Source organism: Bartonella sp. PS17NMGDW (genome assembly GCF_042193555.1).
In the GTDB taxonomy this organism is placed as follows: domain Bacteria; phylum Pseudomonadota; class Alphaproteobacteria; order Rhizobiales; family Rhizobiaceae; genus Bartonella; species Bartonella grahamii.
In genome coordinates this window covers 57,672-115,342 of sequence record NZ_JBHILY010000007.1, presented here as the reverse complement: position 1 = coordinate 115,342, position 57,671 = coordinate 57,672, and the positions used below count along the sequence as shown (strand labels likewise).

The 57,671-nt window shown below is 36.8% G+C and carries 41 protein-coding genes, 2 tRNA genes and 7 pseudogenes (1 of these 50 only partly in view); 23 read left to right on the top strand and 27 right to left on the bottom strand.

Annotated features, from left to right (window positions below):
* The 11 genes from ACFIJK_RS06360 to ACFIJK_RS06310 all read right to left on the bottom strand — a co-directional run.
* Positions 1-346, bottom strand: partial view of an ABC transporter ATP-binding protein gene (locus tag ACFIJK_RS06360; protein WP_375627260.1) — the start only. The gene continues 437 nt to the left of window position 1, outside the view; the window shows 346 of its 783 coding nt (coding positions 1-346); it begins with the start codon at positions 344-346; its stop codon lies beyond the left edge, outside the window.
* Positions 333-1,217, bottom strand: a complete 885-nt coding sequence (locus tag ACFIJK_RS06355) for an ABC transporter ATP-binding protein (RefSeq protein ID WP_375627259.1) — start codon at positions 1,215-1,217, stop codon at positions 333-335. The genes ACFIJK_RS06360 and ACFIJK_RS06355 overlap by 14 nt, the downstream gene beginning before the upstream one ends.
* On the bottom strand, positions 1,210-2,139 hold the full coding sequence (locus ACFIJK_RS06350; protein WP_375627258.1) for an ABC transporter permease: 930 nt from the start codon (positions 2,137-2,139) through the stop codon (positions 1,210-1,212). The genes ACFIJK_RS06355 and ACFIJK_RS06350 overlap by 8 nt, the downstream gene beginning before the upstream one ends.
* 2 nt (positions 2,140-2,141) lie before the next feature.
* Positions 2,142-3,215 carry an ABC transporter permease gene (locus tag ACFIJK_RS06345; RefSeq protein ID WP_015856298.1) on the bottom strand — a complete coding sequence of 358 codons (1,074 nt, stop codon included), beginning with the start codon at positions 3,213-3,215 and terminating at the stop codon, positions 2,142-2,144.
* 112 nt (positions 3,216-3,327) lie between these two features.
* Positions 3,328-4,929 carry an ABC transporter substrate-binding protein gene (locus ACFIJK_RS06340; protein ID WP_375627257.1) on the bottom strand — a complete coding sequence of 534 codons (1,602 nt, stop codon included), beginning with the start codon at positions 4,927-4,929 and terminating at the stop codon, positions 3,328-3,330.
* Between the two features lie 365 nt (positions 4,930-5,294).
* A complete protein-coding gene (locus ACFIJK_RS06335; protein WP_375627256.1) occupies positions 5,295-6,920 on the bottom strand; it encodes an ABC transporter substrate-binding protein in 1,626 nt (541 codons plus the stop codon).
* A 1,611-nt stretch (positions 6,921-8,531) separates the two neighbouring features.
* Positions 8,532-9,158, bottom strand: a complete 627-nt coding sequence (locus ACFIJK_RS06330; RefSeq protein ID WP_375627255.1) for a DNA-3-methyladenine glycosylase I — start codon at positions 9,156-9,158, stop codon at positions 8,532-8,534.
* A complete protein-coding gene (gene xseA, locus ACFIJK_RS06325) occupies positions 9,136-10,566 on the bottom strand; it encodes an exodeoxyribonuclease VII large subunit (protein WP_375627254.1) in 1,431 nt (476 codons plus the stop codon). Before xseA ends, ACFIJK_RS06330 begins: the two co-directional genes overlap by 23 nt.
* Before the next feature lie 401 nt (positions 10,567-10,967).
* On the bottom strand, positions 10,968-12,599 hold the full coding sequence (locus ACFIJK_RS06320; protein ID WP_375627253.1) for an ABC transporter substrate-binding protein: 1,632 nt from the start codon (positions 12,597-12,599) through the stop codon (positions 10,968-10,970).
* A gap of 830 nt (positions 12,600-13,429) precedes the next feature.
* On the bottom strand, positions 13,430-15,061 hold the full coding sequence (locus tag ACFIJK_RS06315) for an ABC transporter substrate-binding protein (RefSeq protein WP_375627252.1): 1,632 nt from the start codon (positions 15,059-15,061) through the stop codon (positions 13,430-13,432).
* A 927-nt stretch (positions 15,062-15,988) separates the two neighbouring features.
* Complete coding sequence (locus ACFIJK_RS06310; RefSeq protein WP_375627251.1) at positions 15,989-17,614, bottom strand: ABC transporter substrate-binding protein; 1,626 nt, start codon at positions 17,612-17,614, stop codon at positions 15,989-15,991.
* A 1,095-nt stretch (positions 17,615-18,709) separates the two neighbouring features.
* Between ACFIJK_RS06310 and ACFIJK_RS06305 the strand changes: the two genes are divergently transcribed.
* Positions 18,710-18,991, top strand: a complete 282-nt coding sequence (locus ACFIJK_RS06305; RefSeq protein WP_375627250.1) for a DUF6460 domain-containing protein — start codon at positions 18,710-18,712, stop codon at positions 18,989-18,991.
* A 22-nt stretch (positions 18,992-19,013) separates the two neighbouring features.
* On the opposite strand, the gene ACFIJK_RS06300 is transcribed toward ACFIJK_RS06305, so the two are convergent.
* From ACFIJK_RS06300 to ACFIJK_RS06290, 3 genes are all read right to left on the bottom strand, one after another.
* Positions 19,014-19,823 (bottom strand): TIGR02186 family protein, encoded by an 810-nt coding sequence (locus ACFIJK_RS06300; protein WP_375627249.1) that lies wholly within the window; start codon positions 19,821-19,823, stop codon positions 19,014-19,016.
* Between the two features lie 2 nt (positions 19,824-19,825).
* A complete protein-coding gene (locus tag ACFIJK_RS06295; protein ID WP_375627248.1) occupies positions 19,826-20,746 on the bottom strand; it encodes a sulfite exporter TauE/SafE family protein in 921 nt (306 codons plus the stop codon).
* 178 nt (positions 20,747-20,924) lie between these two features.
* Positions 20,925-21,761: a hypothetical protein gene (locus ACFIJK_RS06290; RefSeq protein WP_375627247.1), complete on the bottom strand. Its 837-nt coding sequence runs from the start codon at positions 21,759-21,761 to the stop codon at positions 20,925-20,927.
* Positions 21,762-22,286: 525 nt separating this feature from the next.
* Between ACFIJK_RS06290 and ACFIJK_RS06285 the strand changes: the two genes are divergently transcribed.
* The 7 genes from ACFIJK_RS06285 (at position 22,287) to ACFIJK_RS06255 (ending at position 29,863) form a co-directional block, all read left to right on the top strand.
* The gene (locus ACFIJK_RS06285) at positions 22,287-23,033 is read left to right on the top strand and encodes an electron transfer flavoprotein subunit beta/FixA family protein (RefSeq protein WP_375627246.1); all 747 of its coding nucleotides are present in this window, start codon (positions 22,287-22,289) and stop codon (positions 23,031-23,033) included.
* Positions 23,034-23,084: 51 nt separating this feature from the next.
* A complete protein-coding gene (locus tag ACFIJK_RS06280) occupies positions 23,085-24,005 on the top strand; it encodes an electron transfer flavoprotein subunit alpha/FixB family protein (RefSeq protein WP_375627245.1) in 921 nt (306 codons plus the stop codon).
* A 3-nt stretch (positions 24,006-24,008) separates the two neighbouring features.
* Positions 24,009-25,673, top strand: coding sequence for a 4Fe-4S dicluster domain-containing protein (locus tag ACFIJK_RS06275; protein ID WP_375627244.1), 1,665 nt, complete (start codon positions 24,009-24,011; stop codon positions 25,671-25,673).
* 1,734 nt (positions 25,674-27,407) lie between these two features.
* The gene (rsmI, locus tag ACFIJK_RS06270; RefSeq protein ID WP_375627242.1) at positions 27,408-28,295 is read left to right on the top strand and encodes a 16S rRNA (cytidine(1402)-2'-O)-methyltransferase; all 888 of its coding nucleotides are present in this window, start codon (positions 27,408-27,410) and stop codon (positions 28,293-28,295) included.
* A 4-nt stretch (positions 28,296-28,299) separates the two neighbouring features.
* A complete protein-coding gene (locus ACFIJK_RS06265; RefSeq protein ID WP_375627263.1) occupies positions 28,300-28,668 on the top strand; it encodes a YraN family protein in 369 nt (122 codons plus the stop codon).
* A 102-nt stretch (positions 28,669-28,770) separates the two neighbouring features.
* On the top strand, positions 28,771-29,016 hold the full coding sequence (locus tag ACFIJK_RS06260) for a hypothetical protein (RefSeq protein ID WP_330168884.1): 246 nt from the start codon (positions 28,771-28,773) through the stop codon (positions 29,014-29,016).
* A 55-nt stretch (positions 29,017-29,071) separates the two neighbouring features.
* Positions 29,072-29,863, top strand: a complete 792-nt coding sequence (locus tag ACFIJK_RS06255) for a pyrroline-5-carboxylate reductase (RefSeq protein ID WP_375627239.1) — start codon at positions 29,072-29,074, stop codon at positions 29,861-29,863.
* Between the two features lie 396 nt (positions 29,864-30,259).
* On the opposite strand, the gene ACFIJK_RS06250 is transcribed toward ACFIJK_RS06255, so the two are convergent.
* Entirely contained in the window at positions 30,260-31,321 is a 1,062-nt protein-coding gene (locus ACFIJK_RS06250; protein ID WP_375627237.1) for an Mrp/NBP35 family ATP-binding protein, read from the bottom strand.
* 602 nt (positions 31,322-31,923) lie between these two features.
* Between ACFIJK_RS06250 and rpmH the strand changes: the two genes are divergently transcribed.
* The 8 genes from rpmH to ACFIJK_RS06210 all read left to right on the top strand — a co-directional run bounded on the left by rpmH (position 31,924) and on the right by ACFIJK_RS06210 (position 38,565).
* Complete coding sequence (gene rpmH, locus ACFIJK_RS06245; protein ID WP_005864709.1) at positions 31,924-32,058, top strand: 50S ribosomal protein L34; 135 nt, start codon at positions 31,924-31,926, stop codon at positions 32,056-32,058.
* Positions 32,059-32,175: 117 nt separating this feature from the next.
* Entirely contained in the window at positions 32,176-32,568 is a 393-nt protein-coding gene (gene rnpA, locus ACFIJK_RS06240) for a ribonuclease P protein component (RefSeq protein WP_015856278.1), read from the top strand.
* Complete coding sequence (yidC, locus tag ACFIJK_RS06235) at positions 32,558-34,396, top strand: membrane protein insertase YidC (protein WP_375627234.1); 1,839 nt, start codon at positions 32,558-32,560, stop codon at positions 34,394-34,396. Before rnpA ends, yidC begins: the two co-directional genes overlap by 11 nt.
* Complete coding sequence (gene yihA / locus ACFIJK_RS06230; protein ID WP_273788101.1) at positions 34,393-35,037, top strand: ribosome biogenesis GTP-binding protein YihA/YsxC; 645 nt, start codon at positions 34,393-34,395, stop codon at positions 35,035-35,037. Before yidC ends, yihA begins: the two co-directional genes overlap by 4 nt.
* 138 nt (positions 35,038-35,175) lie before the next feature.
* Complete coding sequence (locus ACFIJK_RS06225; RefSeq protein ID WP_208439566.1) at positions 35,176-35,868, top strand: glutathione S-transferase family protein; 693 nt, start codon at positions 35,176-35,178, stop codon at positions 35,866-35,868.
* Between the two features lie 1,038 nt (positions 35,869-36,906).
* On the top strand, positions 36,907-37,719 hold the full coding sequence (dapB, locus tag ACFIJK_RS06220; protein ID WP_375626501.1) for a 4-hydroxy-tetrahydrodipicolinate reductase: 813 nt from the start codon (positions 36,907-36,909) through the stop codon (positions 37,717-37,719).
* A gap of 28 nt (positions 37,720-37,747) precedes the next feature.
* A complete protein-coding gene (locus ACFIJK_RS06215; RefSeq protein ID WP_375627231.1) occupies positions 37,748-38,368 on the top strand; it encodes a 2,3-bisphosphoglycerate-dependent phosphoglycerate mutase in 621 nt (206 codons plus the stop codon).
* A gap of 112 nt (positions 38,369-38,480) precedes the next feature.
* Positions 38,481-38,565, top strand: a tRNA-Leu gene (locus tag ACFIJK_RS06210).
* A gap of 99 nt (positions 38,566-38,664) precedes the next feature.
* Here ACFIJK_RS06210 and ACFIJK_RS06205 read toward each other — a convergent pair.
* From ACFIJK_RS06205 to ACFIJK_RS06195, 3 genes and pseudogenes are all read right to left on the bottom strand, one after another.
* Positions 38,665-38,869, bottom strand: a pseudogene (locus ACFIJK_RS06205) (helix-turn-helix transcriptional regulator).
* A gap of 68 nt (positions 38,870-38,937) precedes the next feature.
* Positions 38,938-39,526: pseudogene (locus tag ACFIJK_RS06200) on the bottom strand (lambda exonuclease family protein).
* A 72-nt stretch (positions 39,527-39,598) separates the two neighbouring features.
* Complete coding sequence (locus tag ACFIJK_RS06195) at positions 39,599-39,847, bottom strand: hypothetical protein (RefSeq protein WP_375627229.1); 249 nt, start codon at positions 39,845-39,847, stop codon at positions 39,599-39,601.
* A gap of 59 nt (positions 39,848-39,906) precedes the next feature.
* On the opposite strand from ACFIJK_RS06195, the pseudogene ACFIJK_RS06190 reads away from it, so the two are divergent.
* Positions 39,907-40,436, top strand: a pseudogene (locus ACFIJK_RS06190) (antA/AntB antirepressor family protein).
* 51 nt (positions 40,437-40,487) lie between these two features.
* Here the strand turns inward: ACFIJK_RS06190 and ACFIJK_RS06185 are convergent.
* Positions 40,488-40,787 (bottom strand): annotated as a pseudogene (locus tag ACFIJK_RS06185) (BrnA antitoxin family protein).
* Positions 40,788-40,793: 6 nt separating this feature from the next.
* Positions 40,794-40,987, bottom strand: a pseudogene (locus ACFIJK_RS06180) (BrnT family toxin); the annotation flags it as partial.
* Between the two features lie 177 nt (positions 40,988-41,164).
* Between ACFIJK_RS06180 and ACFIJK_RS06175 the strand changes: the two are divergent.
* Positions 41,165-41,525, top strand: a pseudogene (locus tag ACFIJK_RS06175) (hypothetical protein); the annotation flags it as partial.
* Between the two features lie 326 nt (positions 41,526-41,851).
* Here the strand turns inward: ACFIJK_RS06175 and ACFIJK_RS06170 are convergent.
* The 3 genes from ACFIJK_RS06170 to ACFIJK_RS06160 form a co-directional block, all read right to left on the bottom strand.
* On the bottom strand, positions 41,852-42,844 hold the full coding sequence (locus tag ACFIJK_RS06170) for an outer membrane protein (protein WP_375627227.1): 993 nt from the start codon (positions 42,842-42,844) through the stop codon (positions 41,852-41,854).
* Between the two features lie 560 nt (positions 42,845-43,404).
* A complete protein-coding gene (locus ACFIJK_RS06165) occupies positions 43,405-43,677 on the bottom strand; it encodes a hypothetical protein (protein ID WP_375626209.1) in 273 nt (90 codons plus the stop codon).
* The gene (locus tag ACFIJK_RS06160; protein ID WP_375627224.1) at positions 43,671-46,046 is read right to left on the bottom strand and encodes a mechanosensitive ion channel domain-containing protein; all 2,376 of its coding nucleotides are present in this window, start codon (positions 46,044-46,046) and stop codon (positions 43,671-43,673) included. The genes ACFIJK_RS06165 and ACFIJK_RS06160 overlap by 7 nt, the downstream gene beginning before the upstream one ends.
* 180 nt (positions 46,047-46,226) lie before the next feature.
* Here ACFIJK_RS06160 and ACFIJK_RS06155 point away from each other — a divergent pair, with 180 nt between their 5' ends.
* From ACFIJK_RS06155 to ACFIJK_RS06140, 4 genes are all read left to right on the top strand, one after another.
* Positions 46,227-46,604 carry a hypothetical protein gene (locus tag ACFIJK_RS06155; RefSeq protein WP_375626213.1) on the top strand — a complete coding sequence of 126 codons (378 nt, stop codon included), beginning with the start codon at positions 46,227-46,229 and terminating at the stop codon, positions 46,602-46,604.
* 91 nt (positions 46,605-46,695) lie between these two features.
* Positions 46,696-49,209, top strand: a complete 2,514-nt coding sequence (gene secD / locus ACFIJK_RS06150; RefSeq protein ID WP_375626215.1) for a protein translocase subunit SecD — start codon at positions 46,696-46,698, stop codon at positions 49,207-49,209.
* 99 nt (positions 49,210-49,308) lie between these two features.
* Positions 49,309-51,060: a YbaL family putative K(+) efflux transporter gene (gene ybaL / locus ACFIJK_RS06145; RefSeq protein WP_375627221.1), complete on the top strand. Its 1,752-nt coding sequence runs from the start codon at positions 49,309-49,311 to the stop codon at positions 51,058-51,060.
* Between the two features lie 15 nt (positions 51,061-51,075).
* Positions 51,076-52,029: a YbhN family protein gene (locus ACFIJK_RS06140; RefSeq protein ID WP_375627219.1), complete on the top strand. Its 954-nt coding sequence runs from the start codon at positions 51,076-51,078 to the stop codon at positions 52,027-52,029.
* A gap of 1,309 nt (positions 52,030-53,338) precedes the next feature.
* Here ACFIJK_RS06140 and ACFIJK_RS06135 read toward each other — a convergent pair.
* A tRNA-Lys gene (locus tag ACFIJK_RS06135) sits at positions 53,339-53,414 on the bottom strand.
* Positions 53,415-53,851: 437 nt separating this feature from the next.
* On the opposite strand from ACFIJK_RS06135, the gene ACFIJK_RS06130 reads away from it, so the two are divergent.
* Complete coding sequence (locus ACFIJK_RS06130) at positions 53,852-55,420, top strand: TerC family protein (RefSeq protein ID WP_375627217.1); 1,569 nt, start codon at positions 53,852-53,854, stop codon at positions 55,418-55,420.
* A gap of 608 nt (positions 55,421-56,028) precedes the next feature.
* Here ACFIJK_RS06130 and ACFIJK_RS06125 read toward each other — a convergent pair.
* From ACFIJK_RS06125 to ACFIJK_RS06115, 3 genes and pseudogenes are all read right to left on the bottom strand, one after another.
* Complete coding sequence (locus ACFIJK_RS06125) at positions 56,029-56,157, bottom strand: hypothetical protein (protein ID WP_375626294.1); 129 nt, start codon at positions 56,155-56,157, stop codon at positions 56,029-56,031.
* Positions 56,158-56,464: 307 nt separating this feature from the next.
* Positions 56,465-56,596 (bottom strand): hypothetical protein, encoded by a 132-nt coding sequence (locus tag ACFIJK_RS06120; RefSeq protein ID WP_375626221.1) that lies wholly within the window; start codon positions 56,594-56,596, stop codon positions 56,465-56,467.
* 406 nt (positions 56,597-57,002) lie between these two features.
* Positions 57,003-57,426: pseudogene (locus tag ACFIJK_RS06115) on the bottom strand (YbfB/YjiJ family MFS transporter).
* Positions 57,427-57,671: the final 245 nt, after the last annotated feature.

Below are 57,671 nucleotides of genomic sequence, written 5' to 3'. Positions count from 1 at the left end.
CATGGATTTTGAGCGATTCAGAAAGAACCGTATGGACCATTTTTCTTGGATGCAGCGAAGCATAAGGATCTTGAAAAACCATTTGAATACAGCGTAAAAAATCCTTACTTCTTTTCTTTTCAACTTCTTGTCCAGCAAAAAGGAACTTTCCACTATAATCTGGAATAAGCCCCACCAATGTATTCAAAATTGTTGATTTTCCACATCCGGATTCACCAATCAAACCATAAGCTTCACCACGCTTAATATGAAAATTAACATTTTTAACAACTGTTACTGCCTTATGTCTATGACCAAAAGTTACAGATAAATTAGAAACATCAATAATATTCTCACAATTTGTCATGAGGAACCTCCTCAACACCATTAACAATCGTAGGATTATACAACCAATCAGGATCACGCTCAGGAACAGCCAAAACATCAACAGGATTATCAAGCCGTGGTAAACTCGCGAGCAATGCCTTCGTATAAGGATGACAAGCGTGAGACAAATCAGAAGCAGGCAACTCTTCTAACACACGGCCCGCATACATCACCAAAATACGATCGCAAAAATCAGCAATCATATTTAAATCATGACTAATGAAAATAAGTCCCGTTCCAGATTTTGTCACAAGTTCATCTAATACAGATAAAACTTGTCGTCTGACCGTAATATCAAGTGCAGATGTTGGTTCATCGGCAATAATTAAATCAGGTTTTGGAATGAGCATCATTGCAATCATCACACGCTGCCCCATCCCCCCTGATATTTCATGAGGAAAGAGACGCATCACATGTTCAGGATCACGAATATGAACAGATTCTAACATAGATATGGTGCGCTCCCGCGCTTCGGCTTTTGAAACACGATAATGAATGCGGTAAGCCTCCATAATCTGCTCACCAATCCGTATTAATGGATTAAGTGAATATTTTGGGTCCTGTAAAATCATTGAAATACGCTTCCCACGGATTTTTCGCATCTGAGGTTCACTTGCGGTCAATAAATCAACATCCTCAAAGCGCATTTTTTTAGCTTTAACAATGGCTGCTCTTGGACTCAATCTTAGTATTGCGCGCCCAGTCATCGATTTTCCAGATCCGGATTCACCAACAATTCCAATTTTTTCTTTTCCAACAGAAAAACTAACGCCACGCACAACTTCTGAAATGCCGCGCGTTGTAGGAAAAGAAATACGTAAATCTTCTACTTCTAATAATTTATTATCCATTGCGTGGATCCAATACATCACGAAGACCATCACCTAAAAGGTTGAAAGCAAGACTTGCAAATAATATTGCACAGCCTGGTATTGCCGCCAACCACCAATTTGTCATCATAAATTCCCGCCCTGAAGAAAGCATCGCACCCCATTCAGGACTTGGAAGTTGAGCTCCCAACCCTAAAAAACCAAGACCAGCAGCCGTTAAAATAATTCCAGACATATCTAAAGTTAATCGTACAATCACTGAAGGAATACACATGGGCGCAACGTGAAACAAAATTATTCTCCAAGCAGAAGCCCCTTGCAAGCGAACGACAGAAACATAATCAGAAGAACGTATTGTCAAAGTCTCAGCACGTGCTAAACGTGCAATTGGGGGCCATGCTGCAATTGAAATTGCAATAGAAGCATTTTCAATCCCTGGTCCCAATGCAGCTGAAAATGCAAGAGCTAAAATCAAACCTGGAAAAGCAAGAAAAATATCGACAATGCGCATGAGAACAGTATCAACCCATCCGCCCATATAACCAGATACGGTTCCAACAATAAGCCCTATTGGACCTACAATAATGGTTGTAAGAAAAACAACATAAAGAGTAATACGGGAACCAAAAACAAGGCGACTAAAAATGTCACGTCCTAATTCATCTGTCCCAAAATAATGCGCCATAGAGGGTGGCTGCAACCGATGCCCTAGATCATTGCTAAGAAAATCATGCGTAGCAATCCAAGGAGCAAAAAATGCACATATGATAATAATACAAATAATAAGCAGACCAAATACAGCCGAAAAGTTATGAAAAAACTTAACCAGTGCGTGATAAATTCTTTGTATGTTCGCCTGAATTATGGAGCTTGGAACAGGGTCGTTTAACCAACCGCCAAAAAAAGATGATGATTGCGATTTATGATGATTACTTACTGTCATATTCAACGTGTCCTTGGATCAAAAATGCGATAAAGCAAATCAGAAAATAAATTAATGGCGACAAAGATAAATCCTACAAGTAAAGTACATCCTACAACTGCATTCATATCTCCGGCTAAAAGAGCATTTGTCAAGTAATGTCCAAAACCAGGCCAAGCAAAAACTGTCTCCGTTAAAACAGCCCCTTCTAATAAAAAAGCATAAGAAAGCGCAACAACGGTAATAACCTGAACAGCAGCATTCTTAAAGGCATGTCCCCATACCGTTCGCGCCCACGATAACCCCTTTACACGTGCAGTAATGATATATTCCTGATTAAGCTGCTCAATCATAAACCCACGAGTCATACGGCTAATATAAGCCATAGCACCGAAAGCTAAGATCAAAGCAGGCATAATAATGTGACTAAAAACATTACCAAAAGCCTCCCATTGTCCTTGGCTTGCAGTATCCCAAAGGAAAAATCCTGTTTTTGGTTCGAAAGAATATTCATAAAGAAAATCAATACGTCCTGGACCACCAACCCAGCCAAGCTTGGCGTAAAATATTAACAAAGCCATTAAACCGAGCCAAAACGTTGGAGTAGAATAACTTACAAGTGTAAAAACACGAACAACATAATCAATAAATGAATCGCGATACATTGCTGCAAAAACACCAAATGGAATTCCAAGACTTGTGCCAATAACAATAGCAACGGTTGCAAGCTCTAATGTTGCAGGAAATACACGCATAATATCAGCTAGAACAGGACGCCCAGAAGTTAAAGCATCTCCAAAGTCAAATAAAAATACATTATGAAGATACTTCCAATATTGAACAATCAACGGCTTATCAAGACCAAGCTTATAATACATTGCATCATAAGCTTCCTGACTGATATTATCACCAAGAATAGACAGAACTGGATCTAGAGGAAGAAGATGACCAAGAAAAAAAGTGATCGTCACCAACCCAAGCAATGTGATAAAAACTGAAATAAGAAGTTTCAATCCTTTGCATAAAAAATCCCATAAAAATAATCTTTTCTGCTTTTCTGATACAGCTCTTTCAGTCTCTGAAAGTGGCAAAACCATTATAAAAATCCCCTCTGTAGCGACAAAACATAAAGCAAATACCTTTTTTTATATAACAAAACAACCTCTTATTAAGCATGTTCTACAATCCTTCTCTATAACATGCTTCTTTTTATTTTTCTGCTTCATTGTAATAAAGTCTATAACTGTTCCAAATCCATTTTTTGACATCAGGTCCCATACCAACGGTATAATATGTCTGAAATAAATAAACCATAGGACCATGCTCTAGCACATAATGCTGTAAAGTACGATATTGCATGATACGCTTATTGGGGTCTTTCTCAAACAAAGCATCCATCACCATGTTATTAATATTTTCATCATAATACCCAGCGCGCCAAGCCAAATACATATTGTGCTTTTTTGTAAATGTTGGATCAGGATTAAACACGTGATTTAATGAGGCAGGATGTCCATCAGGATCGGCACTCCCCCACCCCATAATAGCAGTATCGTAATTTCCACCACGTACACGGCTCAACAATTGATTTTGTGCCATTTTTTCAATTGTCAGCTCAACACCAATTTTACGTGCATTAGCTTGAATAGACTGTGCAACAGACGACATATAACTAAGGCTTCCAACTAAAAGATTAGCTTTAAAACCGTTCGGATAACCAGCCTCAGTAATCAACTGTTTTGCTTTTTTCAAATCCAACTTAAAAGGCAGCCCTTCTTTTTCATCCAAAGCACCAGGAACACCCAAGGACATATAAGTTGCCCGCGGAATAGCAATCCCCTTCAAAACAGTTTTTCCAAGACCTTCATAATCAACCAAATAACGAAGTGCCAATCTGACCTTTTCGTTTGCAAAAATTGCATTCTTATTATTTAATGATAGATAAATAATCTGGGGGCGCAAAACACGACTAATTTTGACTAGGCCTCCCTTTTTTTCAAGATCTAAAATATCCTCTGAAGAAAGATCACGCGCTATATCCACATCACCTTTTTCCAAAAGAAGTCTTTGACTTGATGAATCTGCTACGTGCTGCACAACAATCTTCTTAATTTTAGGCACATCGCCCCAATAATGCTGTGTAGCCTCTAATACAACTTTATCTCCTGGAGACCAGCTCACCAATTTATAAGGTCCAACACAAGCCGAATGTGTTGCTAAATATTTATTCCCCATATCACCGTTAATACTCTGCGCTTCAATTGTTTTCCGATCAAGCAAAGCAGAAGCATAAGATTGTCCAATAACAGTCAATATGAGCTGAATAGGATAGGGTTTATCTAATTTTAATTGCAAAGTCTTATCATCAAGAGCCTGAATATTTGTTTCAACATTGTTTTTAGTAAACCCATAATCCATTAAAGATTGGGCATAGCTCAATCCTAATTTAATAATCCGCCGCATCGACCATACCAAATCTTGCGCCGTTGCTGTTCTTCCATCATTAAACTTTAAATCATCACGAAGATGAAAAACTATTCTTTTGCCATTATCTAAAACATCCCAAGATTTTGCCATAGCAGGGCGAATTTTTGTAGGATCATGCTCATCATATTGCACTAACGCGCTACAAATATTCGTCAATAACTCACTCGTCACAACTTCAACAGTTTGCGCTGGGTCAAAACTACTCATTGAATCAATATTCCATGCCATCACCAATATATCTTTAGATGAAGCACTAAATGCTGATGCTATAGCCCCATTTAAAAAAGCTGTTATGCCTAATAAAACAGAAAATTTTTTCAACATTTTTTTCCCCATTATATTCTTGTGCCTTTTTCACACATAGTCGTTGTGATTTTGCTCTTTCATCTTTTAAACAGCATAGTATCAAACATCAACTTCATTTAATCAAACTAAGCATCTATAAAATAATTCTCTCATATATCAATCTGCATTCAGGATGCATAGAATCTGTAGCCACAAACAAAGATCTTCTCCAATATAACTTTCTATATTCATCCCTCCTTAATAAACGACCTCCACCATATACAGCACAAATACCCCTCACAGTTTCTTCCTTAAAAAACTGAAGGACTTTTATGTGAAAAAATATTTTCATCATGCTATTATGATCAAACTACTTTTACCTTTGACAACACGAAAAGACACTCTTATTTTTCAATTTTACTATAAAAAATACGCGGTGCACTATTCCAAACCCATTTTTTGACATCCGGTGTCATCGCTATAACGCTATATTGCTGGTAAATAAACGCATAAGGTCCTTTTTGCATAAGTTCACGTTGTAAATCAGCATATATTTGCGCCCGTTTTTGCGGATCTTTTTGAAACAACGCATCTTCAACTTTTTGATTCATCTTGGCATCAAAATATCCATGCTTCCAACTAGGATAGGCAGTGTTTCTAGCCTCAAACCGATTATCTGGATTATAAACAAGACGTGAAGCCATTGTATGAGGATCCGCAGAATCATTATTCCATCCGACAAAAGCCGTATCAAAAGCCCGTGCATTCACTTTTGAAAACAACTGTGTACCTGCCACACGTTCAATTTTAAGACGCACACCCGCCTGCGCAGCACTATCTTGAAGTGACTGAGCAAGTAATAAAGTATAAGGAGTGTTTGACACGAGAAAATTTGCCTCAAATCCGTTCGGATAACCAGCCTCTGCTAAAAGTTGCTTGGCTTTTTGAATATCAAGCTTAAAGGGTTGTCCTTCTTTTTCATCTAAAGCCCCAAAATTGCCAAGAGGAATAAAACTTGCCCGTGGGATACCAATCCCTTTGAGAAGTTTCTCGCCAAGACCTTCATAATCTATAAGATAACGCATCGCCAAGCGCACTTTTTCCTTAGCAAAAATGGGATTCGTCGTATTGAATCCCCAATACATCATGGTTGGCACCAACACTTTTTCAACTTTAACATCTGTTGTTTTTTGCAGATCTGCAAGATCTTCAGGTGTCAAATTACGAGCAACATCAATATCATGTTTTTGCAATAACAAGCGCTGTGTTCCGGGCTCCGCAACATGGCGAATTAAAATCTGCTTTAGTTTAGGTGCTTGTCCCCAATAGTGAGAGCTTGCAAGTAACAAAATCACTTCTCCAGGGCGCCAACTTTTTAAATGATAAGGGCCAACGCAAGCAGCATGAGTTTTCAAATACTGATTTCCCAGATCACCGTTTTTTTCATGCTTCATAATCGTCTTACGATCAAGCAAAGCTGTTGCAGGACTTGCAACAATATTATTCAGAATGAGCTCTGCTGGATAAGGCTTATCAAATTTCATCACCACTGTTTTCTCATCAACAGCTTGCAAAGCATCATCAACATTTTGTTCTGTAATTCCATATTCATTAAAAATTGCTGCATTAGCCATCTGCAATTTAACAATCCGCTTCATCCCCCAAACAAGATCATTGGCATTGGCTGATCTACCATCGTTAAACTTTAAACCATCACGCAAATGAAAAGTAAGCACTGTAGTATGATCATCACCTGAAACATCCCAATGCGTTGCTAAAGACGGAACTATTTTCGTTGGATCATCTGTCGCAGTACTGACCAAATTATCACAAACATTTCCAATAATTTCACTTGCATAAACATCATTGAGCTGCGCAGGATCAAACGTACTGATTGCATCAAGATTCCAAGCCATCACAAGGGTATCAGCCGGTGTTTTTGCTGAAACCTGTTGTACAACTACTCCCAGTGCCATAAGAGCAGCAACAATAGAGCTGCTACTTTTCAATATTATTTTCTTCAAGTTCATAAACGTTTCCCTTTATTTATTTTTTATTAATTAATGACGCTGAAATAACATGGCAAATTTATAATTATACACATTGAACAAATACATTCTAATCGCCTATACAGAGTCATCTACTTTATAAATTCATTGACTACATCTCAATCAAACCATAGCGAACATGCAATATATGTTTTGCTAACCAGTATCACATTCTTTCATAACCTTTCTTTGCATGCGATAACGCCGTATACCAGCCCCATTAATCATCAAAAGGATAAGCCTTTTAGCCTCCAAAATGGTAAGCTTTTAAAAAAAATCATTGCGCAAAAATTTATGAATTCACCACTCTATTACTTTAGGCGGTATTTAAAATAAAATACGCAAACTTCAAAAATTGTCATTCTCCTCAAACACTCAATTTCAAGATGCGGCACATCTTTACTACATGATCAAAACTGCACTAAAACAGCAGAAAGGCATAAGAAAAGATCTTTTCCAAAACTCTACCCCCACAAAAATCTGCTTAATCTTTTGAAAACCAAGTGTCAAAAGTTTTACGTTTTTACCAAAAAAACCAAACACGTTAACAAAAATAAAGGAATAATGAGAAGAATCACCCCTTGCAAGCTTTGTCTTTTGAGAGATAAAGATTGCAATAAAAGAATACACACTAAAATGCACTTCTCCATTGATAAAAACAAAATTCATTAGACTACCCCCAAAGACATAATGAATATAGACCCTTCTAAACTTTAGTGTGCATCACTGCTTTACCACTATAAAAATAGAACAGAAAACAACACACTGCAACAAAACTCTTGTTTCCAGCAGAAACATACAGAGCTTCAACTAAGTAATGTAGTGGATACAAGCCTGCGTGAGCTTAATCATTTTCCTAAAAATTGGAGAGCACACGCGGCAAAATCACTCTCTAATAGAAGAAAACTATCAGATAATAAAACCCAACACAAGCAGCTTAAGTCATTTAACTTCAATTTTTCATCACTGCATTTTATTTTTATTCCCTAGGTAAGTACTGAGCAATTGACCTACACATAAATAAACCAACAGTCATACAACCAAAGTAAAATATAACAATGCAACAACATCCCCCTCTAAAAACCACTTTGCATTCGTCAATAAACACGAATAAAATATTCATTACTTATTATAACGGTCATGTCATTAACAGAAATAAAAACATCTCTTCTGAACCATTTCAAATGCCAAGAACTGTTGCACAACATTGAAAGCTAGTAAAGTGTGTGATGGTGCTGATTTTCTCTTTCATAAGTGTAAAGATAGAGTGCACAATGGATTGACTGTTATACCATTCATGAGCTGCGTCGCAAAATGGGCTTTGGTACACTAGATGTTTCTTTAAAACATACAAGACGTTACCATTATCTCACTTCAGATACATGACAGTTAAGATATCACTCCTTTTTGCATCTGTTTTTTTCATCTTCAAAATTATACCTTTATCGTTTTGAGTGCCAACAACAGTAGGAAATTATTGATATTGTATAGTTCAATTATCTTATACAATGGAGTTGTATAATCTATACATTTATTAAACAATTTAATTATTATCCTATTGATCATTACTCATACAAAAGAACGTTGGCCAATTTATCGACAAAAACATCCTTCAAGATGATCATTAACGATCCCTACGGACTGCATAAAAGCATAACAAATTATGGGACCAATAAATGTCCAGCCACGTTTCTTCAAGTCTTGAGAAAGACGAAGAGAAGCAGGGGTTGTGGGATGAGCCGACAGTGTTTGAAAGTCTATCTTTTCATAACGCTCTGATTGTGGTGGCTGAAAAGACCAAAAATAGCGAGACAAGCTCCCCCACTCTGTTATAATTTCTTGTGCTCTAAGTGCATTATTAAGCACTGATTGAATTTTTCCTTGATGGCGAACAATGTCTTTATTCTGCATTAACATTTTCACCTTTAGCTCATCATAATGAGCAATCTTTTTAAAGTCAAAGTGATCAAATGCAATGCGAAAAAAAGAGCGTTTTTTTAAAATTGTAAACCAAGAAAGCCCCGCTTGGAAACCTTCAAGAGAAATTTTTTCAAACAAACAGGTATCTTCAAAAACAGGTTTTCCCCATTCGTTATCATGATAAGCACAATAAAGTGGATCCGTTCCAGCCCATGCACAACGAACTTTTCCATCCGCTCCCTTAAGAAGACCTTCCGCAAGCATGGCATTAACCGTATTAAAAGAGAGTTCCTTGATCATCGCTTGGCGACTTTATCGGCTTGTGTTTTGAGCGTTTAGCGGAAACAGATTCTTGTGTTGCAACATTGATATCACCATCAAAAAAGCGTAAATTTATGTGCCCCGTTTCAGGAAACTGAGCCAAGCGTTTAATGGGCTTATTCTCTTTCCCCAAAACCAAAACAAAGCCGCGCTCCAAAATATTCTGATAAGAAGTGCTTTTTAAAAGCCTAAATGCAAGCTCCATTCGGGCACGTTTTTTTTCCACACTACGCACAAAAGCACGATGAAGGCGCGCCGTATATTCTTTTGTATTGCGGTGTGCTTTTTCATTATTTAACAAACGTAACGAAAGACGTAAACGAAGAGTATGAAAAGAAAAACGTTTTTTATCGTAGCTTACACAAAGAGCACGCTGTAATCGATTTGAAATTTCATCAAAACCACGCCGTGGTAGAGCGAAAAGTTGGTCGACAGTGGGAAGACCACGTCTGACTGCACGCAACTTTTGTTGATGAAAATCAAAAGAACGTACAAGTCCCTTGCGCAAACGTGCCCCAAGAGACGCAACACACACTTCAAGATCAAGCTTAACGGGAACAGCCTTTTCTGCAGCTCCTGTAGGAGTTGGAGCACGCCAATCAGCGACATAATCAATTAAAGTCCAGTCCGTTTCATGCCCAACAGCAGAAATAACGGGAAGAGCAGAGGCATAAACAGCACGAACAACAGCTTCGTCATTAAACCCCCACAAATCTTCTAAACTTCCCCCTCCCCGTGCAACAATAATAAGATCAGGTTTTGGAATAAGTCCTCCTGGAGCAAGAGCATTAAAACCTTCAACAGCAACAGCTACCTCTCTCCCACTTGTTTCCCCCTGAACACGTACAGGCCAAACCAAAATATGTAACGGAAAACGGTCGGATATACGATGAATAATATCACGAATAACAGCACCTGTTGGTGATGTGACAACGCCTATAATTCGAGGCATATAAGGCAAAGGTTTTTTCTTTGCTTCATCAAATAAGCCTTCTTCCACAAACTTTTTCTTACGATTTTCAAGAAGTGTCATCAAAGCACCAACCCCCGTTGGTTCAAGAGCCTCAATGACAATTTGATATTTCGATGACCCTGGATAAGTTGTAAGTTTACCAACAGCAACCACTTCCATCCCTTCTTCAGGAGGAAATTTGAGCTTTTCCATCACTCCACGCCAAATAACAGCTTCCAACCGTGCCTTATCATCCTTTAAAGCAAAATAAGCATGTCCTGAAGCATGAGTACCACGGTAACCTGATATCTCCCCACGCACCCGTACATAACCAAACTTTTCTTCAACAACACGCTTTAGAGCTCCTGCTATTTCGGAAACAGTAAATTCTGCCACATTTGTTACACCTGTTTTTTCACTAAACAAACTTACCATTTTTCAATTCTTTACGCCCGTTTCTGTAAATCTTTTTGAAACAACACAATCTTTAAAATTTTTATTTATAGCTTCATCAAAATATCCATAACACCGGCTAGAACAGCTTATATTTCGAATTTCAAACCGATTATCCGAGTTATAAAAAAGCTTGGAGCCGTTGTATGGGGATCTCCAGAGTTATTATTCCATCCGAAAGCTGTATCAATAGAAGTTAAAATATTCAATCTTAACATCCACACAAACACATCTTTCATAAGAATTCCTGAAATAAAATTCTCTACACAACATAGTAATCCATTCCCGATAAAATTCAACGTATTGCAAAGTGTTAAAGAGCTTTGCAATACATCAAATATATCATGATCATGTTTTTTATATTTTATAAACCTGATACCTTCTTATTTTTCAATTGCACTATAAAAAATACGTGGTGCACTATTCCAAACCCATTTTTTAACATCAGGTGTCATAGCTACAGTATGATACGTCTGATAGATAAAAGCATAGGGTCCTTTCTGCATAAATTCACGTTGCAAATCAGCGTACATTTGCGCCCGTTTTTTGGGATCTTTTTCAAACAACGCATCTTGAACCTTTTGATTCATAGTTTCATCCAAATACCCATGGCACCAACTCGCATAGCCTGTATTTTTAGCCTCAAGCCGGTTATCAGGATTGTAAATAAGGCGTGAAGCCATTGTATGAGGATCCGCAGAATCATTATTCCATCCGAAAAAAATCGTATCAAAAGTACGTGCATAAAATTTTGAAAACAACTGCGTACCTACAAAACGTTCAATTTTAAAACGCACCCCAACCTTTTTTGCATTGTCTTGAAGGGACTGAGCAATTGGCAAAGCAAAAGGATAAGGAGATGCCCCTGCAAAAATATTGGCCTCAAAACCATCTGGATAACCTGCTTCCGTTAAAAGTTCCTTTGCTTTTTGGAGATCAAGTTTAAAGGGTTGTCCTTCTTTTTCATCTAAAGCCCCAAGATTACCAAGAGGAATAAAACTTGCACGGGGAATACCAACATCTTTGAGAAGGGTCTTACTGAGTCCTTCATAATCAATAAGATAGCGCATCGCTAAACGCACTTTTTCCTTAGCAAAAATAGGGTTCGTCGTATTAAAACCCCATATAATCATGGAGGGCGCCAACACTTTTTCAACCTTAATATCCGTTGTTGCTTGGAGATCTGCCAAATCCTCTGGCATCAGATTACGTGCAACATCGATATCGTGTTTTTCCAATAATAAACGTTGCGTTCCAGGCTCCGCGACATGGCGAATTAAAATCTTCTTCAATTTAGGCGCCTCACCCCAATAATTGGAGCTTGCACGCAATAAAATCCCTTCTCCAGGGCGCCAACTCTCTAACTGATAAGGACCAACACAAGCAGAATGGCTTGCCAAATACCGGTTTCCCATATCACCATTTTTTTCGTGTTTCATGAGTGTCTCACGATCAAGCAAAGCAAGAGTACGACTAGTGGCAAAATGGCTAAGAATAAGCTCTGCTGGATAAGGTTTATCAAATTTCATCACCACCGTTTTCTCATCCGGTGCTTGAAAAGCCTCATCAACATTCTGTTCTGTGATACCATATTCATTAAATGTCGCCGCAGTAGCCATCTTCAATTTAACAACCCGCTTCATGCTCCAAATTAGATCATTGGCATTCGCAGGACGACCATCATTGAACTTCAAACCATCACGCAAATGAAAAGTAATCACCGTACGCTGATCATCACTTAAAACATCCCAACTCTTCGCCAAAGAGGGAACAAGTTTAGCTGCGTCATCTTTAGCTGGTTCAACTAAATTATCACAAACATTGACAAGAACTTCGTTACCATAACGGTCATTAATTTGTGCGGGATCAAATGTACTTATTGAATCAAGATTCCAAGCCATCACAAGCGTATCGGCAGGTGTTTTTGCTGAAACTTGTTGCACCAAAATCCCCAGTGCAATAACAGCAGAAACAAAAGCACTGCTCCCTTTCAATATTTTTCCTTTCAAGTTCATAGACTTTTCCTTTTAAAATTTATTGTATAAGTTCTCCATGCAACAATAACGTGCAAGAAATAATAAGATTAGACTTAGAAAACATACCTCCTCGAAATAAAATTAAAAACTCAACAGAAAACGATCTGATATAAAACGAAGGTATTAGGCATAACAGCATCTGTTGGAGATATCACAGTGCTTACAATTTGGGACATATCAGGCAAAGTTTCCTTTTGCTTTATCAATCAGACCTTTTGCTTCAAATTTCTTTTTTGATTTTCTAAAAAGTGTCGCGAAAACACCACGTCCGGTTACTTCAAGAGCCTCAATAAAAATTTGATATTTTGATGATTTTGAATGAATTGTAATTTGCTGAAATTGATCATTTACCCTCCTTCTCAAGAGAAAATTTGAATTTTTTCATCACTCCCCATAAAATAATACCCCAATTGCGGAGTGTTATCTTTCAAAACAAAAGGAAACATAACATAGGCATCATAAAAAACTGATATTCCTCTTTGCCTCCACACCAAAACTCTTCTTCAACATTGCAAAGTCTTTGCTCCTTTAACAATGCTAAATACCACAACATTTGTTGTACTAATTTTTTCAGCAAATGAATTGATCTCTTTTCAATTCATGGAAGTTGAAATATTAAGTTTAAACATCCAAGCAAGCACATCTTTAATGAGAATGAAAGATCCCTTAATAGAAATCTTGCAAAGACACTCAGCAATATATCCTCTATTATTCACAATCTTCAACGTATTGCAAAACATTTAAGAACTTTGCAATACGTCAAATATATCATGATCATGTTTTTTATATTTTATAAACCTGATACCTTCTTATTTTTCAATTGCACTATAAAAAATACGTGGTGCACTATTCCAAACCCACTTTTTGACATCAGGTGTCATCGCTACAGAAACATATGTCTGATAAATAAAAGCATAGGGTCCTTTCTGCATAAATTCACGTTGCAAATCAGCATACATTTGCACCCGTTTTTGGGGATCTTTTTCAAACAACGCATCCTTAACCTTTTGATTCATACTTTTATCAAAATACCCATGGCACCAACTAGCGTAGCCCGTATTTTTTGCCTCAAACCGATTATCTGGATTGTAAATAAGACGTGAAGCCATTGTATGGGGGTCCGCAGAGCCATTATTCCATCCGAAAAAAATCGTATCAAAACCACGCGCATAAAATTTTGAAAACAACTGCGTACCTACAAAACGTTCAATTTTAAAATGTACCCCAACCTTTTTTGCGTTGTCTTGAAGGGACTGAGCAATAGGTAAAGCAAAAGGATAAGGAGATGCCCCTGCAAAAATATTGGCCTCAAAACCATCCGGATAACCTGCCTCTGTTAAAAGTTCCTTTGCTTTTTGGAGATCAAGTTTAAAGGGTTGTCCTTCTTTTTCATCTAAAGCCCCAAGATTACCAAGAGGAATAAAACTTGCACGGGGAATACCAACATCTTTGAGAAGGGTCTTACTGAGTCCTTCATAATCAATAAGATAGCGCATCGCTAAACGCACTTTTTCCTTAGCAAAAATAGGGTTCGTCGTATTAAAACCCCATATAATCATGGAGGGCGCCAACACTTTTTCAACCTTAATATCCGTTGTTGCTTGGAGATCTGCCAAATCCTCTGGCATCAGATTACGTGCAACATCGATATCGTGTTTTTCCAATAATAAACGTTGCGTTCCAGGCTCCGCAACATGGCGAATTAAAATCTTCTTCAGTTTAGGCGCTTCCCCCCAATAATTGGAGCTTGCACGCAATAAAAGAGCTTCTCCAGGACGCCAACTCTCTAACTGATAAGGACCAACACAAGCAGAATGACTTGCCAAATACCGGTTTCCCATATCGCCATCTTGTTCGTTTTTCATGAGTGTCTCACGATCCAGCAAGGCAGCAGTGCGATTAGTGGAAATATTGCTAAGAATGAGCTCTGCAGGATAAGGTTTATCAAATTTCATCACCACCGTTTTGTCGTCCGGTGCTTGAAAAGCCTCATCAACGTTTTGTTCTGTAATCCCATATTCATTAAATGTTGCCGCATTAGACAATTTCAATTTCACAACCCGCTTCATACCCCAAACAAGATCATTGGCATTGGCTGATCTACCATCGTTAAACTTTAAACCATCACGCAAATGAAAAGTAATCACCGTACTCTGGTCATCACTTAAAACATCCCAACTCTTTGCCAAAGAAGGAACCATTTTAGCTGCATCATCTGTAGCAGAAACGACCAAATTATCACAAATATTGTTAACCACTTCAATTCCATAACGGTCATTGAGTTGTGCAGGGTCAAATGTACTTATTGGATCCAGATTCCAAGCCATCACAAGCGTATCGGTAGGTGTTTTTGCTGAAACTTGTTGCACAAACATCCCCATTGCAAGAACAGCAGAAACAAAAGAACAGCTCTTTTTCAATATTTTTCTTTTCACGTTCATAGACTTTTCCTTTTAACGTTTATTGTATAAATTCCCTATGCAGCAAAACGTGCTTAATAATTAAGTTTAGACGAACTATAGGCTCCTAAAGACCAAGCTTTAAAATATTTAAGAACAAGCACCTCTTGCCAATGACTCCTCCTGCCTACACTTGTAAGCCAAACCAAAACATACAAAGGAAAACACTCTGGTATATAATGAACACTCACCAACAACAGAGCTTATTCACGATATCATAACGCCTACTATTGAAGACTATAAAACCAATATTTTTTCTCTATCTTGTTAAGCAAGCTTGTCTCTTTTATTTCTTCCAGCGTTTTGTATACCATCAAAGCACTAGCCCTTTCGGCTCACGTACCTTAATAACAAAGAGCTTTCATAATAATTTGACGATTTGATAAAACAGGAAAATTCGTTAGTTTGCCAAGTGCAACGACTTTTATTCCTTTTTCAAAAGGAAATTTGTTTTTTTTCATCACTCCCCGTAAAATAAGACCCTCCAATTGGTATCTCATCATCTTTCAAAGCAAAAGAAAATATGAACACCATAAAAAACTGAATCCCTTGTGTACCCACCCATACCAAAACTTTCCTTCAACATCGAAAAACCTTTACACCTTTAACACTACTAAATTCCACGACATTTGTTACACTTAGTTTTTTTATGTTACACTCAGTCTTTTAACAAATAAATTGATGACTTTTCAATTCAGAGAAATTGAAATATTCAATCTTAACATCCACACCAATACACCTCTAATGAGAATGAAAAATCCCTTTAAACGAATGTCTTAAAAAGACATTCAACAGTATATCACGCATTACCTATAATCTTCGACGTATTGCAAAGCTTGAAAATTTATACAATACGCCGAATATATCATGACAATGTCCTTCATCTATTGAACAGCATTGAAGACACGCTTATTTTTCAATTTTACTATAAAAAATATGCGGTGCACTATTCCAAACCCACTTTTTGACATCCGGTGTCATCGCGACGACGCCGTATTTCTGATAGATAAACGCATAAGGTCCTTTTTGCATAAGTTCACGTTGTAAATCAGCATATATTTGCACCCGTTTTTGCGGATCTTTTTGAAACAACGCATCTTCAACTTTTTGATTCATCTTGGCATCAAAATACCCATGCTGCCAACTAGGATAAGCTGTATTTTTTGCCTCAAACCGATTATCTGGATTATAAACAAGACGTGAAGCCATTGTATGAGGATCCGCAGAATCATTATTCCATCCGACAAAAATTGTATCAAAAGCTCGAGCATAAAGTTTGGAAAACAACTGTGTACCTGCCAATCGTTCAATTTTAAGACGCACACCCGCCTGCGCAGCACTATCTTGGAGTGACTGAGCAAGTAATAAAGTATAAGGAGTGTTTGATACGAGAAAATTTGCCTCAAATCCGTTCGGATAACCAGCCTCTGCTAAAAGCTGTTTGGCTTTTTGAATATCAAGCTTAAAGGGTTGCCCTTCTTTTTCATCCAAAGCCCCAAGATTGCCAAGAGGAATAAAACTTGCCCGTGGGATACCAATCCCTTTGAGAAGCTTCTTGCCAAAACCTTCATAATCTATAAGATAACGCATCGCCAAGCGCACTTTTTCCTTAGCAAAAATGGGATTCGTCGTATTGAAACCCCAATACATCATGGATGGTTCTAACACTTCTTTGATTTTAACATCTGTTGTTTTTTGCAAATCTGCAAGATCTTCAGGTGTCAAATTACGAGCAACATCAATATCATGTTTTTGCAACAATAAGCGCTGTGTTCCGGGCTCCGCAACATGGCGAATTAAAATCTGCTTCAGTTTAGGTGCTTGTCCCCAATAGTGAGAGCTTGCACGTAACAAAATCGCTTCTCCAGGGCGCCAACTTTTTAAATGATAAGGGCCAACGCAAGCAGCATGAGTTTTCAAATACTGATTTCCCAGATCACCGTTTTTTTCATGCTTCATAATCGTCTTACGATCAAGCAAAGCTGTTGCAGGACTTGCAACAATATTATTCAGAATGAGCTCTGCTGGATAAGGCTTATCAAATTTCATCACCACTGTTTTCTCATCAACAGCTTGCAAAGCATCATCAACATTTTGTTCTGTAATTCCATATTCATTAAAAATTGCCGCATTACCCATCTTCAATTTGACAATCCGCTTCATCCCCCAAACAAGATCATTGGCATTAGCTGGTTTGCCATTATTAAACTTCAAACCATCACGCAAATGAAAAGTAATCACCGTACTGTGATCATCGCCTGAAACATCCCAATGCGTTGCTAAAGCAGGAACCATTTTAGCAGGATCATCTGTCGCAGTACTGACTAAGTTATCACAAACATTGCGAACAATTTCACTTCCATAAACATCATTGAGCTGCGCAGGATCAAACGTACTGATTGCATCAAGATTCCAAGCCATCACAAGGGTATCAGCCGGTGTTTTTGCTGAAACCTGTTGTACAACTACTCCCAGTGCCATAAGAGCAGCAACAATAGAGCTGCTACTTTTCAATATCTTTCTTTTTAAGTTCATAGACTTTTCCTTTTAAAGTTTATTGTATAAATTCCCCACGCAACAAGAATGCGCAAAATAATAAAATCAGACAAACCATAGGCTCTGAGAGATAAAGTATTAAAACGTTCAAACAACATCACTTATCAACCACTCCTCCTGCCCATAGTTACAAACCAACCCCCAATATGCACCGAGAAACAATCTAATATATGATGAATGACATAACCCATCACCAATCTATTGATAATATTACAACGTCTACCATTGAAAGCTATAAGACAAAGATTTCTTCTCTCTTGTCGAACAAGTTTACCTCTTCTTTACTCTAGCGTTTTTATGCCATCAAAGAACTATCCCCTGTTAGCTCAAAAATCTTAATAACAAAAAGCCTTCATAATAACTTGATTATTTCAACAAAACAGAAAAATTTGCCCATCGTCCAACATCAAGCACCTCTACCTCTTCTGCAAAAGGAATTTTGAATTTTTCCATAATTCTCCACTAAATAACGGCTTCTCATTATATCTTATTTCCAAATAAAAGGAGCACGGGCACCACAAACCTCTAACATTCCCTCACGCGTCCGTACATAACAAAACTTTTTTCAATATCGTATTTTAAATATCTTTGCTCCTTTAACAACACTCAATTCATTGCTTATATTTTTTCAGAAAAAAAGATCTTTTCAATGCACTAAGGTTGAAATATCTGAATATAATATCTATATAAGCACACCCTTATTAGAATAGATAGTCTTTTTTTAAGTAAACTGTCTTGAAATATTATTTCTATACACGACAATAATAAGTTTGTTACAAAATCTTCAATATACTAAAACTCTCACTCTGATGCGAAATATCGAAACGTTATAAAATTTCTCTACAAATTCTCAGAAACGAAAGGATCTCCCTTCATTTAATAAAAGAAGCGCCATGAAAATATCGCAAAAATGCAATAAAACATGTGCATATTTCAAAAACCAGCACCGTTAATCAGACTAAAGGTGATAAACTCAAAGTAAGAAAAAATAAAAAAATGTTTTTGCTTTATGATAGTAACATCGCCGCACTATGATAATACAATAAGAAACACGATCTTCGAAAGTATATTAAAATGAAGCGGAAAAAAAGATTATCAGATTCTTTTCGTGCGTTTCTTGGAAGAAAATTAAGCAGCGTTAGTCTAAAATTGCTTATCCTGTCATTCTTCATTGGCATCGTAATGAATTTTTTGGGATGGACACACCGAAACCTCATACACAAAATAGTAGATTTTTTAAAATCACTATGGGAAGCAGGATTTATAACGCTTACAAATTTCTTCCATATAACTATGACGGGAGCTATTATTGTTGTGCCTATTTTTCTTATCTTACGAATTTTTCATAAAAAATAAAAGCCTTAACATTTTCCTTGCGTTAATCTTTTCGAAAAATCAAACGACATAAAAATCCTGTAGTAATAGCAATAATCACTGCAACAATACCATATAAAAAACGATACTTGTGCGCTGCATAAAAAATTGTATAAGCGATATGTGCTTTAACAATTTCAAGAGTCGTTGTTGCACTATCAATAAACTGTCCATCACGAAAAAGATAAGCACGAACTTTATAATGTCCAACCGGGATATTTGCTGGCAAACGAAAATGTGCTGTGAAAAGTGTGTCAGAACCAAAACGAACCCCACCCACTTCCTCATAATAAAGGCTTTTAGCTTTTTGCAACTTTATAAGTTCATCGCGAAAGATTTGTATTTTTTTCTGATCTTGTTCATCCGTCTGCAATGGCAAATAGAGTAATCCTAACCCCAAGCGTTTATAATCTTCAATGCTCGTAATATCGCCAATTTCACGCGTTGTGACCATAGAGTAAAAAAGAGGAACCTTTTTAAAAATAAGAGAATCTGTATTAACCCATACACCGGCATTGCGTTTTTTTTCTCGCATCACCATTGTCCGATCTTGTCCCTCCAAGCTTACAACAATATCATAACGGTTCTGTCGAGAATATAACGGATCAATATTTTCCAAAACACCAGCAATATAAAGATCACGACCAGCAAAATTTGCATCCACAGTAATCGTATTCGTTGTTACGATAATTTGGACAGTTTCGTGGTCAACTTGATCAATGAATGTAGCTGGCGTCCCAACATGTGACCATGTAGAAAAAGAAATAAAACAAAAGCAACCTGCAATGATGTATAAAGAAAATAATCTACCCATTTTTATCTCATAAGAATATCCAAAGAGAAAAGATTATCAGGGCGTATAAATAATTGAAAAGCAAGACGCATACACACAATCAACACTAAACATGCAAGCGCCATACGCAATTGTTCAGCCTTTAACTTCCGTCCAGCCCTTGTTCCATATTGTGCACCAATACTTCCTCCAAGCATTAACAAAAAAGCCAAGACAATATCAACGGACTGATTAGTCACACTTTGCAAAACTGTCGTGAAAGAAGACACAAATGTAATCTGAAAAAGTGAAGTCCCAATCACCACACTGGTTGGAACACGCAGAAGATAAATCAATGCTGGTATCATAAAGAACCCCCCACCAATTCCCATAATAGAAGACAACAATCCCACAATGAGACCAATCCCTAAAACTGGAATAATGCTAACATATATCATAGATGTCCGAAAACGCATTTTTAAGGGTAAGCGATGAATCCAGTTATGTCGACCAGCAAGACGAATATTGGCTTTTCCTGCCTTACGCTTGCGCATCATATCATACCAACTTTCAACGATCATCAAGCTTCCTACACTTCCAAGAAGAATCACATAAAGAAGCGAAATCATTAAGTCTAATTGACCTAACTTTTTCAAAACAGAGAAAACCTGAATCCCAATTAAAGAACCACCTCCTCCTCCAATCGCCAAAAGAATACCAAGTTTAATATCGAGCGTACGTCTTCTAAAATGTGTAATTGCTCCTGTTACAGATGACGCAATCATCTGGTTAGCGCCTGTTCCAACAGCAATAGCAGGAGGAATATTATAAAAAATCAATAACGGTGTGATGAGAAACCCACCACCGATTCCAAAAAGGCCTGAAAAAAAACCAGCAACGACTCCCATACCAATCAAGATCAGCATATTGAGTGACATTTCAGCAATTGGTAAATAAATACTCACTTACAGAACCTTCAAGATAATTTGAGGTTTTTTTACAACTAGAGAATCCTTCTCCAATTATCCTCTTTTCCAATAATTTCTGTTGCGTGTTTAAAAGAATAATTTTAGTTTCTATAGCTTTCGCACAAACACGAATGCGCAATACATTTCACATCTATTAACATCAACATCATACAAATTAAAAAAAACGAGCTCCTTTTAAAAAGCTATAAAGACATAACGTTATCGCTAGCACAAATACAACGGTTAAAAAACAAAGAACACTTTTTTTTACCAAATAAGATAAAAACGAGACATGTTTCCGAGACTGCACCTTTAAAGAAGAAAAATCATTCTCACTGCAATGATTAGATGCCTGAACACCCATCATACCCTTTTCTTCTATTATAGCACGCTTCACTACTCCCTCATCCTTTTTAAAAGAAGGTTTCAGAGCATCACTTAGCAAAATAGCATCACTGGGCAAAGAGCTTCTATTTTCTTGCTGCAACGTATTTTCAACATTTGTTTGGAGTGGAATTATACCGTTTTGTTTCGAAAAATTTTGCACCTTTTGAAGGAATAAACGTTCTTGATTGTCCTTACATTCCATATGAGCAAGTTTTTGTACAACAGAATCAGGTGATTTTGAACGAGATACCCGTCGTGTTACCGCTTCTTCTTCTAAGCTTTTTTTTTCACTCTGCAAACTTTTAACAATTGTTTTAATCTGCTCTAAAGACTCAAAAAGCTTTTTTTCTCTTTGACGACGCATATAATGTTCAGCCAAAATGGCTCGACTAATATCATCTAAGTAAGATTTAAAATGCTCTTCTACAGAACTCTGCTGCATCAAAGAATGGGGCGGATGCTTCATTTGCATTTGCGTATAAACGGTGCGTAATTTTTGAGCAATATCTGACATCGTTACTTCTACAGAAGTATCCATTCTCTCTTTCTGTTCAACAAAAGAAAAGAATTTACCATGCCTAACCTGATTGGTCGCCTGATCGATCGTATGACCCTTCGTATTCACAAACGCTTACCCCTCATTAACCTTTTTGAAAAGAATCGCAACAAATGATGAGAAAGTGTGGTCTATTTTAGTAAATAGAGCTTTAAGAACTCCTAAAAACTTTTTATTTTGCGCATTTGTTAGAAATATTTTTCCCCAATCTTTATCCAAAATATTTGAAAGAAAGTTCTTTAATTTTTCTGTCTTCAAGATTTGAAGAGCAAAATCATTCCCCCATTTTTATCTTTTTCACTTAATTTTTCATTGTATAAAGGGCCTATTGCACCATCATAAACAAAGCATAAGAAAATAAAAAAGAATATTCTCACAAGACAGATTGATTTTTTTACTTTTTATTCAAGCAAATAAGGCAATTATAGCAATGCAAAATATGAAGGTTGAAAATAACGACGAGAAAGTACAAGTAAACGTAAAAAAGCTTATATCAAAGAGAACACAAGTTATAAATGAGACTTCATTCTAAACAATTTGGTTTCTTATGAGTATTGCTATAAACTTGTGGGCATACAAACAAAGAGGATCATTATGAAGATAATTGTCGCTGTCAAACGTGTTGTTGATTATAACATCAAGATACGCGTCAAACCCGATAGTACAGGTGTTGATCTGTCTCACGTAAAAATGTCTATGAATCCTTTTGATGAGATAGCCGTGGAGGAGGCTATTCGCCAGAGAGAATCCGGTAAAATTTCAGAAGTTCTTCTTGTTTCAATTGGCCCAGAAGCAGCCCAAGAAACTCTACGAACAGGACTTGCAATGGGCGCTGATCGCGCACTTCTTGTCACAACGGATCAAACACTTGAACCCTTAGCAATTGCTAAGGTTCTCAAAGCTATTGTTGATGAAGAAAAACCCGATATGGTCTTTTTAGGAAAACAAGCAATTGATGACGATAGCAATCAAACAGGACAAATGCTCGCTGCTCTTCTTGGTTGGGGACAGGCAACTTTTGCCTCACATCTTAATATAGAAAATGGGCATGCTACAGTTACTCGTGAAGTTGATAATGGAACACAAACTCTTTGTCTTCCCCTTCCCATGGTTATGACCGCCGATCTACGGCTCAATGAACCGCGTTACACCTCTCTCCCCAATATCATGAAAGCAAAAAAGAAAATCATTGAACAAAAATCTCTTGCTGATCTTGGCATCGATACGGAAGCACGCTTAACAATTTTAAGCGTTGAAGAGCCAAAACCCCGTCAACCCGGTATTAAAGTGGCGAATGTAGCAGAGCTTGTCAGTGCACTAAAACAAAAGAACTGCATTTAATATTCTCACCACTAGAGTAAAAGCAACACTCACATAAAAGGGCAAAAACTTATGGCAATTCTTTTATTGGCTGATCATAATACAGAAGAAACAGCAAAAGTGCTCACCGCTGCACGCGCACTCAGTAATGATATCGATATTCTGGTTTGCGGAGAAAAAATTCAAACGATAGCGGAAAATAGTGCTAAACTTAGTGGTGTGCGGCAAGTTCTTATTGCAAAAGCAGACTATTTAGCCCATCAACTTGCCGAGCCTATGGCAGATACAATTCTCACGTTAGCAAATGATTATGATGTGATCATGGCTGCATCCAGCAGCACTGGGAAAAATGTGATGCCACGCGTAGCAGCCCTTCTTGATCTTATGCAAATTTCAGACATTACCGCCGTTCTTTCACCCGATACCTTCAAACGACCCATTTATGCAGGCAATGTACTTGAAACTGTCCGCACCAATGATCATAAAAAAATTATAACAGTTCGCACAGCTTCTTTCACACCAACGCCTTCCCAAAATAATTCTGCTCCCATTAAAATAATAACACCAGCTCCTAATCCAAATCTTTCTTCTTTCGTAAAAGCAGAAACCAACAAAAGTGATCGTCCTGATCTTACCTCTGCACGTGTTATTATATCAGGCGGGCGTGGTCTTGGTTCTCAAGAACAATTTATGGCACTTCTTCTTCCTCTTGCAAACAAATTAGATGCCGCTTTAGGTGCCAGCCGCGCAGCAGTTGATGCAGGCTACGCCCCCAATGAATGGCAAATTGGACAAACAGGAAAAGTCGTTGCCCCTGAACTCTATATCGCTGTTGGCATTTCCGGTGCAATCCAGCATTTAGCCGGTATAATGGATGCACAAATTATTGTTGCCATTAATAAAGATGAAGAAGCTCCCATCATGCAAATTGCGGATTACAGCCTTGTAGGTGATCTCCACCAAATTGTTCCAGAATTGGAGAAAGCTTTATAAACCATGAAAGCACCTCTGCATGACCAACGTGAAAGTATGGAGTTTGATATAGTCATTGTCGGAGCGGGACCTGCAGGGCTTTCTGCCGCAATTCGTTTTAAACAAATTAATCCTGAGCTTTCTGTCACAATTGTTGAAAAAGGGACCGAAGTTGGTGCACATGTTCTCTCGGGCGCAGTTGTTGACCCCATTGGTATCGATACACTCTTACCAGAATGGAGAAATGACAACGACCATCCCTTCACAACCCCTGTCACACAGGACCAATTTTTTTTTCTAAAGCCTCAAAAAGCGACACTATTGCCCAATATTTTGCATCCCAAAATCTTATCAAATAACGGATGTTATATCGTTTCGCTTGGGAAAGTCTGCCGCTGGCTAAGCAAAAAAGCTGAAGCGTTGGGTGTTGAAATCTATCCTGGTTTTGCTGCAACAGAACCCATCATCCAAAAAGATAACGGAGCTATCATTGGTGTTCTCACCGGAGATATGGGGCTTAACAAAGATGGAACCCCTGGAAAAAATTATATGCCTGGTATGGCTTTATTGGCAAAATATACTCTGATTGCGGAAGGAGCACGCGGCTCAATTGCAAAACAACTGATACAACATTTTAATCTTAGCAAAAATCGTGAACCACAAAATTTTGGTCTTGGCCTCAAAGAACTCTGGGAAATTGATCCCCATAAACACCAACGCGGTTTAGTGCAACATTTCACGGGTTGGCCTTTGGACAATAATACCGGTGGTGGTGGCTTTCTTTATCACCAAGAAAACAATATCATTTCTGCCGGTTTTGTTGTGCACTTAGATTACAAAAATCCTTATCTTTCTCCTTTTGAAGAATTTCAACGTTTTAAAACACATCCAAAACTCTATGAAATCTTCAAAGGTGCAAAACGTCTTTCCTATGGTGCACGTGTTATCAGCGAGGGAGGTTGGCAATCTGTACCAAAACTCACCTTTCCTGGTGGAGCACTTATTGGCTGCTCTGCTGGCTTTGTCAATGTTCCTCGTATCAAAGGCTCACACAATGCCATCTTATCTGGCATATTAGCTGCCGATAAAATTGCTGCCGCTCTCGCCCAAGGGCGTGCCCATGATGAGGTCAAAGAAATCGAAGAACAGTGGCGAAAAGGTCCCATTGGCAAAGATCTTTATAAAGTGCGAAATGCCAAACCGCTCTGGGCAAAATATGGGACAAAATATGGAATTAAACTTGCCGGTTTTGATATGTGGTGGCAACAACTGTTCGGATTTTCCTTATTTAAAACACTCTCCCATGGAAAGGAAGATTATGCATGCCTTGAACCAGCAGAAAAATTTCAACCCATTGCTTACCCAAAACCAGATGGCGTTGTAACCTTTGATCGCCTTTCAAGTGTTGCCCTTTCCAATACGCAGCATGAAGAAAATCAACCTTGCCATTTAAAAATAGCCTCATTAAAAAAACATAAAGACTCTGAATATGCAATCTATGGAGGACCCTCTACACGCTATTGTCCCGCCGCTGTCTACGAGTGGCTAGAGTATAATGATCATCTGACTTATATGATCAACGCTTCAAATTGCATACATTGTAAAACATGCGATATCAAAGATCCGAACCAAAATATCACTTGGATCTGTCCGCAAGGTAATGAGGGGCCCTTCTATCCCAATATGTAATGCCCCAATGTACAATCATTGTTCACTCTCCCAAAATTGAAATATACAAAACGCAATGAATAAAAATATTCTCCTCAGATCAGAAATCTATCAATCACCTTCCTGCATACGTTCTTTCACAATGTAAAAAGGACTCTATTCTTATATAAAATACTCTCCCCACCGTATGACTTTTTTCAATAGCAAAACATAACATATTTTTATCAAAAATTTTTATCTAAATGACAAAACAATAATGAATATATTCTTGAAAATTCTGCAATAAAGAAACAGCCGCGCTTCTCGAAAAGAAGGAAAATAAGTCCGCTCTACTTTGCTCCCTCTCCCACATGATCCAAAATGCTTTTAGCCCATCATAAGAAACATCAATTGTTTTAACTAGCCAAGAACAAAAGCCATGACGATGCGCTTCAAGTTTATTTTTTCTCCTAAACTTTGCCAAGTAATGCTCACTAAAGAAAACCACAGACAAATGTAGAAAAAACGTTGCGAGATAACGAAATAAAGAGCATGCTTGTTCAAGCCCTTTCAATGGTTCTACTGATAATGACACGAAAAAAATCTTTAACCTTACATTAACCTTTTATTTTTTCATCAAGGATAATCGCCTTGCATCTAACCTTTACCAATATACTGCAATGAATATGTGCAAATACCGTAAGAATAAGCAGATGCCAAGCCATGGAAACGACCGCTATTAGCAAAACCATCTGATAAAAAACCAAAATAGCTTTCATAACCACTCTATGACGCGTTTTATAGGGTTGTTTTTCTTATAAAGCTTGTGCTTTCGCTGTTGCTTGTCAATCAACATCCAAATTTAACACAAGTGGTATATTTAAAAGAAAGATTAAGGTTAATGAAAGCTCTGCGCGCCGTTCCAGCTTTTGTAGTTAGAGAAAAAATATTGCCTATTCTATTTGAGTAATCTCTGAAACGAAAATACAGATTCATTTAGCAAGAATATAAAATCTGAAAGGAAAAAACCTGTTTTCCTCTTTACTATCATCTGTCCATTCAGTTTTAGAACTTTCAAAAGAATCACAATATCTTTTAAAAAGAAAAGACCACGGATTATCCCCGCTTTTTACGCATTATATTTATGGGCTTGTTTTTAAGAGATAGCTCTTAATCAATATGCAAAATGATAAACTCTCCGTTATAAATCAAATCTTTAAGATAAAAATTAGCCTTTAACATTTCTAAGGTACTCATTCATACTGTTAAAGCTGTAGAGAATATGAAAAAATCAAATATTTTGCTGATAAGGGCTTATATTTGATCAATAACAATACAGTTAGCTGTTTATGTTTCAAAACAGGCTGTTTATATTTTCTCAGAAAAATAGTTTGGATATCAAGAGAATATTTGAAAGATAGGCGTTATGGAAATAATCTAAAAATCTTAGTTTTAAAAGAGCACAGCCAAGCGTGAGATGGTGGCATAGGTAAAATTGTTTTTTGGTTCTCGAAGGAAAAACTTTATAGAAAATCATGGAGCTGATAGAATATTGGTGGAATTTTTTTTACTAAAAAAGATAACGCAGATCAAAATAGATAATAATGTTAGATTAAGACGTTAAAGATGAGATTATCTTATTAGAGAGTAATCGATTATTCGAGTAAGGTAAGCCTTTATAAGGATAAAAAATGTGCTGGTAAAAATGAGCCAAAATGACTTATGAGTATGGATAAAAATCTTGTGGTGAGGGAAATTTGATGAAAAGAAAAGAGCATGTGTGAAAAAGCATATTTTATAGGTGCACATGCTTATTCTGCACCCGTTATAGAATCAGGGCTTTATCTTGTGGCAACGCCTATCGGAAATCTTGCAGATATTACGCTTCGTGCTTTGCAAGTGCTTGCAGGAATTGATATTTTAGCCTGTGAAGATACGCGGGTAACACGTGTTTTGTTGGAACGTTACGGTATTCAAAAAAAACCTTTTCTCTATCATGAATATAATGCGCAAAAAGCGGGTCCGAAGCTCTTAGCGGCTTTAGCAGAAAACAAAACAGTAGCGCTTGTGTCAGATGCGGGAACACCACTTATTTCTGATCCTGGATTTAGATTGGTGGAAGAAGCCCGTAAAGCTGGTCATAAAATTATTCCTATTCCTGGAGCATCTGCTCTTTTAGCCGCTCTTATACCGACAGGGCTTCCTACTGATAGCTTTTTTTTTGCAGGTTTTTTGAGTGCACGCAAGCTACAGCGCAGAAAACGATTGGAACAATTAAAAGAGATTCCAGCAACTTTGATTTTTTATGAATCACCGCATCGTCTTGTTGAAACTTTACAGGATATGATCACTCTTTTTTCGGCTGATCGACCTGCTGCAATTTGTCGTGAATTAACAAAGAAGTTTGAAACAGTAGATGTTTCCAATTTAGGGAATTTGTTGGAAAATTACAAAAAACAAGCACATATTCGTGGGGAGATTGTTGTGCTTGTTGGAGAATCATCTTCTTCTTTAAATGTGATAAGTGATCAAGAAATTGATGAAATGCTATTAGAACGCGCACGGACACATTCCACTGCTCAAGCAGCAGCTTTGGTTGCAAAAGAGACCGGTTTTAAAAAGCAGGAACTTTTTCAGCGATTAATCTTTTTAAAAAATGCGTAAAATGATACAAAAAAAACGTAGACAAAAGTCTTTTTATCGAGGGATTCGTGCAGAAAAATTGGCCGCTTGGTGGCTACGTTGCAAAGGGTTTCACATTGCCGAAAGGCGTTTTAAAACAAAATGTGGGGAAATTGATTTAATTGCACGACGTGGAAATCTTGTGTTAATCGTTGAAGTTAAAGCACGTTCATCGTTGGCTGAAGCAATGGAAGCGGTTTCCCGAATGAATGAAAGGCGAATTGAAGCAGCTGCCGATATTTGGCTCGCACGGCAAAAAGATTATGCCCTTTTATCTGTACGCTTTGATTTAATTGCAGTTTTACCTTGGCGTTGGCCACAGCATATCCCTGCATTTTTTACATCTGATCAATAAAAGGCAGCCCCCGTTTTAACCATATTCAATAAAAAACATTTCGTTTTTATGTGCATGTGCGTTAAAAAGTGTGTAATAATTGAGCGCTATAAGGAGTGAAATATGGATGATTATGAAAAGTTTGCAACAGGTTTGCTCATTGTTTTTGGAGCGCTGATTATTGGTGGTTTAATGGCAATGCATATTGTGCTTATGAATAAACCAGGTTTTTTATTTGCATTAGCCGCAGCTGTTGTTGGTTGGTTTTCTGCTTTTGCCGTTCTCTTTGACAAGCCTAAAATCTATTTGGGCTTGATTATTTTTGCTATGTTATGTGTTGCTTCTTCAATTAGCGTTTATGTTAGTTAAAACACTTGAGATGTTGATTAAGATTCCTTTTAAATTGTAAAACTGAGAAATAGAAATGAGACTTGGCTTTTTAGGAACGGGTACAATCAGTGCTTCAATGGTGAATGGCTTAATGACAAGCACCTTTGATGTTTCTTCTATTGTTGTTTCACCTCGCAATGCACAAACAGCAGAGCGCCTTTCAAACACTTATAACAAAGTTATGATTGCTGAAAATAACCAAACATTGCTCGATGTTAGTGATTGTGTTTTTCTTTGCTTACCCAACCAAATTGCAGAAGACGTTTTGCGCTCTCTTCGTTTTCGTCCAGAACAGCTGGTTATTTCCGTACTTGCTATGGCAAAAGCAGCAGAAATAGAAGAGTGGATTAATCATAAAGTTTATCGTGCTGTTCCATTACCTTTTGTTGCAGAATGCAAAAATTTGACACCAATCTATCCCGATCATCCCTTCTTACGCACTTTATTTGACGCATTGGGGGGCACATTGGTGCTGGATAAGGAAGAGCAGTTTAATCTTTTTATGACAGCTGGTTCACTTATGGGAGTATATTTTAATTTTATAGAAACAGCCCATCAGTGGTTTATAACACAAGGGTTAAAAAAACAGCAATCAGCAGAATTCCTTACCATGATGTTTGGAAATCTTACGGATGAAATGCGTAAAACTATAGCAACTGATCGTTCTGCACTTCTCGATTTTGCACTGCTTGAAAAAGAGTTTTCAACAAAGGGTGGAACAAATGAATTTTTGTCAAATTACTTTTCTCATCAAGGGGGAAGGAATGCTTTAACAACGGCTCTTGAGGCTACTTTGCAAAAAATGAATGCTTCTAAAAAGACTTGACCAACATTTTTTTATCATCTCAATAAGAAAGAGCTAAATGTTGAAGATTTATATCAAGAAAACTCATATCGAAAAATGCTTTTTACACCTGAAAAAGATATCATCTTATGAAGAGAATTGATTTTTAAAATATTTTTTACAACCTTTTACAATTTTTCTAAATTATTTTTATTTTCTGTCTTCTTCTTTTATCCTCAATACCAATATTTTTTCTACCTCATGGTTCTATCTCTTCTAATTTGGGTCCCCTTCAGGTTATCCAAACGCATGAATAATTTTTTGTTTATTTAACCTATATACTCTACTCACACATTAAAACTTCCCCTTACAAAGAAGCAACTATTTTTACGTCTTCCATGATTGTGTTTTAATAAACTTTCTCAAACAAATATCCATTTAAAAAAGTTGATTTTTTATTTGATCAACAATTTTACGATACAGTTTAGTATGCTCTTTACTAGGCTTAGCAACAAAAATAGGGGTCCCCTCATCTGAAAAAAATCGTAAAGCTGCATCAAGCGGTATTTCCGCTAAGAAAGGGACTTCTCGACGTTCCGCTTCTGCCCGTGCACCACCATAGCCAAAAATATCATAGCGTTTTCCCGTATCAGGAGCGATAAAATAACTCATATTCTCAATAATTCCTAAAATAGGAACATTGACTTTCATAAACATTTCTATTGCTTTACGCGCATCCACTAAAGCAAGATCTTGGGGCGTAGAGACAACCAACGCACCTGTTAACTGTACCTGTTGTGCAAGCGTTAGTTGTGCATCCCCTGTACCTGGCGGCATATCAACGACTAAAACGTCCAGAGGTCCCCATAAAACGTCTCGTAACAATTGCGTTAACGCTGCCATAACCATAGGACCACGCCATACTACCGGCTTTTCTTCCTCAACCAAAAATCCCATCGACATCAATTTAAGTCCGAATTTTTCAAGAGGTTGAATCTTTTTTTCTTCAATGAGCTGTGGTTTTTGATTAACAAGTCCTGTCAAACGCGGCAAAGATGGACCATAAATATCAGCATCCATCACCCCCGTCTTGAAACCAAAATCTTGTAAAGCTAAGGCGATATTTATTGCCATTGTCGATTTTCCGACCCCTCCTTTTCCAGAAGCAACAGCAATCACATGCCGCACACCTTCTATGGGCATTTTGATCGGTAAGAGATTTGCTCTCCGTCTAGGTGCTGCCTTTGTTGTTTTTTCTGCTGTAAGTGTGACAACAACAGATTCCACTCCCTCCAAAGCACATACCATCTTTTCAGCAGAACGACGCAATGATTCCCATTCTTGCACACCTCCATCAGGAACTGTAATGGAAAAAAAAACCTTACCATCAGCAATCAATATTTCTGAAAGAAGCCCCAACGACACAATATCGCTTTCAAGATCTGGTCCTTTGATTTTACGTAATACGTTGCGGACAGCCTCACTTGTAATAGAATCCAAGTTCTTTCCTCTCTATAAAAATACCAGCAAATACAAGCATAAGAACGAAAAATACTTACAGGTTCATCACCTGATAATTTTCTACTTTACTCAGAATTATAAAGTATAAATTACTTATATCTTATCTCTTATCTCTTTTCTCTTTAAAAATATGAAACCATCCTTAAATAAAGAATCTCAAACATAAAATCTGCTATAAAATCCTATCAATCGTATTTTTCTACAACCACTTTAATGAATGTTCTGATAAAAATTTTGTAAAAACAAAAACTGAAAAAATTTTTTTAATATTAAAGGATACTTTAAATTGAGTATACAGTAATCAGTCACACTTTCTTTAATTCTTTAACGCCCTAGTCATTTATTTTCTGTAGACTCAATCGTTATTTCTGACACTCTTACAGTATCGTAAAAAAATATCACAGACGGTTGTAAGGTGTTTTGTATTCTTTCAAGAGCGAGAAAAACAATCTAAGATTGACTTTTTTTATATTTTTCCTTATGGGTTAACAGCCGTATGATAGGATAAAATCGTTCATCTCGCGCATAACTGCTCATAAAACGAAGATTAAGAAGGGCCGCACTCCGCGGTATTTAAATAAATGAAACGTACTTACCAACCCTCTAAACTTGTCCGTAAACGCCGCCATGGGTTTCGTGCACGCATGGCTACAGCTGGAGGACGTAAAGTTATTGCTGCAAGACGTGCTCGTGGACGTAAGCGGCTCTCTGCTTAACCATTTAAATTTTCACAACCGTTGAGGATTGCTCACCATTTCTTCGTTGTGAAACTTTTGTTATGAACCTCTAATGCCTGCTTGCAGGCATTTAGTGAAATTGCGAAATGTTCTTTTATGAAGAAAAAACATCCCTGCCGTATTCGCAAAAGAGCAGACTTTTTGGCTGTCCGTACAGGAGAAAAGCGGCGTGGTCCTTTATTTTTGCTCGAAGTTAAATCTCGTGAACAAACAACAGAAAGAAAAGATTCTCTTGTTGCACGTGTAGGCTTCACGGTTACCCGTAAAAACGGTAATGCTGTGAAACGCAATCGTATCAAAAGGCGCTTGCGTGAAGCCGTAAGAGTTGGTGTAACAAACCACATGGAAGCAGGAACAGACTATGTCATTGTAGCATATCGTGATGCGTTACATGCGCCTTTTACATCCTTAATTAGTGAATTAAATCGGCGAATAAAACCAAAAATAAAACATCAGCAACAACAACAAGGGTGTACGGATGGAATATAACCGCAATTTCTTTATCGCTATTGGCTTATCTTTCGTAGTGCTCATCGCATGGCAATTTCTTCATGTTGCTCCCAAACAAGCAAAGTTACCAAAACAACAAGTCATCACACAGCAATTGTCAAAAGAACAATCAACCCTTTCTACTACCACGACGAATTTTTCTGACGATACCTCAACGCATCAAGCAACATCTATCATCGAACAGCCAATGACACCTGAAATCCGGAAAGCTGTATTGGCCAAAACAAAGCGTATTGCGATCAAAACCAATGAACTGGAAGGCTCTATTAATCTTGTTGGTGCACAATTTGATGATCTTCACCTCAAAAAATATCGTTTAACAGTCGATAAAAAATCACCGGAAATCGATTTGCTGAATCCTAAGGGTTTCAAAACGACCTACCTTGCTGAATTTGGTTTTGCAAGTGCATCTTTACCAGCAAAAGCTTTGCCACAATCGGATACACAATGGCAAATAGAGGGAAACAATACAATCCTGACTCCTTCAACACCTATCACTTTAATTTATAATAATGGACAAGGACAGATCTTCCGGCGTATTCTTTCTGTTGATGATCATTTCATGTTTACCATTGAAGATTCTATCAGCAATGAAAGTGATCAACCAATATATCTCTCATCCTATGCCCGCGTTGCACGTGCAGCACCACCAGAACATACAAATGCAACCTATTTACTTCATGAAGGTATGATAGGTATTGCAGGAGATTCGCTCAAAACTGAAAAATATAAAACCTTAGCAGAGCTTGATCCAAATCCTGATAATGGGCAAAAGAGCATGACTTTCTCCAAAGTAACAGGAGGTTGGATTGGTATTACCGATAAATATTGGGCTGTAGCAGTTATTCCCCCGCAAAATAAAGAATATACAAGCCGTTTTATTTATTTTGATCGTTTGCAAACGCATTATCAGTCTGACTTACTAGGATCGCTTTTAACGATTGCTCCAAATGAAACAAAAACTATTACAAATCGGCTTTTTGCTGGTGCAAAACAAGTTGAAATTATTAATAACTATCAAAGTGACCTAAAAATCAAAAAGTTTGCTCTTTTAATTGATTGGGGCTGGTTTGATTTCATCACCAAACCAATGTTTTCTCTCATTGATGTCCTTTATAAACAAACAGGAAATTTTGGTATCGCCATCCTTCTTGTCACGGTGCTCTTAAAAACTCTTCTTTTTCCTCTAGCCAATAAATCTTATAAATCTATGGCACGCATGAAGCTTTTACAACCGCGGTTGCTAGAAATAAAAGAAAAATATCCCGATGATAGAACCAAGCAACAACAAGCAATAATAGAACTATATAAAACCGAAAAAATTAATCCCCTTGCTGGTTGTTGGCCAATGTTGGTTCAATTCCCAATATTCTTTGCTCTTTATAAAGTTCTCTATATCACCATTGAAATGCGCCATGCCCCTTTCTTTGGCTGGATTGAAGATTTAGCGGCACCCGATCCAACTTCTCTTTTTAACTTGTTTGGTCTCTTACCGTATACAACTCCAACATTCCTTATGATTGGTGCATGGCCTTTGATTATGGGAATAACGATGTTTTTACAAATGCGTATGAATCCCGCTCCTCAAGACCAAACCCAAGCGATGATATTCACATGGATGCCTGTTGTCTTTACTTTTATGCTCGCCTCTTTTCCTGTTGGTCTCGTTATCTATTGGGCATGGAACAATATATTATCAATCATTCAGCAAGGTATCATGATGAAGCGCCAAGGAGTTAAAATTGAGCTTTTCGATAATCTGAAAACCATGTGGAGAAAATCACCCAAAAAAGAAGTGCATGAATGACAAGAGATTCTTCCCTTTCTGGAATTTTTTCTCGCAATTGGATTTTTATTCGTGGTGTACCAGCAATACGCTTTCTCCCCCCTGAAGGACCACCAGAAATTGCATTTGCAGGACGTTCCAATGTTGGAAAATCATCTTTAATAAACGCACTCGTCCAACAAAAAAGCTTAGCACGCACCTCAAATACACCAGGACGGACTCAAGAGCTTAATTATTTTGTCCCCGATGGCTTCAGTGGACAGCTGGGAGATCTTCCCCCTCTAGCATTAGTAGATATGCCTGGTTATGGTTTCGCTGCTGCTCCTAAAAATCTGGTCGATGCGTGGACAAATTTGATTTTTAGCTATTTACGGGGGCGCACAACATTAAAACGTGTATATATCTTAATTGATTCACGACACGGAATCAAAAACAATGATGAAGATGTTCTTGCTCTCCTTGATAAAGCAGCCGTTTCTTATCAAATTGTTTTGACAAAAAGCGATAAAATCAAATCAAATGCCTTGGAAAAATTAATTATGAGCACACAAACAAAGCTTCTCAAACGTCCGGCAGCTTATCCTGAGCTTCTTGTAACCTCTTCAGAAAAAGCTCTCGGTTTAGAAGAATTACGTGCTGCCATTTTGCAAACCATCGCATAAAAGAATAATTGCTATTATTAACAATTTATTAATTATAATTGCTAGCAGCTGCTAATGATCTTGTACTTCTAGTCAAGCATCTTTATAAAAATGATTACTTGAAAGAATTCTCATCAACTCTATTTGATAGTGTAAATTATGCTGACACTTTTTCACTCTCCCCTATCCGCTGCCTCGCGCTTCATACGCCTCATTCTTGGGGAATATGGTGTAACCACTCAACTGATTGAAGAATATGAATGGGCAAGAAGACACGAATTTCTAGCCCTCAATCCCGCTGGTCATGTTCCTGTTTTTCTCGATGAACACGAGGTTCCATTATCAGGTCCTCTTGTTATCTGCGAATATTTAGACGAAACACATGGAAGTTTACGACAAGACAATAAGCTCTTTCCGGAAAATCCTTTAGATCGTGCGGAAGTACGCCGTCTCAATGACTGGTTCTTAAATAAATTCGAAAATGAAGCAACGCGCCATATCGTACGAGAACGAATCCATAAACGTGAAATGCCACTTGCCATTGGTGGTGGTGCTCCTAATTCACAAATTTTACGCAATGCACGTGCCAATATTTTACCACATATGAACTATCTCAACTGGCTCTGTGCCTCTCGCGATAGCTTAGTCGGTTCTGCCTTGTCCTATGCAGACCTAGCAGCAGCAGCCTCTATTTCTGTACTTGACTTTCTAGGGGAAATTGACTGGGAACAATCTCCTGCTGCCAAAGACTGGTATATGAGAATTAAATCACGCCCTTCTTTTCGTTCTCTTTTAACAGATCGCGTCCGCGGAATTGTTGCAAGTGCTCACTATGCAGATCTTGATTTCTAGCCTTCTCCCACAAAAAAAGTAAAAACGATATTCTATCTAAAGGATATTTATAGGCTTATGAATTTTTATGCATGCGTATAAACAATACGATAATACATTGATTTAGAATCATATTAAACAGAGAATAAGCCCCCCATAATATTTTTTTATTTTATCCCCCTTATAATGCATGAAAAAAATCACTTTCTTGACGTATCACAAAAATATTAGCACAGGAATAAAAATTATTTAAGAAAAGACTTTAAAGAATCTCTTTAAATATAAGAGCTGTAGCATCACTGGAAGCTAGGCAAATAAAATAACAATACTTAACACATGTTATCCTCCATTCTCCCCAATATATGAAAAAACGCATTACATAACATATATACTATTTTCTCTATAACAAACAAAGCCTCATCATGCGTTTTTACAACATAACAATTTTTTCAACTGACTTTCCTAAAAGATAAAGAATCCGACCAATTCTCATGTATAAACAATTCAACTTCTTGTTGGTCCCTTATTTCTACCCCCTTTTACGTGATTTTATTAATGGATAACATATTGATATAAAATGATTAAATGATCGTTTTTTTAACTTGAATCATCAATTCCAAATACCTTTTTCTCATTACCTTCATCAAATTTGAAACAATCAATATCGCTTGCTTAAGCATCACACATGGAATTGGTGTGTGAAAAAATATTAAAGAAAAGCATAAATTGACAACATAGGTGTATTTTGTTCAGGAGATCTTGTTTTGCATGAAGAACGCCCCCCTTAAAGAACAAAAAAACAAAAGCGTAAAGTAATACACAATCTTCATTAGGTTTCATAAGCAAACCTTATTTAGGAATATTCATGACACACTCTAACGAAAAACATCTCTATTTAAATTTGTAAATCTTATATCACTTGCTCTAAACAACAGTGTTTTACAGCACAAGAAGATAAATTAAAGCAGGAAAATTTTTTTCCTATAAAGAAAAAGAACCATTGGAAAGAAGGCAAGAATTTGCCTATACTGCACAGTGAAGTATTATAAGGAGATAAGAATGCGCCTTACAGTTGTTGGTGCAAATGGGAGAATGGGACGTGAACTCATTACAGCAATCCAACAGAGGAAAGATGTAGAGCTTTGTGCTGTTCTTGTACGCAAAGGCTCACCGTTTGTAGGAAAAGATGCCAGTGCCTTAATTGGTTCAGATTCTCTTGGGATTGGCATTACTGACGATCCTGAAAATGCCTTTTCTAACACAGAAGGTATTTTAGATTTTTCTCAACCAGAAGCCAGTATTCTTTATGCTAACTACGCTGCTCAAAAAAGCCTTGTCCATATTATTGGCACCACAGGATTTAGCAAAACAGAAGAAGAAAAAATTGCAGATTTTGCGAAATATACAACAATTGTCAAATCCGGAAATATGAGCCTTGGAATAAATCTTTTGGCCAACCTTGTAAAGAAAGCCGCTAAAGCATTAGAAGCCAATGATTTTGATATCGAAGTTTATGAAATGCATCACGCGAACAAAGTTGACGCCCCTTCTGGAACAGCCCTTCTTCTTGGCCAAGCAGCAGCTGAAGGGCGCAATGTTACGCTTAAAAATGTGCGTGTCAACGAACGCAATGGTTATATAGGTAAACGCGAAAAAGGCTCCATTGGCTTTTCTTGTTCACGTGGTGGAACAGTTGTTGGAGAACACAGTGTCATTTTTGCCGGTTCCCATGAGCGCATTGTTCTTTCACATACAGCGCAAGAACGCTCTATCTTTGCCAATGGCGCATTAAAAGCAGCTTTGTGGGCAAAAAATCATGAAAACGGTCTTTATTCAATGCTCGATGTTTTGGGATTGAACGATGAATTTTAAACAATCAATAGAATAGAGGCAATTCATAATGGAACGCATACTTGTACTAATTCGTCATGGACAAAGTGAATGGAATCTCAAAAACCTTTTTACCGGTTGGAAAGATCCCGATTTAACAGAAAAAGGTCATGCAGAAGCGATAGAAGCAGGAAAAAAACTGAAAGAATATGGTTTGAAGTTTGATATCGCTTATACATCTGCCTTACAGCGTGCTCAAAAAACGGCTCAGCACATTTTAGAGCAAATGGGACAATCAGATTTAGAAGTGATAAAAAATCCCGCATTAAATGAACGTAATTATGGTGATCTTTCTGGTTTAAATAAAGATGAAGTACGCCAACAATGGGGACAAGAGCAAGTGCAAATGTGGCGCCGCTCTTATACGATTGCGCCCCCGAATGGAGAAAGCCTACGCGACACCGGTGCGCGCATCTGGCCTTATTATCTTTACCACATCCAGCCTCATATTTTGCGCTCCCAAACTGTTTTGATCGCAGCGCATGGAAACTCTCTTCGTGCTCTTATTATGGCGCTTGAAGGTCTCTCCGGTGAGGAAATTATATCTCAAGAATTAGCAACCGGCATTCCTATTATTTATACATTTAGTCCGGATTCAACAATTTTATCGAAGACAGTCCTCGCACCTTAAACTTCTAAAATCATGATCTCCCAAAAAATCAATTCAATCGTTTTAAGCTAAAAAAATAAATTCTATAATTTCATTGACAGAATTGCTTCATACGCTTAGATCAATTTTATGAGCCCAGATGGCGGAATTGGTAGACGCGCAGGTTTCAGGTACCTGTGCCGCAAGGCGTGGAGGTTCGAGTCCTCTTTTGGGCACCATTTTATTTATTAAACATATTGAAATATATAGATTTTTTCTTTAAATAGCCATTTTCAGACCAGCTTTTAGACCACCTTATACGGTTTATACAACTTTACCTAATTTACTCCTATTTTCTCCTTATTTTTCTTTGGAGTGACGGTTAAGATCTCTTTCTTTCTCCACCTCACTGCTCTACCTAGCTTATATAGTTCTGGAAATACCCCTTTGAAATACCCAATTACAAATTGTGGTTGTGGATACACTAAAAAGCTTTGCACATTCACGGGTTGTTACATATCTATCTCCATCATCAAGTATCATCTCATTGCCTTTCTCTTTTTTATATTAATTAAATGGGCGGGGGTGTTGGGGGAAGCACCCCCATAGGTTTAAGCGGCTTTTGTCAAAATCTTGTGCATCTCTTGTTCTATTTCCGCTAAGAAGGTTTCAACAGTTTTATTAATCTCTTCAATGTGTTTCTCATCATGGAGGATGCGTTTGATTTTCATTCTCAAACCAGTAGATTTACCTACAAAGTTTGGATTATAGTCCATGAAATCACACCATTTGCGTCCGGTGCATGCCATTTGGAATTGCATCTGTACGTGATATTCTGGCTTGATTTCGTCATATACAAAAAAACGAAGATGAGTCGTTGATTGTGAACATTTGACTTCAATTAAACCGTCCTCTCCAATGAACCCATCAGGACTTGCATCAACTATTTCTATTGTAGGATGTTGGATGAATCCACATTCTATTATATCGACATTATAAATGAATGCATATTCTTTCAAGGTATCATCCTCATGTTCAATGCCCCATTGCATAGCAGGTGTTGTATGAGATTGGCTTATTTCCCCTGTTAAGCGCTCTTATTATGAGTTTCATTTTGTAATCTTCACATTTGCTTTTCAGCAAACATTTTGCTGCCTTACTGAGTACGCTGTAGACATTAGATGCGGTGACTTTACCCAAGCGTGCTTGAAACTATTCTGCTGTTCGTTGCTCCATCTCACACCGCCGTTTGTTGCTCTTGTTGTGCTTTATTCATTTGCGCGCGTTGCTTTTTTTCAAAGAAAACAAAGCAGTTTGTGCTTGTTTATAAGACATATCTGTGAAGTTTTTTACTCCTATGAAAGAGAGAAGCTTACTTTCATCCGATCTTGTCTGTTCTATTAATTCTCTGATCTCATTCATTTGTTCAATAAAGATACCTGAAAGAAGCCTTGTTCCATCGTGCGTAGGTGAGAGTAGAACCAACCGCTTGGATGTTATTTTTGCTCCCTGTAGCATCAAAAGGAAATATTCCTTTTATTGAGTGTCAATCAAAAACATCTAAACACAAGGAGTTCTTTATGAACAATCTTATAGAAATTAGAGAACAGGTTATTAATCCGGAAGCTGTTCAAACAGTAAACGCACGCGAGTTGCACACATTTTTTGGAATAGGAAAACGTTTTTCTAATTGGATTACAGATCGTATTAATCAGTATGAATTTGAAGAAGGAAAAGATTTCATAAAAACACAAGATTTGCGGTTCCCAAAATTGGGAAGCGTAAAATCTAGGGCTGTTACAGCAATTAATTATCACCTTAGATTAGATATAGTAAAAGAGTTCTCAATGGTTAAACGCAATAAGAAAGGACGTCAAACATGTCGCTATTTTATTGAATGCGAAAAAACAAGTTGAAAAGCCAATCTGTTGATTATGAATTATTTTCTTATGAGTGTTTAAAAAAACCTGCCGGTGTTGAAGAGATCTTAGGATTGATGATAAAACGTTTGTTAGATGCAAATGGACTCGAAAAAGAACTTGAACATTATAAAGCTCTCATTAAAGAAGTAAAACAGGTCTTAAAAAGATCTTTCATGAAAGCTGCATAAGTAAAAAACAGAAATCCCCTCCTCTTTCTCAAAAATGAGGAGGTGGTTGGTTTAGATACCACTTGCTTTTTTAAGACTTCCCCATACGCACGCGCCAGTCTCTCCCCGGTTTCTTACAAAGAGGCAATAACGTTTTGGTCAAGAAATAAAGTAACCGCCTATTTGGGAGATTCAACTGGTAGACGCCCATATTTGCGGCGTTCTTGTGCTACATATAAAAAAAGAAGCAGGTAAAACTTCTTTAGCTGGCTTTAGGCCTACAAGTTCTTCATCTGTTAGTGGTGGGGAATCCACAGCGTCCCAATCTTCTTTTGTGTAGCCACATCCTGTTCCAAAGGTTTTTTTAGTCATTGAAAACCTCTCTTTCTTATTCTCTTGAGGAAAATTGATAATCGACACCGCTTCATTGCCAAGCTTTGCAAAAACAACAACTACGATGCCATCAGAAAAATGTCCAATAGCCCTCATGCGATTTGAATTTGTGCATCAATAAGAGCATATTCCCAGTCAAAGTAAATAACATCAGCAAAATCAAGCTTATGTTTATCAATGTTTAAAGCTCTTTATTGGTCCATCCTACACTATCTTCATATACTTTTATGTACACGAAAAATATCACACCATCAATAAAATTAAAGTGTACAATAATTCGCACAAACCATTTAAAATAGAGAAACTATGAATAAAAAAAACGGCATAGCATATCGGTTCGTGCGTTTGTGAAAAAGATGCGTGTCTCTCCTAATACGGTTGTTTCACGATTTAAAACAGGCAAATTTGATGAGGCTCTTTTTGAAGATGGTTCTATCAATGAAGCTCTTGCAATAGCCATATGGAATGAGAATCCAACAAAGCGCCCTGCTTCACTTTTAGCGCCTGATGGACAACCACAGACAAAGATAAAACAAGCCTCCACAGATGGAGCCAATGAATACAAAATAGACACTGGAGCAGATGCAAGTTCCGCTTGAAAGCGAAAAAATTGCACTTGAACGACTACGCGAAACAACCGTTGACCGTGAAGAAGTAAAGAGAGCAGCCCGTGAGTTTGGAAGAGCGCACCGTAATGCCATGTTGAATTTTTTTCATCTTCTAATTGTTTAGATAGAAAAACTATCTTTAAGTTTACTTTTTTAACGCTATAACGATATTATCATGTGATAACCGCAATAATACAAAAAACGAATCATTCCTTCTTTGCAAATAAATATTTTAATTATACCTTGTGAACCAAAGAATTTTTATTCTTAACAATTAAGAATTTAAATAATTCTTTCTTATCTCCTCATCATCACTCAAAATCAAAGACCCTTTCTTCACTATAAAATAGCATTTACAATGCATACCATTTAAAAAATAAAGGCCCTATCAAAGAGATAGAACCTTTTAAATTTAAGCTCCTTTATCCTACAAAACTAGAATTTGTAAGCTATTCCTGCGCGAAAATCATTCGTCTTATACTTAACTTCAATCTCGTCTTTAAATTTCTTTTTACCAAAATCTGAGTAACGATACTCCGCACGCACAACAAGATGATCTGTCATTGCAAAATCAACACCACCACCGAGAGTATAACCAATCATCGTTTTTGTTGCATCCGATGTCCTACTAAAGGGCTCACCTCCCGTAATTACTGTCGACAAAATATCCTGAAACTGTCCATAAGCAATACCACCAGCAATATAAGGCATCACACGCCCCGCAGAAAACCCAACACGCACCCGTGTAGCACCTGTCCATTTTTGTTTTAACGTATGATTAAAAGTTAAACTGTCTTTATCCTCTGCAACAGAGCGAGACAAGCCTCTACCCTGTTTCCTGACAAATTTTGCCCTTTTTCGACTTTTTTCTTCAGTGCCCGCTCCTTCAGTGCCCGCTCCTTCAGTGCCCGCTCCTTCAGTGCCCGCTCCTTCAGTACCCGCTCCTTCAGTACCCGCTCCTTCAGTGCCCGCTCCTTCAGTGCCCGCTCCTTCAGTGCCCGTTCCACCAGCACTCGATTCATCAGCATGAAATCTTGTTTTTGTATCCTTTTTTTCCGTTAAAAGCATATCCGTATCAATCCCCACAATAAAATTATTACCGAGATCAAAATTAACACCTGCATAAAAACCACCTATAAATCCAGAAAGCTCAGGCATATACTGTTTCTCGACAGGTATCCATGGTTTACTTTTACTCTCCTCATCAGGATAGAGAGGAATATCAACATCACGCGTCATTGCAGAAGTCTTACCTGAAAAGCCACCCACTTGCCCCCCGAAATAAATACCTGCCCAAGAAAAAGGTGAAGAAGCAACAACTTCTGAGGCAACGTGTACTGGCTCCTCATGAGCCACCACATCTGCAGCCTGTACTATAGAAGATGAAATCAAAGAAAAAAAAGATGCTGTTATAAATTTTGTATTCATAAAATTATACCCCATTGCTAAATTTAAATATAATCAAAAATCACATTTAGAAAAACAAAGTTTTATAAAATCTTATGCCGAAAAATCACATGTACTCCTTTATAGTTACATTTAAATCTATCACTAGATTAATATATAATTACATCAAAATTTAATATTATCAAATAAATTTTAAAATATTAGAATAATGAATACTTCAAATAATAAATATTTAATAAAAATACCTATTATATTTTTTAAATGATAAAATATAAAGCATTTTGTATCAAAACAAACGCAAAAAATAACAAAATAGTATATTTTATAAATTTTTTTATGAGAAAAATTCTAAAAATGATGTAACTATTTTTAAAAAATCGATATTCATTAAAAATATTATAAATACCTCAATATTTTTATATCCAAAATGCATACTTTAGATTCTATATAGTATAAAAAATATACCTATTTTATACTACAATCATACCTTTTTTCTACCATTTTCTAAAGGATGAGATTATTAATACGACAATATCATTATCCTTCTAAACATTATCTCTAAATAAAAATTCTCAATCATTTTATTTAAAAATTGCTCTTCCCCTACTGATTTCTATATTATCATCTGCCTTTATTGCAAAACGGTCTTTATTAGGAAAAGTTATAAAACATCCCTTCATACAAATTGTAATTGTTTGATGAGTATTTAAAGAAACTTTTGAAGGTATACTTCCCTCGACAACAATGAGAGACTGTACCTTTAAATCTGTATTCTTCACTGTTGCGGCAAAAGCTGTTATGGTAAAAATATTCAATAGAATAACTGTAATCAAAGCATAAATATATTTCAGCATTCTAAGATTCCTTCCTCAGCAAAACGCTTATATAAGACAAATCGAAGAGCATTGGTTACATGAGAAGGTGAGGTAATATTAGGCACATAAATAGCTAAATTAAAGGAAAAACTCTTATGATCAAATGCTGTAAAACTCACCTGCGGGGTAGGATTTTTTAAAACGCCTTCTGTTGCAAAAGCAATCTCCAACAAAATTTCAGCAACATGCTCTGGAGCAACTTTAGATGATACAGTAACTGGTATATCAATTCGTCCTACTTTATTACGTCTAGTCCAATTACTAACGTTGTTATTAATAAGGCTTGAATTGGGAATAATAATCGTCTTACGCTGAATGGTCTCAAGTTCCGTTGCACGCACACTAATACGCTTAACAACACCACCTACTGATCCAGATTCTATATAGTCTCCTATTTTAAACGGTCTGCCAACTAAAATAATAAGTCCAGAGACAAAGTTTTGGACAATATTCTGTAAACCAAAACCTATACCAAGTGAAAGTCCTCCAGCAATAAGAGCGAAATTTCTAAGATCCAAACCTGCCATTGACAATCCCGTCAAAGCAGACACAACAACGCCTCCATAACTTATCACTGTTTTGATAGAATTCCGTATACCAGAATCAAACTCTCCATGGACCAACACCACACTATCTAACCAACCAATAAATCGGCGAATAAGAAACCAGCAAACACAAAAAGAAATAATTCCTGTTATAATAGAAATCAAAGAAAGAGTAATATTTCCAATCTGAAAACCAGTAACCAATTGCCACAATACTGCTTTCAAATCAGAATAGGAAAATCCAAACTGTACAGCAATTGGCATTGCACAAAATACAACAACAAATAAATTGAGAAAAACGCTCACAAAAACTCCCAATTGATTCATCGTTTTTTCTTCTAAATGAAACCTCTGCATCAAAAGATGACCAACCGTTGTTTTCATAAATTGGCCTTTAGTTCCAAGTGCTTGAGCGCTTTGTATTCCTAAATACATGAGAACTAAAAATGCTCCACCAATCATAATTTGCTGCATAATAAAACGTGCAAGACCAACATAACCTAAAAGATTTAACACAAAGAGCAGTACCCCCAAGCCAATAAGAGGAATGCGTATATAAAATGGCCAAAAGTATGGTTCTTTTTTTTCTCCTTGAAAACGCTTACGTCTAAATCGCAAAGGTACAAATGATATTATAAACAGCAATATCGCTACAAGAAAAACAGCAATAAAACTTTTAGCAATTGTCAAAGATAGAGGCGCTGAAATGATTTGATAAATACTATCAAGAACAGCATCAAATGCCAACACACCCGCTAAAGAAGTGAGTAAAATCACTAATTGATAAGCAGACGATGGTGCAATACTGAAAAGACGCGCATGGGGCATATTCGAAGATAAAAGAACAATTGCTAAGCGATTGATTAAAAATACTAAAATAATCTGACAACCTATCATATCAAAAACTGTTGTAAGCTTACCTAGATCTAAGTTAAAACTACGAAACAAAAACAACACAAGATAAACGCAAAGAGTACATATAAGCGAAGGTAAGAGAACTGAAATAAAGGCGATCAATAAGCGTTGTAAATAAGATATTTCCTCATTAGACTTCCTAAAGTGGCAATACACATGAACAAGAACTTTTCGAGAAAAATACGAAAGACCCAAAGTGATAAAAAGTGGAATTAAAAAGGAAAGAAATAGTTGTAACAACTTGAAATAAAATATAAAATTCCACCAAGAATTTAACAACAAAAGAAAATCTGATGAAGCCTCTTTTGTTTTTTGGGCGAGCTGTTTAACCATCGGAATCGAAAACTCAAACCTATACGTAAGCGTGCGTTTAAAAAGCTCCCGAGATTGAGAAATAGAAAGTTCAGCTATCCCATTTGCCGCTAAGAAAATTTCTTCAAAACGAAGCATGATACTGTTAATTTTAGCTTTTTGCTCTATCAAGTAAGAATACTCTTTCACTGAGCTTTTCAGTTTTTTTACGTCACGATGAAGCTCTGTTAATTGATCAAGAAGTGTATTAATCTCATTAAGAGGAGGACGCAAAACAAATGCTGCCTCAATAGCACGTTCACTGATATCTTGTGCACGTAACCGCAATTCTTCTAAAGAACGCTCATCTTCTGACTTTCTGTCAAAATCTCTTTTTAAAGTTTCACTATTTTCTTCAAGAGTCTCAATAATCAACTGTTGTTGTTGAATAATTTCATCAACTGAATAAGAATCTATTGTTTGTTCGACAATTGTATTTTGTGCACCCCTATTCCCCCATGCACCAGAATTAAATACAAAGATAATCCCCAAAAGAAGGAAAAGTATGTGGATGTTTTCTCTACAAAATGAATACATATCGACCTTATGCGCACAAAAAGGATTTTATCCCCCCCTCCTTAATATGGTATAAAGCAGATATTTTCAACTTTTGTAGAATAATCTTATAAAAGCTTTCCCTTATCCTATAATACTGATAATAAGAGAAAAGGATAATAAATAAGCTGAACTCAATAAGATTAAAGAAGGCACTCTAGCATGTGTTTTTTGCACCTCTATTGCAAAAAAGAAAATTTTCTTCCTTTGACAACTTGGATTTTTCTATCCAGTTTAGGTGTATTCTTGACGAGCAACCTAGGAACGCGTGCCTATTTGATCAAACAGTCACACACTAATAATACCATTAAAACGAATAGATTTGATTTACACAATAAGCGTGATCAGTTGAATGTTACCACAACTGAAAACAAAAAACTTGTAACACTCCATACAGAATCTATTTTTACGAGAACCCTTCAAAAAATCCTAACATTGGATTTCTTTTTAATAAAGATTCCAGCTATTGATACGCGATTTCGTAGCGTTAAAACGCAATATTTCTCAAATAAACGCGCTCCTCCTAATGAACACACTTAAATTCTCTTCCTTGAATATAAAACGATCATCTTATTTTACTTGTGCTTTTAACTTTGAATAACTGTTAGATTGCCTATTAGCGGAATATATCATGCGTACACCTGGTTGGTTAACTACCCTTTATTGTTTTATTCTTTTAAGCAGCATTTATGTTGCCTTACCCAATTTATTTTCATACGAACAAGTTAAAAACTCGAAATTCTTACCCGACACCCGTGTAGCACTTGGTCTTGACCTTCAAGGAGGCTCTTCTCTCCTGCTCGAGGTTGATAGCAAAACGTTAAAACGCGATCAGTTACACATAGTTTTAGGCAGTGTACGCAATGTATTGCGTGAAAAACAAATCCGCACCTCAAGTGTGCGTATCGTTGAAGATAGCATTATTGCCCTTATTTCTGATCCATCGCAAACTGAAAAAGCACTCTCTGCTTTGAAAACATTAATAACCCCCATACACAGTAGCTTTGGTACAACAGAACATAACATCACGATCAGTGCTCAAAATGAAACTCTCCGCGTCACATTAACGGAAGCTGGTATAAAAGACCGTGTAAGCAATGCTATTGAACAAAGCTTAGAAATCATCCGTCGCCGTATAGATCAAGTTGGTGTTTCAGAACCAGCCATCCAAAAGGTCGGAAATGATCGTATTATGGTCCAATTGCCCGGACTACAAGATCCAAAACAACTACGTGATCTTTTAGGAACAACCGCTAAGATGAGTTTTCATCTTGTTCCTTCTAATGTGGACCCCAATAATCCCCCTATAGGTGTTTCTATTCTTCCTGGATATACTGATGCAACACAACATTATGCGATTTATGATCAAATCGCTTTAGATGGAAATGTCCTGAAAGATGCCCGTGCAGGTTTTGACCCCCAAATACCAGGACGTTCCATTATTTCATTTACTCTAGATTCCGCTGGTGCAAAAATATTTGCCGATATAACACGACAAAATATTAACCGTCCTTTTGCTATTGTTTTAGATAATAAGGTTTTAACCGCTCCGACCATCAATAGTGTCATTCCCAATGGACAAGGCCAAATTACAGGAAACTTTGACCCAAAAGAAGCCTCAACTCTGGCTGCTTTGCTTCGTGCTGGTTCCCTCCCCGCACCACTCACGGTCATTGAAGAGAGAACCGTAGGTCCAAATCTTGGTGCTGATGCCATCCAAATGGGACTTTACACCGGCATAATTGGCTTTATTCTTGTTGCAATTTTTATTTTTCTTCTCTACCGCATTTGGGGATTAATTGCCAATATAGCACTAGCTCTACACACGATTTTAACATTTGCTGCACTGAGTCTTTTGGGAGCTACGCTTACCCTGCCTGGTATTGCTGGTATTATTTTAGGCATCGGTATTGCCGTTGATGCTAATATTCTCATCAATGAACGTATCCGTGAAGAAAGTCGAAAAGGTGTGGGTGCTTTTGCAGCCCTAGATCGTGGATTTAAACACGCTTTTGCAACCATTGTTGATGCAAATGTTACAGCAATTATAGCGACCGTCTTACTATTTTGGTTCGGTACTGGTCCCGTTCGTGGTTTTGCCGTAACAATGTTGCTTGGTATTATCATCTCCATGTTTACAAATATCACCATTGTACGCATCATCATGATTTGGATCGTTCGTAAATGGAAAATTAAAAAATTGCATATTCACTCTGCTTTCAACATCCTGCCACAAAACACAACTTTCCACTTTATGAAAGCACGCTTCATTGGTATTGGCGTCTCAATTGTTTTATCAATGGCTTCAGTTTTTCTCTTTTTTAAGCCTGGATTGAATTTCGGAATTGATTTCATTGGCGGAAGCCAAATGAGTATTACCACGAAAGCACCAGCAGATCTAGCAACTCTGCGTTCCAAGCTTTCTACTCTTAATATTGGTGAAGTTACCTTGCAAAATATTGATAACGAAAATACCGTATTAATTCGCATGCAGAAACAAAGCGGTAGCGAAGCACAACAAACCATCGCCATTGATAAGGTCAAAACAGCTGTACAAAATATCTATCCCGATACCACATTCGATCAAATAGAAGTTGTTGGTCCCAAAATTTCAGGCGAGCTTGCCACAGCTGCTTTTACTGCTGTTATTCTTGCGGCTATTGCCATGTCTCTCTATATATGGTTACGCTTCGAGTGGTTCTTTGCCATTGGAGCAATTATCACTCTCATTCTAGACACCACAAAAATGATTGGCTTTTTTGCTTTATTTCAATTTGATTTTAATTTAACGGCTATCGCTGCACTCTTAACAATTGTTGGATATTCTATAAATGATAAAGTTGTCGTCTATGATAGGATGCGCGAGAATATGCGTCTTTATAAAAAAATGCCGTTGCGCGAGCTGATTGATCTGTCAATTAATCAGGTTCTTGTACGTTGTTTTTTTACATCAGCCACAACAATTCTTGCTATGCTCCCCATGGCGATATGGGGTGGAAGTGCTGTGCATAATTTTGCATTGCCCATGGTCTTTGGGATTATTATTGCAACATCATCCTCTATCTTTATTGCTGCTCCTATTTTACTCCTGCTAGGAAATTGGTGGCGTGAACGAAATAATCGTGCGAATACCAAAGTGAAATAAAAATGCCCTTTAATACGTATGATACATTTCGCCTCTCTTCTCATAGAAATATAATCATTTTCATTCATTCGCTTTTTGATCAAGAATAGTAAATAATCCATGCTCCACGACACACCACTTATCACAACTATTGTTGCAGGTTTATGTTTAGCATTTCTCTTGGGAATGATTGCTAGCCGTTTGCGTATTTCACCACTTGTAGGCTATTTGTTAGCTGGTGTTATTGTGGGACCCAATACAGGCGGATTTAAAATAGATTCCGTCATCATTAATCAACTTGCTGAAATTGGCATTATTTTGCTGATGTTTGGTGTTGGGCTCCACTTTTCATTAAAAGATCTTTTATCTGTCAAAGCTATTGCTGTCCCCGCTGCTATTGCACAAATGGCATTTTCTACTTTTCTAGGTTTGTGCCTTGGTTTGATTATGGGATGGGGCTTCAGTGGTAGTTTGATCTTCGGTCTTGCTTTATCCATAGCAAGTACTGTTATCCTGCTACGTGCTTTGCAGGAGCGTCATCTTATTGAAACAGAAAAAGGACGCATTGCAGTTGGATGGTTGATTATTGAGGATTTAGCAATGGTCCTTATACTTGTTCTCATCCCTTCCTTGGCAAGTGCCATCAGCAATACCAAAAAAGAAGCGTTTGATCCTCTTGTTCAATGGTTGGATTTAAGTATTTGGGGTATTTTTGGTCTCACCATCCTGAAAGTGATTGTATTTATTGCACTTATGCTCGTCATTGGGCGACGCGTTATCCCATGGCTTTTAAAAATGAGCGCACAATCGGGATCCCGTGAATTATTTCGTCTTAGCGTCTTTGCTATTGCATTAGGAGTAGCTTTCGGAGCCGCTCATTTATTTGGTGTTTCCCTTTCTCTTGGTGCTTTTTTTGCTGGTATGGTCATGAGCGAATCAGAATTAAGCCACCGTGCCGCAGAAGAATCTTTACCACTGCGCGATGCCTTTTCTGTTCTCTTTTTTGTTTCTGTAGGCATGTTATTTGACCCAGAGAAACTCTTAACTCATTTTTTTCCTCTCTTAGCAACCTTATTCATTATCGTAATCGGAAAATCTGCTGTTGCCTTTTTCATCGTTAAGGCTTTTCGCTATTCTAATGCAACAGCTTTGACTATTTCTGCAAGCCTTGCCCAAATCGGAGAATTTTCCTTTATCCTTGCTGGTTTAAGTTTAAGCTTAGGACTTTTAAACAATGACGCTCATGATTTAATTCTTGGAGGAGCAATTTTTTCTATTTTGCTCAATCCTCTTGTTTTCATTGCCTGTAATAAAATTAAAAAACGTCTAGAAAAAAATTCTGCATCTTCACAAAATGCCCAAACAATTATTGATATTGATCCACAAGATCCCGACCAAGATTTTTTACCGATGACCTTAAAAAATAACCATATCGTAATTATTGGCTATGGTCGTATTGGTAAGTGTGTTGCATTATCTTTAATAAATAGAGGTAAACCTGTAGTGATCGTAGAAGAATCAAAACGCCTCTCTGATAAAGCGATTGCAGATGGCTTTGAGGCTATTTGCGGCAATATCATTCAACAAGAAATAATGGACGCAGCAAATATAAATAATGCACATAAAGTTGTTATTACAATGCGAAGCACCATTGAAGTAGGAGAATGTATCGTGAATATACGGGATATGAAGAAAGATATCCATATAATCACACATGCATTATCCGACACAGAAACAGCATATCTCATTGATTTAGGTGCTGATGTTGTAGTAACGGATGATGAAGAAATTGCCAATGGCATTATGGAGTATATAACGGAACGAAGATCTGTACGGAATACGCTCAACCATGAAAATTTACAGAAAACATAAAATGGATAAAGAATCGTGAAAATAAAGCAATTTATATGGCCCTTGATTGGTATCTTAGCAATGCTGATATCTATTCGGATTCTTTATATGAAACTCTCTGCCATTTCATTTGGGGATGTATTGGAGCGCTTGAGCGATTTAAATGCACAGCATTGGTTACTAGCCTGTTTATGTTCTCTCCTAGCTTATGCTGCTCTTGCTGGATATGATCGAATTGCCTTGCAACATCTAGGGCATAAAATTTCTTGGATTTTTATCGCTATATGTTCATTTACAACCTACGCTCTTTCACACAATATCGGTGCTTCAGTTTTTTCTGGTGCCGTTGTGCGCTATCGTGCCTATAAAATGAAAGGATTAAACGGAACAGAAATCGCAATATTAGTAGGTTTTTGCTCTTTTACTTTTGTAATCGGAACAATCTTACTTTTGGGAATCGTTTTGGTGCTGCAACCCGAAATTATCACCCTCATTCACAAAGAACTTCCTGAATGGTTAGGAACAACGGTTGGAGCAATTTTACTCAGCTGTATAGCACTTTATACGTTTGGTAGCTGGCTTCAGTTAAAACCCTTACGCTTAGGTAAGAAAATTCAACTTTCTTATCCACGGTTGAAAATTGTTATTCAACAGCTTCTCATTAGCCCTCTAGAGCTTTTAGGAGCAGCAGGAATTATATATGCTGTTCTCCCACACAATGCAGATATTCATTTTATCTCTGTTCTTGGTGTTTTCCTAGCATCTTTTACGATAACTCTTCTCTCCAATGCTCCAGCAGGAGGAGTAGGAGTTCTTGAAGCTCTCTTCATAACAGGCATGCCCAATATAAATCCAACCGATGTTATTGCAGCACTTATTGTCTTTAGAATGTTTTATTTGATTATACCGCTCATCATTTCATTATTTGTGGTCGCCATTTTTGAAGCGCATCAATATTGGAAAAGAGCCTCCAAAACACCACCTGAATAAATAAAAGGCTATCAACGACTTCTTTTTTGTATGCCTATAAAGATTATAATCTATACTAAATTCGATTGTATATGTAAATTAATACAATCATTATTTGTATTTATCTTTTTTATATTGAAACTTGAAGGTCCCCTTTTATAAGAATCTTACTTTACGAAAAACATAGAAATATTTATCTATTTTCCTTCAAAAAAACTCCCATAAAATTGGATACTAAAAGTACTATTTCATAGTGTAATCGATTTTTATGTTAGATAAAGCACATGATTGCAAAACTTTTTGCAAAAAACAAATGCGCAAAATTAAAAACCTCTATCTGAAAATAATTTCATTTTATTGTTTGAAAAGAAAATTTATTATAGATAAAGAATACCTAAAGAACCCTTTTAATGAAAGAGCAAGCCTGCACCATTATACTATTTTTCCAATGTTGTGATAACTTTTAGCGCTTCAGAACGTTAATAAGAATCATTTTTATGCTTTTCTTCAATAGTCTTTATCCACACGTTAATCTCATTTATGATGCAAAAATAATAATTTTAATTAATTCATTATAAGAGGGATTGAAACAAAAGAAGTTTATTACAATAAAGTTTTTTTTTCAAAAAAGAATAATTAATTATTATAAATCAATATATTATAATGATTCTGAGCAGCTTTCTTAATGTTTATCTTTTTAGCGGTTAAGCTAAAGGCAAAACAGTATAGCGTAACTGTAAGGTCTAATATTTAAAAACTTGAAGCCTTATTAAAGCTTATTTTCTGTCGTTTAGCAGGTATTAGCTTTAAACAATTAAACTGATCTAATTTTATTCCTGTTATGTCCATCTAACTACTTTGTTTTATCTTGATTTATCCTCTTGGAATACTGATGATTATTACAGAGATTTTTTGTTTAAGTGGGAGAGTTATCAAAAAATATCCACGCTACTGACACAACTAAAATGTAAAGTTTCTTCTATCTTTAAACAATATGCCAAAAATCCAAAAAAAATTTAATCAATTTATATTAAAAGAAGTGAAAACTGTTGATTTTTATACCCCTTTAATAACACAATTGTCGGTAAGAAACTTCTCCTTACCAATTGCGATTAAAAAAAAGAAACAATACGCATTAAAAGATCTTTAAATGTCTTTTGGAAGTTCTTTAAGCCCTCTAAAAGTACAAAACCTGATGACTAAGCTATATCAACAATCTTCACTTTTAAACAAACGCATATGGGGAAATCCTACTTCCCAATTTTATTTAGCAACTCGTATCTTAAAAAATTTACGCAATCAATTAAGTTATTTATGGTATAAAATCGAATGGTGGGTGATGAGGGGATCGAACCCACGACCCGCTGATTAAGAGTCAGCTGCTCTACCGACTGAGCTAATCACCCATAAGCTTCCCAAAAGATGAGAATGAGCGTTTCTATAACGCTCCTAAGGATGGATGTCCAGATATTTTGTTGTTTGTTATATAGACTCATTGTCTGTAAGGTTAAAAATATGATATTCTCCACTTGATCTTATATAAAAATAAACCCATTATAAGAAGCTTTATAAATAAATGTTCTGATTGTTATACAGAATCTATAGTTGGAGGATTATCGAGCATAATGCCCGAGCAAAATTTAGAGGAACCTTCTTGTGGTTTTAAGCGGGATGGGGCATCATTTTGTTTTATCAGTAATCACATGCATTCAAGCAATATTTTGCTGGTTTTTTCGTTGAATATAAATTTTTTTACATTCAATGTTCATGATCCAATATACGAATAAAAGCCTATGAATTTTTTTTGTCAATCGCGCGCTTTTAAGCTTCTAAAAGGTAAGGAATGATGGAATGGATCACTGATCCCCATGCGTGGTTTGGTTTGATCACGTTGGTTTTTCTCGAAATTGTTTTAGGAATAGATAACCTTATCTTTATTGCAATTTTAGCTGAAAAATTGCCACTGCATTTGCGTGACCGCGCACGCTTTCTAGGTCTTACTTTAGCATTAATTATGCGGCTCTTCCTTCTTACAGTTATCGGATGGGTTATGAGACTCGATAGGGTAATTCTTTCATTTTCATCTTTTGTCTTTAGTTGGCATAGCTTTATTTTAATCGGTGGTGGAGCCTTTTTGCTCGCAAAGGGAACGCTAGAATTACATGAAAGATTAGAAGGGGTATCACATGAAAGAAAAACAGGCGTTGCTTATGCTGTTTTTTGGCAAGTAATTGTTCAAATCGTGGTGCTGGATGCCGTTTTTTCACTAGACAGTATTATTACCGCAACAGGGATGATTGCAAAAGAGCAGGCAACAGTTATGTATATCGCAGTCATAGCTGCTATGGGAGTAATGATGTGCGGATCCGGTGTTCTTATGCGTTTTATTAATCGTCATCCCACTATTGTAATCCTCTGTCTTGGTTTTTTGATGATGATTGGTTTTACTCTCATTGTTGAAGGATTTGGTTTTCATATTCCAAAAGGGTATTTGTATGCTGCTATTGGTTTTTCTGTTCTCATTGAAGCTTTTAATCAAATTGGACGTCGTAACCGTGAAAAAATGATTAAAACAAATGATCTACGCAGTAGAACAGCTGATGCTGTTTTGAGGCTCTTAGGAGGAGGAAGTAAAGATAGTCATCTTGCTGAGACTGTAGATGTTATTGCTGAACAGGCTGCAGCTTCTGAGTTGTTTAGACCAGAAGAAAAGGAGATGATTCGTGGTGTTCTCGATTTAGCTGATCGCCCTGTTCGCTCTATCATGTCGCCGCGTAATGAGATTGAGTGGTTAGATTTAAATGCTGATGAAAATGAAATGCGTGAAGAATTACAAAAGGTTAAACATAGCCGCTTAATTCTTGCGCGTGAAAAAGTAGATGAATTTGTTGGCGTTGCGTTGACAAAAGATCTTCTTTTGAATTTGGCTGAGGGGAAAAAAATTAATTGGAAAAAAGCTATGCGAGAACCCCTCGTTGTTCATGAAAATACAAGTGTTTTACGATTGATGGAGCAATTACGTCATTCTTCGATTCAGCTTGCAATTATTGTTGATGAACATGGATCTTTTGAAGGAATTGCAACACCAACCGATATTCTTGAAGCTATTGCAGGAGACTTTCCCGATGACGATGAAGAACTCATGATCGCAGAACAACTTGAAAATGGCAGTCTTCTTGTTGAGGGATATGCTGATATCCGCCGTTTAAGTGGTTATCTTGGGCGTAACCTTGTGGATGAAGCAGATCGTTATACGACTCTGGCAGGCTTTATGCTTTGGCAGTTTGGTCATTTACCAAATGAGGGAGAAAGTTTTGAAACTGATGGTTTACACTTTAAAGTGATTGAAATGGAACGCCGAAACATATCTAAAATCCTTATTTCTCCAATTGTCTTACCAGAAAAAAGCTAATTCTTTTTATAAGCAAGATGAATAAAAAGATTTTTTTATGATTAAAAATTGAAAAGAATAAGAAGTTGATGACTTAATTGCATTTCATTATTTTTATATTTTTTAAGCGTAAAGTAATGAACATACAAAAGTTATGTTATCAATAAACTTTCCATTATAAAAATTTTCATTGATGATTTACAAAAAGCTGTAAGAGAAAAAATGATGCAAAATTATTTGTCAATGGTCATTAATCTCAAAAATTATGAATATATACAACATATTGATTTATAATAATTATTTATTATAACATTAGCTTCACATCAAGAAATCATCTTTCAAACATCAGATTTCTGCCAATGGATAGAACTCCGCCATTGTTGGGTTCACTCAACTGATAATGGCAGCGTTACACTAGACTCTGGTTCCTATAATTTTTTGAGATCTTCTTGATATTTCTTATCTTTTGTTTCGATAAATTTAGCTATTTTTTTCCTTCCAAGAATGAAGCTCCACCTCTCTGGAAAGCTCTTATTAAGAACTTTGTTTTTCTTCCACATGGCTCATATTTTTTGCTACTTTTGCAATTAAAGTGTAGCTGAGTTTCTTAGATTTCACCACTTCTTTAGCTAAAGCCAATGCACGTTCAAGATGAGTCTTTTGGGTATTTTCATCAAAGCTAAATGATCCCCTGCACTGAAACTTTGATAATAAGATTGTAAGGTTGCAACATTACCCAATAAAGCCAGTGCACCAATATGAAGTAGCTATAATCTGCATCATCTATCTTGATAACCTTATTGCCTCAACTTCACTCTTTTGCCAAGGTAGTGCTCCATATCTGGAATAAAAGCATTTATGAAGATCAATTTTTTCTATCGCCTATTTCAAGAGATAATCAAGCTTAATTCCAACCAATCCGCATATATTTCTTCTTCACAAACTCTCAACCCCTTTTTATAAAAATCAAGTTGTAGATCTTGTAAATGCTGAGAATTGATAGGGATCAATTACCATGCAGGCAGTAGCTAAAATACCAGTACTAATCGAAACTCCAACATCAAATTACGGATAACCTTTGATAATTGCGTCATTATAAAGAATTTGTACTTCACAATCTGGTAGTTGATAACGTGCTGAATAATTATCTACCTCTTTAATTTTTTCAACAGACCAATCAAGATTTTTGAAGAACACTGTTGCACTCTCCATGGCTAAAAAATTCTTTGCTCTACCTCAAAAGAGGTTGTATCCATATCAAAAGTCAAAAGCGAAGCAGATTTTTGCAAATAAAATTGATAACGCCGTATAAGAGAAGAATCTTATCATAAAAAACACACAACAAAGTCAATAGTTTGTGTGAAATTATTTCATATGAATTCCATTTAGAATTCACACTTTATACGTGATTCAATTGACCATTTTTTATAAACAATTGCCATGTATGAATAGACTATAAAAAGCAAATTATGATGCAAATGTTATAAGGCATGTAAACATTCAAATAAAGTGAAAAGCAGCTATCATTCATAACAGTTCATAAACTTTATGATACGTTTTTATCACACACAAATCGCATTGTTAAAAACGTAATCGTTTGAAATTATCGATAACATAAATTGCATGCGCTTAAAGAATAGCATACTTCAAACCAAATGTTTGTCGCATCACGCGCCCTGTTCAAACTAATAATAACATATTCATTACCTAATAGAATACCAACTCCTGCACCTGCATAAAGCGAAGCAATAATCCACCCATTATGGCTATGCTGCATGACCATAATAGAACCCAAAACCACCATTGCTGCACTCGCAACACGAGAAGCAAAACGGATCAAGTGTTAACGCCATGGAAATAATAAGTGCACTCATTACTATAGCTGCACAAGATAGCATGTGAGGAGCAAGAGATATATTCCGAATTCTGCCAAACGTAAAGAACATACTCCCAACTAAATAACCACCGTAATTAGCGCTAGCTATATAAAAAAGTTGATTAAAGGTAAACAATCCCTCATCCAACATAACTGGCAATATTGGTGTATAGAGAAATCACCCGATACCCATTCTCAAAACCATAATAACCATACCGAATACAGCGTTTTGAAACAATTCAAATTTTGACGATTATTTTTATCCCCATTATTATTCCTTTAACTGGTGATATTCCTCATCCGCGTTCCATCTCACCATAAAAGCCTTTAGCTCGAAAAATAGAATAAAAGCAAATTTAGCTATCTATTTTAATGCTCAAAACAACATATTTAGCG

Coding starts and splice junctions, on each gene's coding strand:
- ACFIJK_RS06355 (WP_375627259.1), bottom strand. CDS start 1,217: ATGGATAATAAATTATTAGAAGTAGAAGATTTACGTATTTCTTTTCCT.
- ACFIJK_RS06350 (WP_375627258.1), bottom strand. CDS start 2,139: ATGACAGTAAGTAATCATCATAAATCGCAATCATCATCTTTTTTTGGC.
- ACFIJK_RS06345 (WP_015856298.1), bottom strand. CDS start 3,215: ATGGTTTTGCCACTTTCAGAGACTGAAAGAGCTGTATCAGAAAAGCAG.
- ACFIJK_RS06340 (WP_375627257.1), bottom strand. CDS start 4,929: ATGTTGAAAAAATTTTCTGTTTTATTAGGCATAACAGCTTTTTTAAAT.
- ACFIJK_RS06335 (WP_375627256.1), bottom strand. CDS start 6,920: ATGAACTTGAAGAAAATAATATTGAAAAGTAGCAGCTCTATTGTTGCT.
- ACFIJK_RS06330 (WP_375627255.1), bottom strand. CDS start 9,158: ATGATCAAGGAACTCTCTTTTAATACGGTTAATGCCATGCTTGCGGAA.
- xseA (WP_375627254.1), bottom strand. CDS start 10,566: ATGGTAAGTTTGTTTAGTGAAAAAACAGGTGTAACAAATGTGGCAGAA.
- ACFIJK_RS06320 (WP_375627253.1), bottom strand. CDS start 12,599: ATGAACTTGAAAGGAAAAATATTGAAAGGGAGCAGTGCTTTTGTTTCT.
- ACFIJK_RS06315 (WP_375627252.1), bottom strand. CDS start 15,061: ATGAACGTGAAAAGAAAAATATTGAAAAAGAGCTGTTCTTTTGTTTCT.
- ACFIJK_RS06310 (WP_375627251.1), bottom strand. CDS start 17,614: ATGAACTTAAAAAGAAAGATATTGAAAAGTAGCAGCTCTATTGTTGCT.
- ACFIJK_RS06305 (WP_375627250.1), top strand. CDS start 18,710: ATGAAGCGGAAAAAAAGATTATCAGATTCTTTTCGTGCGTTTCTTGGA.
- ACFIJK_RS06300 (WP_375627249.1), bottom strand. CDS start 19,823: ATGGGTAGATTATTTTCTTTATACATCATTGCAGGTTGCTTTTGTTTT.
- ACFIJK_RS06285 (WP_375627246.1), top strand. CDS start 22,287: ATGAAGATAATTGTCGCTGTCAAACGTGTTGTTGATTATAACATCAAG.
- ACFIJK_RS06280 (WP_375627245.1), top strand. CDS start 23,085: ATGGCAATTCTTTTATTGGCTGATCATAATACAGAAGAAACAGCAAAA.
- ACFIJK_RS06275 (WP_375627244.1), top strand. CDS start 24,009: ATGAAAGCACCTCTGCATGACCAACGTGAAAGTATGGAGTTTGATATA.
- rsmI (WP_375627242.1), top strand. CDS start 27,408: ATGTGTGAAAAAGCATATTTTATAGGTGCACATGCTTATTCTGCACCC.
- ACFIJK_RS06260 (WP_330168884.1), top strand. CDS start 28,771: ATGGATGATTATGAAAAGTTTGCAACAGGTTTGCTCATTGTTTTTGGA.
- ACFIJK_RS06255 (WP_375627239.1), top strand. CDS start 29,072: ATGAGACTTGGCTTTTTAGGAACGGGTACAATCAGTGCTTCAATGGTG.
- rpmH (WP_005864709.1), top strand. CDS start 31,924: ATGAAACGTACTTACCAACCCTCTAAACTTGTCCGTAAACGCCGCCAT.
- rnpA (WP_015856278.1), top strand. CDS start 32,176: ATGAAGAAAAAACATCCCTGCCGTATTCGCAAAAGAGCAGACTTTTTG.
- yidC (WP_375627234.1), top strand. CDS start 32,558: ATGGAATATAACCGCAATTTCTTTATCGCTATTGGCTTATCTTTCGTA.
- yihA (WP_273788101.1), top strand. CDS start 34,393: ATGACAAGAGATTCTTCCCTTTCTGGAATTTTTTCTCGCAATTGGATT.
- ACFIJK_RS06225 (WP_208439566.1), top strand. CDS start 35,176: ATGCTGACACTTTTTCACTCTCCCCTATCCGCTGCCTCGCGCTTCATA.
- dapB (WP_375626501.1), top strand. CDS start 36,907: ATGCGCCTTACAGTTGTTGGTGCAAATGGGAGAATGGGACGTGAACTC.
- ACFIJK_RS06215 (WP_375627231.1), top strand. CDS start 37,748: ATGGAACGCATACTTGTACTAATTCGTCATGGACAAAGTGAATGGAAT.
- ACFIJK_RS06170 (WP_375627227.1), bottom strand. CDS start 42,844: ATGAATACAAAATTTATAACAGCATCTTTTTTTTCTTTGATTTCATCT.
- ACFIJK_RS06165 (WP_375626209.1), bottom strand. CDS start 43,677: ATGCTGAAATATATTTATGCTTTGATTACAGTTATTCTATTGAATATT.
- ACFIJK_RS06160 (WP_375627224.1), bottom strand. CDS start 46,046: ATGTATTCATTTTGTAGAGAAAACATCCACATACTTTTCCTTCTTTTG.
- ACFIJK_RS06155 (WP_375626213.1), top strand. CDS start 46,227: ATGTGTTTTTTGCACCTCTATTGCAAAAAAGAAAATTTTCTTCCTTTG.
- secD (WP_375626215.1), top strand. CDS start 46,696: ATGCGTACACCTGGTTGGTTAACTACCCTTTATTGTTTTATTCTTTTA.
- ybaL (WP_375627221.1), top strand. CDS start 49,309: ATGCTCCACGACACACCACTTATCACAACTATTGTTGCAGGTTTATGT.
- ACFIJK_RS06130 (WP_375627217.1), top strand. CDS start 53,852: ATGATGGAATGGATCACTGATCCCCATGCGTGGTTTGGTTTGATCACG.